Raw genomic sequence first — 57671 nt, 5'->3', positions numbered from 1 at the left:
TCGTATTTTTTTCTACTGATAGGATGGATTTTTCATAAATTCCGTTATTTATCGTTTCACCTCCTATCAGCACGAGTAAGATTATTACTCAAATTTTCCGGCAGCACCATCATCTGCCTGTCTAGAATATAACAAAGCTTTGTTACCATTTTGTGTTACTCCGTTTAAGAAAAATGACAGTTCCCTTACGTGTTTATAGAATTTTGCAATAAATGAAATTTTATATAAAGCCCAAACAACTCTATTCTAAAAAAATAATTATGCTTTCATATTAGTTCTCTCTGATATTTCTGTGTTTTCCCACCCCGTATAATTTGAATAAAAATGCCCAATTTTACTTTACAAATAAAACCCGAAAGTAAATATTATTAAAACAATATTATAGTTATTTGATAAATGTTTATATTCAGACATCTGATAACGTGCCTTTAGTACGGTAGACAAATAACATTGCGTGCGTGTATTCATCTACATTTTTAATGCACATAATTGTTTGAAGACCCAAACATTTATTGTGGAACCTAAAAAAACTGATTGTCTCTTATTCAGAAACAGCCAGTTACACTTTCACAACATTATGATGAAGCCATTGATTCTAAAAGCTCTTGAACGCTGTTAACTTTCGTATAAGGAGCAAACTCGCCGTATACTCTGATAACTGATTGCAAATCTGCCCCGCCCAAAACACCTAGCTGAAAATCAATTTCACGATTCAACTTTAGATTAATGTAAAATGGAAGTTTTTATCCTCCTAAAATAAAAATAATGTCGTTCAAAGGAATTTCTCAAACCCATTGCTCCTCACGCACCCCAAAACCAGAAAATGTATTAAAAATCCAGAGGAAATCGAAAGAGCGTTATATAATCGATATCCGCTGGTTATTTTATGAAATCGTGATGAATCATCTGAATATCCTCTCTCACAAGCTCCTTCCACTATCGACTTATCGACTTCTTTTGGCAAAAAGTTTTTTCTTTATGTTTAAGTAGTTTTTCATTTCAAAAATCAAATAAAATAGATTCGCTCGTATTTCAAATTCTTCTCTTGTCTTTGGCAACTCCATCTTGCTGATCAAGGTATTTAATTCCTCTAACTCATTTAATGAAATGTCCGTTGTATCTCCCGAATGAACATTCCGACTTAAATTCTCCAAGAACTCCGCAAACATTTCTTTCTGTTTGACGTCTAGGCTGGATGAAGAGAAAATAGCAACGATTTTCATCATATGTTTTAGGAGTTCCAGTTGATCCTCTCGCATTTCCAGATAATAATAATCTATATTTTGTTTTCGCAACAGATGATTTTCTACATCTTGAATGGCAATGCTTTTGGATTGATTAATCAAATCTTCTACCTCAAGTATTTCTTTCCCATCCCAGCTTCGCATATTATCCCTTAAATGGGCAGAGAGTTCAAAGAGAAGAATTTCAAACTTTTGTTCAATCTCCTTCTTAAAGATTTCAATGTCCCGCTTGAAACTTGGCATGAAACTATTGACGAGAAGAGCAATTCCCATACCGATTAAAATAATATAGAGCTCGTTCAGAAACATAGCCCAGTTAGCATCCTTTACCGTATAAACATGTAATACGACAACCATACTTGTGACAAAACCACCCTGGATGTGAGCTCTTACGAGGATTGGAACAAATAATAAAATAAATAAGGAAAACACAATGGGATAATAACCTAATACTTCAAAGAACAAACCACCAAGAATCAAAGATAAAAGAGAGGCAAAGAATTTATCCTTAATTGTAATTAATGTCTTTTTCTTCGTTTTCTCGATACACATAATAACAATAATTGCTGCAAATGTTGCAAATTCCAAATCCAATAAACTCGCAATCCAAATTGCCAGCCCTGCTCCTACAGCAGTCTTTATCGTCCGATAGCCCATACCAATCATAGAAGCACCATCCTATTATTTTCTATGTAAATCCTTGCAGGTTACCTGGTTTACAAACATTCGTGTTAATTCATATATATATGTACAATCATACACACCATAACCGGTTGGCATCTAGTACTTTTATTTATCATAACGTACTTAGCCGTATTTCATAAAAATACTGCACAATTGGATGCTTTAACTTCATCTTCTCACTCATGTTTAAAATTCGTTTTTTCCCAACCCGTCTGTCCACCAAAGCTAGAATATTCAATAGGATATCATCGCTCTCTATGCTTTCCTCTATAGAAGTGGATAAAAACTTATTAGCTACAACGATAAAATTTGATTTACTTAATGATGACTGCGCTGACAAAAGCGCCTTTGCATATTCTGATAATTTTCTACTCCTTGCAATTACTTGTAGACGATCCTCCGGAACTATCCCCTTGGTTTCTTTTCTTACCGCTTCAATTTCTTCATTGTTGATAGGAATTTGGATATCTGAATCATTCTTAATTTCCAGCTCCGTCTGATACCATCTGATTAAGGTAGTTTTATCACTCATATTAAGTACATTCTTTTTATCTACCGCAATATAACAAAGTCCTGCTTTATCAGGTAAATAACGGTAGCTGGTTGCAAGGTATTCAACTCTTCCATATAATGCAGGACAGAGAAAGCTCTCTAGATTTTGCTTCAATTTGCTCCAGGCCATGTAATTCTCCTTAATTTTTATTTTATAAATATTTATTGAGACAGTCGTTCTAATATCTATAATACAATAACCAACACATCGATTTAATAGTGAGCTAGAAAAATTCCCAGACTGATGAAACAATAACTATAAGTAATATGGTCATTCGGCTTAAGACAACAACATTATTTAAATATATCGAGCATATCCAGTCAATAATAATCGTCCCTACCACAAAGAATGTCTATCTCCACGTGATAAAAGAAATGAAAAAAGAAGCTTCCCAAAAGTTTGCACAACTAATGAGAAGCCTCTAATATAATCCTATATGTTAGCAAAATGTTAGCATTTCACTTTCACCTTACATACAAACCCTTATATATCAAGGGGTTGACGGGAAGAGTAGCTCGGACTAAAAGCGCGACATCGCGTCACAACGTCCGAGTGAACAACATCCTGGATTAAGGAACTTAGGCAAAAACCGCAACATCCTGTTGCAATGCCTAAGCCACCACATCCTGTGGAAGTTACATCATGCCGCCCATTCCGCCCATGTCAGGCATTCCCATTCCACCAGCTGCTGGTTCAGGGATGTCTGCTACTACTGCTTCTGTAGTTAAGAAAAGTGAAGCTACAGATGCAGCGTTTTGAAGTGCTGAACGAGTTACTTTTGTTGGATCTACGATACCAGCATCCATCATGTTTACCCATTCGCCTGTTGCTGCGTTGAAACCAGTACCGATTTCTTCGCGTTTTAAACGATCTACAACGATTGATCCTTCCAGACCAGCGTTGTTAGCGATTTGACGAACTGGTTCTTCTAATGCACGTAGTACGATTCTTAGTCCAGTTGCTACGTCGCCTTCTTTTGTTTCTGCTAATTCAGCTACTTTGTTGTATACGTTCACTAGTGCAGTACCACCACCAGATACGATACCTTCTTCTACAGCTGCACGAGTTGCGTTTAGAGCATCTTCAATACGAAGTTTGCGTTCTTTTAGTTCCGTTTCTGTTGCTGCTCCAACTTTAACAACCGCTACACCACCAGCAAGTTTAGCAAGGCGTTCTTGTAGTTTTTCTTTGTCAAACTCAGAGGTTGTTTCTTCTAATTGTGAACGGATTTGAGCTACACGACTAGCGATGCGCTCTGATTCCCCGTTACCTTCAACGATCGTTGTGTTGTCTTTTGTTACGACAACTTTAGAAGCGCGTCCAAGTTGCGAAATGTTAGCAGATTTTAAGTCTAATCCTAAGTCTTCTGTAATAACTTCAGCGCCAGTTAGGATAGCGATATCTTCTAGCATTGCTTTACGACGGTCACCAAATCCTGGAGCTTTTACAGCTACAGCATTGAATGTTCCACGAAGTTTGTTAACAACTAGAGTAGCCAAAGCTTCTCCCTCAATATCTTCAGAGATTAATAATAGAGGTTTACCTTGTTGTACTACTTGCTCAAGTACTGGAAGAATTTCTTGAATGCTAGAGATTTTTTTATCTGTAATTAAGATATATGGATTATCAAGCACTGCTTCCATTTTATCTGTATTTGTTGCCATATACGCAGAAGTGTATCCGCGATCGAATTGCATACCTTCTACCACGTCAAGCTCAGTAGTGAATCCTTTAGATTCTTCGATTGTAATAACACCGTCGTTACCAACGCGTTCCATAGCTTCAGCGATTAATTCGCCTACTTCATTATCACCAGAAGAAATAGCAGCAACTTGAGCGATAGACTCTTTGCCTTCGATTTCTTTTGAGATTGCTTTTAATTCAGTAACTGCTGCTGCAACTGCAAGGTCGATACCTTTACGGATACCTACAGGATTAGCTCCAGCTGTTACGTTTTTCAATCCTTCACGAATCATAGATTGTGCTAAAACAGTAGCAGTTGTAGTACCATCTCCAGCGATATCATTTGTTTTAGATGCAACTTCAGCAACTAATTTAGCACCCATGTTTTCAAATGCATCTTCTAGTTCGATATCTTTAGCAATTGTTACACCATCGTTTGTAATAAGTGGTGAACCGAATTTTTTCTCAAGAACTACGTTACGTCCTTTTGGTCCAAGTGTTACTTTTACAGCATCTGCAAGTTTATCTACTCCACGTAGCATTGCACTACGAGCGTCTTCACTGAACTTAATTTCTTTTGCCATGTTTTTATAACCTCCTAATTATTGAATGATAATCTCGTTTTTATTAGCCAATTACAGCTAGTACATCGCTTTCGCGTAATATTAAATATTCGTTGTTTTCATATTTCACTTCTGTTCCTGCATATTTAGAGAAGATGATACGGTCCCCATCTTTCACGTCTAACTCAACGCGAGTTCCGTTTTCAAGTACTCGTCCAGTACCTACAGCAACAACTTTTCCTTCTTGTGGCTTCTCTTTAGCAGAGTCTGGAAGTACGATGCCAGATGCTGTTTTTTCTTCAGCTTCGATTAATTCGATTACGATACGATCACCTAATGGTCTTAACAAGTGAAACTACCTCCCTAAAATAGTAGAATTTTATATTATTAGCACTCTGTCTCTTTGAGTGCTAACACACTTATAATAATAATTAATCACAGAACATTTTGCAAGTGAGAAGGTTAACTTTTTCCTTTATTGTTTTTTTCCTTTACAATAAAAAGAGAATTGTTATCTAGAAAGGAACTAAATTGTATGAAACAACAAAAAACAGGCTTGTATATATTAATTGTTTACTGCGTGATGCAGCTTTCTGGAGCAATCTTTGCACCACTTCTACTTATACTATTTAAGTCTATGGACGTAAAAAATCCTCCATTGGTTGCTTCTGGATGGTGGGTGTTCCTAAGTATGGGGATTGCTACACTGGTTACACTCCTTTTAATTAGAAAAGATAATAACTTTTTACGACCTTTAAAAGGAAAACAGTCACCTATTGGGCAAACTATCGGCTGGGGAGTCGTCGGTTTCTTTCTTGTATTCCTAGGCCAAGGTGTTGCAGCTACTATTGAACTTAAATTAGGAGTTGAACCGGGATCCGAAAATACAGCACAATTTATAGAAATTGCTCACGCTGTTCCTTGGGCAATCTTTTCAATTGTTATTTTCGCTCCTATATTAGAGGAACTAATTTTCCGCCGTATAATTTTCGGCTCTTTATTTCCAAAAACAAATTTCTTCGTAGCCGCATCTGTCAGTGCTATTGTCTTTGCAATCATTCACTTCGACTTTACGCACATACTACTATATGCTGTTTCTGGGTTTATATTCGCTTTTATTTACCATAAGACAAAGCGGATAGTGGCATCTATCATCTCCCATATGCTATTAAATGGATTTGTCGTTCTCTTTCAGTTTTACGGAGAAACTATACAAAAGTTCTTAGAAACTTACTCTCAAATGCCTTAAAGAAATGCGCAAGCGCCTATGTAGAGGAATACAGTCTAAGTTCGCGACTTCGTGTCACAACGACTGTATGACCCACTTCGTGTGGGCCTCCGACAAGCAAATGTTCTTCCCACTAAGAAGTCGTTTTTTGACTTCGTTGGGGGAAGGTTATTTGACCTCGAGGGGCTAGGCGCTGGAGCTGGACATAAAGAAATGCGCAAGCGCCTATGAAGAGGAATACAGTCTAAGTTCGCGACATCGTGGTGCTCCTGCGCAAAGCTCGTCGCAAAATAAAAGAACATTTCGCAACGACTGTATGACCCACTTCGTGTGGGCCTCCAAGTAAATGTTCTTCCCCCCAAAGAAGTCGTTCGTTAGGGGAAGAAAATTTGACCTCTGGACATAAAGAAAAGCCTTCGACCCATCAGTATTGGGTAGAAGGCTTTCAATTTATTCGTTATGTTCATTTCTTATTAAATAAATTAGGGTTTGTACTTCAACCGATAAATCGATTGTATGGACCCGAATCGTATCAGGTACCGTCAATCGGACAGGGGTAAAGTTAAGAATCCCTTTAATATTCGTTTTTGCTAATCGATCAGCTACTTCTTGTGCTGTGCGACTTGGAACAGTACATATAACCAACTCGATACCATGTTCCTCGAGCTTCTCTTCCATGACACTCGGATGAAAGACAGGAATATCACTTACAAACATTCCCTCTATCGGAGCTTTTGTATCAAAAGCAACTACAATTTTGGTATTATGGTTTTTTTGAAAGTTATATTTTAAAAAAGCAGTTCCTAAACTACCAACTCCAATAAGTGCCACATTTGCAGCTTCATCTTGATCGAGTGTTTTTCTAAAAAACTGGAGTAAGTTAGCAACATCGTATCCATAGCCTTTTTTGCCAAGTGCTCCAAAGTGCGAGAAATCTCTTCGAATAGTAGCGGAATCTATTTTCATCGCATCACTTAACTCTTGTGATGATACTCTTTTATGTCCAGCATTATGAAAACTTTGTAAAAATCTATAATATAATGGAAGCCTCTTCGTTGTTGCTTGAGGAATTCTCGGTAGTTCAGGTTTCATCAAAAACCCTCCAATTTCGTTCTTAACATTACCTCATTATAATGCTACAGCGTTGCAACGACAAGTCCTATCTATTACACTTAAGATAGAATTGAGGTGCGAATCATCGTGATTGTTTTACAAGTCAATCAAGTAACAAAATCCTTTAACGGAGAAGATATATTAACTAATGTAAAGTTAGAGGTTCAAGACCGAGATCGGGTAGCCCTTGTAGGTCGAAACGGGGCAGGAAAATCTACTTTACTTAAAATAATAGCTGGAGAAATGTCGTATGATTCTGGCGATATCATTATGCCTAAGAACATTCGATTAGGATACTTAGAGCAACATGCCGGATTAGAATCTAAACTTTCTATTTGGGAAGAAATGAAGTCCATCTTTAATCATCTCATCGAATCTGAAAAAGAGCTTCGTTCCTTAGAAACGCAAATGGCAGATCCATCTGTATACGAGGACTCCGATGCCTATGCACGAGTTACAGCTGCGTATGATGAGCTACAGCTAAATTTTAAAGAAGCAGGCGGTTATCGATACGAATCAGATATCCGTTCTATTTTACACGGAATGCAGTTTTTCCCTGAGGATTATGATAAGCCTGTACAAGCATTATCTGGTGGACAAAAGACTAGGTTGGCACTGGCTAAAATGCTACTTAGCAAACCCGATTTACTCATATTGGATGAGCCTACCAACCACTTGGACATTGAAACACTGAACTTTTTGGAAAACTATTTAAAAAACTATAGTGGTGCAATTCTTATCGTGTCCCATGACCGCTATTTCTTAGATCAAGTCGTAAACTTTGTTTATGAAGTATCTCGCCATAATGTCACTAGATATGTTGGCAACTATAGTAGTTACCTTGATCAAAAAGCAAAAAATTACGAACGTGATAAAAAAATGTACGAAAAACAGCAGGAGGAAAAAGCTAAACTCGAAGACTTTGTCAATCGAAATTTAGCTCGTGCCTCCACTACCAAAATGGCTCAGTCGAGACGCAAAGTAATTGAAAAGACAGACTGGATGGATTCTCCAGATGGAGATGAAAAATCAGCTTCTTTCGGCTTTTCGATTGATCGGCCAAGTGGAAATGATGTACTTCGGCTCGAAGAAGTTTCCGTTGGCTATCCTGGCAAATCAGTTTCTAAAAATATTTCTTTTTCCGTATATAAGCAGGACAGAATAGCGCTAGTCGGACCAAATGGTGTCGGTAAATCTACCTTACTGAAGACCATTATGAAACAACTAGAAAGTGCAGGCGGTAAAATTCAATACGGCACAAACGTCCAATTTGGATACTACGACCAAGAACAAGCTGCTCTTACTGGCAATAAAACAGCACTTCTTGAATTATGGGACGAATGGCCACTTATGAATGAAAAAGATGTCCGTACCGTGTTAGGTCGTTTTCTATTTAGTGGAGACGATGTTCAAAAAACCGTTTCTACCTTATCTGGTGGAGAGAAAGCTAGACTTGCTCTAGCAAAGCTAATGTTGTTAAAAGCAAATACGTTAGTGCTAGATGAGCCAACCAACCATTTAGATTTAGATAGTAAAGAAGTGCTTGAAAATGCATTGCTCGATTTTCCAGGAACGATTCTTTTCGTCTCGCATGACCGTTACTTCATTAATAGAATTGCTACGAAAGTGGTTGAATTATCGAATGATCACGCAGCACTATTTTTGGGAGATTACGATTACTATTTAGAAAAGAAACTCGAACTAGAAGAGCTGGCTCTTGAGAGCGCAGGAGCAATAGAAAAAGCCGTTGTCGTAAAGGCAAGCACTTCTACGATTGATAAAGAAGCGAAGAAAAAAGAACGCCAACTCCGTAGACAACTGGAAGAACTAGAATCTCAAATTCCATTAGTGGATACAGAGATTGCTTCTATAGAAGAAAAGCTTTGTGACCCTGTAATTTTCCAAGACCACGAAGCTGTACAGCAATTGCAAAAAGAGTTGGATCAATTGAAAGAAAAACAAGATAATTTGTCCAATGAATGGTTAGAGTTGCAAGAGCAACTAGAAGAAATCGTTTCATGAAATAAGTAGTGTAAACCGGGAAATGGTTTACACTACTTTTTTGATTGAATTGAGGAACCACCCGATTATTTTGGTTAATCATCCGATTATCCCGGTAAACCATCCGATTATAGTTGATAACCATCCGATTGCTTGTTATTTAACTCCTTTTTTAATGGCGCGGAGCAAATAGCATGACTAACACACCAACTATGCATATGCCTGCACCTATCCAATCATAAAAATCTGGTGTTTTCTTATCAATTCCCCAGCCCCATAATACAGAAAGAACTATAAACACACCACCATAAGCAGCATACACTCTGCCAAACGATGGAAAAGTTTGAAATGTAGCAATTACGCCATATAAAGCTAATGCCACACCTCCTAAGACACCCCAATATATGGCTTACCTTCTCTTAACCAAAGCCATATGAGATAAAAAGGGCTATTGCAATAATTCAAATCACGTCCTTATTTCAAATTATTTTTCACGTAAAAACTTTGATTTATGTATAGCTCATGTCGAGCGTTTAAACTTTTTATCCATTCACTAATATTTGGGCAAAATAAGTTAACTTTTTCTGAACAAAATAATGATGAAGGTGGCGTTAAGATGAAAAAAATATTACTTGTCTTTTCTTTTGTTCTGTTTCTTTTACCGCCGTCCATATTAGTTCATTCAAATCGAGCTATTGATGAGCCTGAGCCAAATTACTATCAACCAGAAGAAAAGTCAAAAGAAGAACTAATGATGGATTTATTTTTATCCTTACTCTCTCCAAATATCGATAAGGCGATCACAAGTTATTATTCAGATTCCCTTCTGATTTCCCCGATGGTTTATCCGTATCAAATAAAAATTTTAAACATGGAAAGAACTAATGGTTATCGTGGGTATATATTTTCAGTGACGATTGAAGTTACTCCGGTAGTCGGTCCACACATTCCTGTCGGAAAAGACCAGTTAACTTTTACTATAACTCCGAGTAGGATTAGTCTTACTGATTTTAGTCATATAGAGACTTACGACCTTCCACCACACTGGCAGTATATCATAAGGAAAAAGTAATCAGCATACCTCCCTCCATTAAGCATCCATAACAATTTGTCGATTCATGCCCATATATGTTGGTCAAGTACAAAATTATAATAATTTTTTTCCACAAATTTATTCACATAAAAAACTAAGCAATACCAACATATCAACAGACTTATACACATTGTCCACAGATTCGAAAGATAGTTTTCCACATGAAAGTGTATAAATGTGACACTATATATTGAAATTCACCACCTTATACACATCTTATCCACAAATTGTGCATAAGTACGAATGTTCTCTATTGACAACCGGAAATAAACCTGTTAAAAAAACCCTCTTTTCTTGTCGAAGAAAAGAGGATTTCGTATTTCCAGACTAGCTTTCAAAGCACGTAACACGAGGTGAAAGCTAGTAGAACTTTAGCTGATGTGCTTAAATGAAAATTAGTTCCAACTATTTAATTCCATCCCTGGTCGACCATTCATTGACATATCCCCAAGTTGACCTGCCGAAAACTTAGAGTTTCCAGCTGCAGCTATCATTGCTGCATTATCGGTGCACAATGAAATTGGTGGGACATAAAAAGAGATGTTTTCTTTAGTGAATGTTTCTTCCAATGATTTTCGAAGACCTTTGTTCGCTGCTACTCCACCCGCTGCAATGACTTGTTTCACGTTAAACTCACGTGCTGCTCTTAGTGTTTTTGCAGTCAACACTTCAATTACACTCTCTTGGAATCCTGCTGCTAAATGGTTTGGGTTGATTTCCTCTCCACGCTGCTCCGCATTATGTTGATAATTGATAACGGCAGATTTCAATCCACTAAAGCTGAAATCATAAGATCCTTCTTCTAGCCAAGCTCTTGGAAACGGCACTGCCCCGTCACTTTCGGTCGCCAGTCGATCGATATGTGGCCCTCCTGGATAAGGAAGATTCAAAACACGAGCAACCTTATCGTAAGCTTCTCCTGCTGCATCGTCTCGTGTTTCACCAATTAACTCGAACTGACCGTCTTCCTTCATCAATACTAGCTCGGTATGTCCACCTGATACAACTAATGCGAGAAGCGGAAATTCCATCGGCTGAACGAGTGCGTTGGCATAAATATGGCCAGCGATATGATGAACGCCCACAAGTGGAAGTCCATTTGCAAAGGCAAAAGCTTTTGCTGCATTTATTCCGATTAAAAGTGCACCTACTAATCCTGGACCTTCCGTTACTGCTACTGCATCCAATTCCTTCGGTGTCATGTTCGCCTGCTTTAACGCTTCTTCCACGACTATCGTGATTTGTTCCACATGATGTCTGGAAGCAATTTCTGGAACTACCCCACCAAAACGTTTATGGCTCTCTATTTGAGAAGCGACCACATTCGAAATAATTTCCTTACCATTCTTCACTATAGACGCAGCTGTTTCATCACAGCTCGTTTCAATTCCTAATATAAATTGGTCTTTTGTCATTTAAATTCCACCCACATCACAAGAGCATCCTCTTGCGTATCTGTATAATAATTTTTTCGTATTCCGCCGTCTTGGAAACCTAATTTGTAATATAATTTTTTGGCAACATCATTTGATACACGTACTTCCAATGTCATAAGAACAACTTCCTGCTCGAGCACTACTCGAATGGCTTCGCGCATGAGGCCCTCTCCAATTTTCAGACCTCTCATCTTTTCAGTTACCGCTACATTTGTAATATGACTTTCATCCATTACAATCCACATTCCGCAATAGCCAACGATTTCTTTTTCTTCTGTCTCTGCCAAAATATAATAGGAGTACAAATTTGTCGTCATTTCATGTTCAAACGCTTCTCTTGTCCAAGGAAGTGTGAAGGCTTCTTGCTCTATACGTAAGACTTGATCGATATCCTCTATAGTCATTCTTCGATAATTAATTTCCATTTTTCTTCTGCTCTTTCATCCAATTAGCTTCAGCTTCTGTTACACGTAAATACTCTGGTACAGTCGCATGCACATCAGATGCTTCTTGCTTTTTAGCAAGTTCAATTAATACAGCTGCACTCGGCAGATTAAACGCTGCATTCACCCGTTGCACTTTGTCCCCAAGTACTTCTTTAATTTGCTCCCAATGAATCGAAACATCCATTCCGACAAATAAAACCGGTTGCCCCATTTCATCCAATGTTTGAAGTAGCTCTGTTAGCGACATATGCGCTTCCTTCACCACTTCTTCATTCGTATAAATTCCTGCAAACACATTACCGCGTCTTGCATCCATAATGGAACAAACGACTCCTGAAAAGAACGGAACATTGCCCGCTAACACTTGTAAACTCGATACCGAAACAATCGGGATTTTCAGCGTCCACGCAAGCGTCTTTCCAATCGTTACTCCGATACGCACGCCTGTATAAGAACCTGGACCATTCGCAATAGCAATTGCATCAATTTCATTCGGCTTAATATCTGCCTTTTTCAATAACTCTTCTATTGCTGGCATCGTTCCGATTGAGTGCGTAATTTTAAGGGACGACTTATACTCGGCAAGCACTTGATCGTCCTTCACTACAGCAACCGCAAGCGGGGTATGTGATGTATCTATTCCTAACCAAATCATTCAAAAAGCTCCTCGCATAATTGTTCATAACGTTTTCCAAACGGAGTAAACGCAAACTTTCGCTGTTCATCTTCCAGGCGTAGTATCTCAATAGCCAAACGCTCTGGCGGCAAATCAGCTTCTATTAAATGGGCCCACTCGATAATACTTACCGCATCTCCGTAAAACAACTCGTCCCAACCTAAGTCCTCATCACTATCTGCCAATCGATAAACATCCAAATGATTCAAAGGTAGTCGACCCTCGTATTGCTTCAAAATTGTAAACGTTGGACTATTCACATTCCGTGTAATGCCAAGTCCTTTGGCAACACTTTTTGTAAAGGTCGTTTTGCCTGCTCCTAAATCTCCCTCTAACGTAAGCACATCTGCCGGTTTTAAGAGAGCAGCAAGCTGCTTTGCAAGTTCCTCTGTTTCTTGCTCCGAATTAATTATCCGTTCAAACATCATTTCGGCCGCTATCCTTTCCAGTACATAACTATTTGACTTCTATTATAAAGAAATATGCGCCGGAATGTAAGTATGCACTCCTTTAGGTGAATTGTTGGAATTAAAAAGACCATTTCACTAAATAGCGAAATGGTCTATATTATTTAATTTAAATATTGAACTACTTGTTGTACAGCCTGCTCACCAGCGTGTGCCCACCTGTTTTTATTCTCAATGTGACCATCTTTGTCTACCGGATCTTGAAATTGATCAAAACCCGTGGAGGTCAGTAAGGAATTCTGGTCTGTATCCAATCCCATATTCACCACATGTTTAATAACATATGGCGTTTGAAAACGAATATACGCTTCATGGTGATCAAGATCACCCTCAAGTACCTCAAAAGGTAGTCGCAAATAAATCGTCTCTCCACCATCTCGATGTAAAACATTGTCGAAGCTTCCTTTATGGTAGTCCCAATTTCCACCGATTGAATAACCGAGACTTTGAATGCGACTCTTCAAATCACCAAAATACGCTTTCTTACCTTCTAAATCCGTCTGTAACTGTAACATGCCTTCCACTCCTTTTTCAAATACTCAGTCCTATCTTTTCCAATACCTATTGAAAAAATACAAACTGAAAAAGGGGAAGCATCTTATTTAATTGAACAATTTTCGAAATAGTCTCCGCAAAAATCCAGGCGATTGATTACTTTCATTCATCTCCTCTAGCTTCTGAACAATCAAATCTGATAAGATCTCATATCCTGCTTCACCAAAATGAAGACCGTCATTCTTTTCCCCTATTAATAGCTCTTTGTAGTTCGGTTTTGAATAAAGTACAGAAAAAAAATCTATCGTATGACTCCCTGTTTCTGCTGCTACTTCCTTTACGGCTTGAGCATATTGCTTTAATCGTTCATTGGATCGATTTGGTTGAAGAGCTTCATCTACTGGTGCAGGGGTAATTAAAATCGTTTTTTCTGGTCCAATTCTCTTTGTGAATTCTTTTATATTTTGCTTAAATGTATCAAGCTCCACAAACTTATGTAAGGAAGAATCATTGGCACCAAACAATATGGTCACTATGTCAGGCTTTTTAGCAAGTACATCTTTTTCAAATCGTTCCATTGCTTGAGCAGTCGTATTTCCGGAAATACCAGCGTTGATGAATCGATAGTTTTTGAGCTTAGAAGTTAGTTTGTGAGTCAATATAGGGGAAGGATATCCTTCTTTTCTAGCGGTGATACTATCCCCAAAACATACAACATCCAACATTTTACAGTCTCCTTTCTACGTTATTGTAATATAATTGAAACACAATATACGTTTATATTCACCTTATAATGGATAAATAAACATGGAGATCAAAGCTTGGAGGATGTAATATGTCTAAAAAGAGATTAACATGGGTAGATGTGACAAAAGGGTTTTTAATGATTTTAGTTGTGATCGGTCATTATCCTGGAGAATTAGATTTCCCACTTGCAAAATATATATACTGGTTCCACATGCCAGCATTTTTCTTATTAAGCGGACTGTTTTTTAAAGAAATCTCAGAAGATGAAAGCTCCCATAAAACGGTTAAAAAGAGATTTTTACAATTGATGGTCCCTTATTTATTCTTCCTAATGATTATTACTGGAATTCGATATGGAATGGAGCTATCGTTAGGAAACTTCGATTTGTCTTGGTATTTGCAAGATTTATCGACATTAGTTATAGGAGGGCGATTCGCCCGTGGAGCTTATGGCGTATTCTGGTTTGTAACTACTTTATTTTTCACTTATTTGCTATTCATTTGGATGACAAAACATTTAAGCCGTGTAAAACAAATAATTTTGCTAGCAACATGTTACCTTGTAGCACATTTTGAAAGTATCTTCGCAATGCGTGTTATTAGCGGAGCACCTGACGAAGCTTCTCAAACGATTCCAATGCTTTGGAATTTGGATGTTGTGTTAATGGCTATTGTTTACTTCGCCCTTGGCTATTATGCAAAATCTGTCTGGATGAACATCACACTCCCTTGGCTCATTGGGGCAGGCGTTGTGGCAATTGGTGCAGTCTTTGCGGACAGAGTTGGTTTTATTGACTACCATTTAAGTATGAAGTTTTTAAGATATGATCACCTAGTATTAGACTTAGTGATTCCCATAGCTTTTATTATTGTGATTCTTGGTCTTTTCCAAAGACTCACAAAAATAGTACCTTTAAATTGGCTAGCCAATATTGAAAAACACTCTATTTCAATTATGTATTTGCATATATTAACGGATATTATTTTGAATGACTATTTCCAATATGGAATAATCGGATTCACTACACTGGGACTAGTCATACCAATTTTAGTTTCCATCGCCATTCAAAAAATGATTCCCTACGGCAAGTTTTTCCTCGGCGATATCCGAGCGAAGAAACCAATCGAAATTTAAAAAAACACGCCCCTTCTTTTTGAGAAGTGGCGTGTTTTTATTGACAATTTGTGGCACTTCGAGACCAATCAGTTACTAAGCGAGACCAATTAATTGTTAACCGAGACTAATTAAGCTAATCCGAGACTAACCTTCCCGAAGTCGAGACTAACCAGCTTAGAACCGAGACCATTTCCCGCATAACAGCGACCATTTCTCAAATTAAGAAGTTATACATAACTAAGTAAATCAAAATCGATTACTATAGCTATCACCAGCGCTAAGATAACCCCTTCGCTAATAGTAAGAATATATCGTTTAGACCCACCCAAATACTTCCATTCAAAAAAAGCTCTTACCCCATATTCAATCACTACGTTGAAAAAGTATATGAATAGTAAAAGGTTTATTGAAAAATCCTCATTTAACATATAGAAAGTAGCCGAGATCGTTGTAATAAATACAGCTATTCTTATAACCCAATCAATTTTTCTATGCAATTCATTTATATGGTTGTAAAAAAAGAATTCTTTCTTCTCTTTTTCTATATTGAATACTTTTCTCAAAATTGTCTTAACTACTGATATTAAAGCAAAAACTATCAATAAAATAAATATGAAGCTTATCCATATCATATAATCACTCCTACATATAAATTAATTAGTAAGACATCACTCTAATAGAACAAGAATCTGTATCAGTTTATACGAGTTTAATGACACATAAGATTCATTAATTGGAATATATTTCTTTCACATCATTAAGTAACTTTCAATAAGAACTATGTATTTCTTATCTAATAAAAGACAAAAAATGTCTAAGAGAGACCAAATCGCATGCATAAGCAACTAATTGTATCCGAACCGCGACCAACTCTCTTCTTAGAGCAACCAATTTTAACTCAACAGCAACCATTTCTCACGTTATGAAGATTACTTCTATGAGATTCGCTCAAAATAAAAATGACTCTTTGCATTTTCGCAAAGAGCCATTTAATAAACAAGCTATTTATACAATAAAAATCGAAATTCTACTAAAAAATAGAACACTTATTCGTATTTATGTTATAATAAAAATGCAATTGCATAGGCAGAGTGGGCGGTAGGTCACTTCCTTCTAGGGAGGTGATACCAATGACAACATATCAGATGACAAGCTTGTTAATACAGTTAAGCGCTGTAATGTTAGCAGCCTTCTCCATCGTTGTGACATTGATTATTTTCTTTGTAAAAAAGAAATAACCGTCCCTCAGCAAAGGTTTGACGGTTATTTCTGACCTCGGACCAGCCGCTCTTTCTGCGGTTTGCGGTTGCAGGGCTGGATATTCGCGTATCCAGTCTTTATATTATATGTTTCTACTTTTATTATATACAGAATCTCAAACCCATTCAACCTATATGAGCATTTCCATCTATTACAAATCTCACATATTTGTGTCAAAACAGTTTACTTAATGAAACACAATGGTTTTATTATCTTGTACGATGATTCTATTCTCTAAATGCCATTTTACTGCTTTTGCGAGAACACGACGTTCGATTTTGCGACCAATTTTCTTTAAATCCGTCACATCGTCTCGGTGGTCTACTCGTTCTACATCCTGTTCAATAATTGGACCTTCATCCAGATTATTCGTTACATAATGAGAAGTAGCACCAATTAGCTTCACACCACGCTCAAAGGCACGTTCATATGGACCAGCTCCGATAAATGCTGGTAAGAAGGAATGGTGAATATTGATAATTCTATTTTCAAAGTGGCGCACAAAATCAGGCGTCAATATTTGCATATAGCGCGCAAGGATTAATAAATCCACATTGTATTCTTCAATAAGACGGATTTGCTCTTCTTCTACTTGTTTTCGAATATCTTTGTTCGCAGGAATGTAATGATATGGAATTCCTAATGCTTCCACAAAAGGACGAGCATCCTCGTGATTACTAATAACAACCACTATGTCCGTATCTAAATCACCATTTTGCCATTCCCATAAAAGCTCCATCAAACAGTGGGGCTCTTTTGAAACAAATATAGCTGAACGCTTCCGCTCATTTGGATAAGCAAATTCATAATCCATAGAATGGCTAGCGGCTATTTCTTCAAAATTCTCCTCCATATTCGCACACTTTTCAGATAAATTATCGCAGTGATACTCGATACGAATAAAAAATGTGCCATTTTCTGGGTCACTGGAGTACTGACTTGATTCAATAATATTTGAATCATGATTATGCAAAAATGTCGACAGAACGGATACAATACCTGGCTTATCTGGACATTTCACTAACAAGCGACCTCTGTTATCAAGTTGTTTATTTATTTTCCCTTTAACTTTTACTTCCAAGGACATGGTGTACAACCCCTATATTCAATATATTAATTTTATCATTATGCATCATTATAAACATCTTCTCAAGCTTTATATTGATAAAAGTTCGAGTAAAACATATGGACAGCCCTATTTTACATACAAAAAAGCCTGTGAAATAAACAATCGTTTATCCCACAGGCACTTTGTTAATCGATTACTTTGATCTTTACCTTTTTAACTCCCCACTGCATAGCACTCTCATATGTTGGAATAAATACATCGATTTTATTCCCTTTAATAGCACCACCAGTATCACCAGCAATTGCTTCTCCGTAGCCTTCCACCCAAACTTTTGAACCAAGTGGAATGATTCGAGGATCGACTGCAATTACCTTTTGATCGGGATTTGCACGTAAGTCAATTCCATAAGCGGTCGTTCCAGAACAACCTTCGCAGTATGCTGTATAGGCTGTCGCTGTAACAATCATCTCAGTCCCCTCCTCTGCAGGAGGGGCTGAAACAACTGGTTGAGAGGCCTCAATCGTTGAATTTTCCACATTGGATGATGATGCAACACGTTTCACTGGCTCCAACTGAGCGAGCTCTACCACGTCCTCCTCATCACCGCTTACGATTAGTACATCATCAGGATGAATTAAATCAGTCGTAAGACCATTCCAACTGATAAGAGCTGCCAAGGAAATATCGTGCGCTTCAGCAATCCTATACAAGTTATCCCCCTTCACAACGGTATACGTTTGAGGCTCAGGTTCCACATCTAATTCTGCCCAAAGATTTAATGCATCCTGGAAATGTACGTCAAATGTCTCTTCTATGATTGATCTCTCTTCTATTAAATCAGGAGAGATCGATAATTTTGCGTCATTAGTGGCGACAACAAAAAGCTCAGATGCATGCGTGACAGAATTCGTCGTAAATACGAATAACAGTACCAACAATATACTTCTAACTTTCAATACTAGTTCCTCCTAACAAGTAATCTTTCAATTACTTTAAATTTGAACTCAGTATTGCCCAAAATCTCTGAAAACCATACATTCTAATAAAACACAAAGAAACCACCCTTCAAAACAACTAAAATCTGTTTTGAAAAGTGGCTTCCATTTAGTAATCTACATCATACTTAATTTCGAAGAATTCTAATACCATAAACAAATTAATCTTGTATATTTTCTACTATTGTTGCGATAGTAACTCCCTTTGTATCCTTTGGCCTCCAGCGGTAACTATATTTCTCACAAACTTCATATGTATGTTCTAAATTTAGATTAATTTCCTTCGGTATTACCTTCAACATTCTGATAAAATGGGAAATGTAACCGCATTCATAACGATTAAGTACTTGCATTTTTAATTTTAACATTGCACGTTATACGTACAATGTTATTCTATTCGTACATACAACAATAATACATACAGGGGGTCATATTTTTGCCTATAGAAAAAGTAGATGTTTTTAAACAATCTGGAGACTATATACAATCTTTAGATCGAGGCCTTCAAGTGATACAAGCATTTTCCCAGAAAAACCAATCGCTAACGGTTAGTAATGTGGCCAAAATAACTGGTCTAAGTAGACCTACTGCCCGGAGAATCCTACTAACACTGGAACACCTTGGCTTTGCTGAATCAACAAATGGTTTTTATTCCTTAACAGCCCGCACGCTTACACTTGGTCATGCGTACCTTTCTTCCAATAACATATGGAGTATCGCACATCCGTTCATGAGAGACTTTGTTAATAAAACAGGAGAATCCTGTTCCGTTTCAATTCTCGATGGCACTGATATTTTATATGTAGCTCGTGTTTCTTCAAAAAGAATCATGTCTATTAATATTGATGTAGGAACAAGGCTGCCAGCATACGCAACTTCAATGGGTCATGTTTTACTTGCCTACCTGCCGGAAGAAAAATTGGAGAACTACTTTGCTTCAAACGAATTTACTAAATTCACAGACAACACCATTCAACACAAGGTACAATTACTAGAAGTTTTAAGAGAAGTTCGTAAAAATAATTGGGGAGGTGTCGATCAACAATTAGAAGAGGGCCTTCGTTCTATTGCAGTCCCAATTCGAAACTTGCACGGTGAAGTGATCGCAGCTGTCAACTGCTCCGTTCACGCTGGTCGCATCTCCAAAGATGTGCTTCGAGATGAATTCTTACCACTACTACAAGAAACGTCGGAAAAAATAAGCCAAGCAATGGCAACTACAAATAACGCGTAATTCTTCAAACAAAAAAATCCAGGTCATACTTGTTGACCTGGATTTACGTTATTTCTGCGATGTTTAACTAGATTTTTCACCCCGAATAACAAAAGCACAATACCAACTAATAAGTTTAAACCCATAATCATTTTCGGTTCTAATAGTATCGTTAAATAAGTCCCTAACATGGAGATAATCGTTAAAAATATAAAAGCCGACAATACCGCTCCAAAACCAAAAGAATATAAATCATTTTGCTTTATATTTTCCTCCCCTATTTTCGTAGAAAAAACACCTGCCCAAAATAAAATAGTTAGTGGATTTGAAAGCGTTAGTAGGAGTGCTTTCCAAAGAGTATTCCCTGCACTTTGATCCATGCTTACAATAGGAGAACTATAAAAAAATCCAATGATATTACTTATACCAAAAATAATGAGCACAGATGCGCCAAAATAATGAATGATACTCTTTAGCTTTTTATATTTGTTAAGTAGTGTTCCAATTCCAAAAATAGCTGCAAGTATATAAAAAATATCCACAATCGTTACACCTAATACACCTATTTCCGCTATAAAAAAACCCGAAGTAGCAGCCGTCTGAAAGATAAAAATACACACAGGACCGACAGCTATCTGCAAAAAAAGTCCAAAGCGAAATCCTTTCCAAATCATCATCCCATTCACCTATTCATTATTTCTTTCAAAGTAGATAAGACAATTAATGTATTGGATTTCTGAACCCCTAGAATGGTTTTTAATTGCTCATTTAGAAAAAACTCTAATTTAGAAGTATCTTCAATCAGAACCTTTAGCATGTAATCGTACTCGCCTGCCATATGGTGACACTCTATCACCTCTGGGAATTGAATAATCTCTTCCCTGAAATGTTGAATATTAGTTGCATGGTCAATATTCACAAAAATAACTGCGAGTAATTTAAACCCCATCTTCTCACGATTAATTTTAATCGTATATTGCTCAATAATATTTGCCTCTTCCAGCTTTCTAATTCTTTCTGATACAGCAGGTACAGAAAGATTTACTTGCTTACTAATATCAGATGCAGTAGATCGTCCATTTTGCTTTAAAGCCTCTAATATCTTCCCATCGATTATATCCATCATCTCAGCCCCTTTTAAGTAATTATAACTATTTACTTAAAAACAATAAATTACTTAAAGGAATTTCGATAATTTCTAAAGAAAAAACATTAAACCCCTTAATTTAATTAAACAAACCCTGTGATTTAAAGCAGTTTTCTTAAAAAATTTAAGTAACAAAAAACCAGGTTAGACACCAATAATGGTTTCTGGCCTGGTTTGTAGCACTAAACAATCGTTGTGATTATGGTATAATACATTAACAATTGCATAGCAGGGTGGGCGGTTGGTCACTTCCTTTAGAAGGAGGTGATGCCATTGACGTTATACGAGACAATCAGTTTGTTAATACAGCTTAGTGCTGTACTTATAGCAGCTTTTTCAATCGTTGTGTCACTGATTATTTTCTTTGTAAAAAAGAAATAACCGTCCCCCACTGGTAAGGCGCGGACGATTATTTCAGCGTTCAACCGGACCAACCGCTCTTTTCTGCGGTTTGCAGTTGTAGGACTGGATATTCGCGTATCCAGTCTTTTTTATTGTATGTGTATAAGCTCATTATATACAGAATCATTAGCGCATTCAACTATGCGCTATCAATCAATAATTTTAAGCTTAATCTCTTTTACTCCCCATTCGATTGCATGGTCGTAGGATGGTATGAAAACGTCAATTCGATTTCCTTTAATTGCCCCACCTGTATCACCTGCAATCGCCTCACCGTAGCCTTCTACCCACACCTTTGTTCCAAGTGGAATAATGCTTGGATCTACCGCAATTACTTTCTCTTCCGGGTTGGCACGTAGATCGATCCCATAAGCGGTTGTGCCTGAACAGCCGTAACAGTATGCTGTATAAGCCGTTGCTGTGACAATCATTTCACCCTCTGCTAAAGCAGGCTCTGTAAAATTCGCTAGTTGATCATTACTTACAATGAGCTCTTCCTTCGGGTGAATTGTATGATCCGTGAGATTATTCCATTCCTTCAGAGAATCTAACGGAATATTATGTTCGATGGCAATCTCGTAAAGACTGTCTCCTTCTTCCACTATGTATACCTTTGGCTCAAGTAATTCTTCTGAAGCTCCTTGCCTATCATAAGCATCTTCAAAATGCTCCTTCATTATGTCAAAACGTTCTATACTAGATTTAGTCTCATTCGTTAAAGTACCCATAGGTTCTGCTGCATACGTTACCGAAATAAACGAAAAAATAAATACTACTGTAAATAATATGACTTTCATTTTCAAAGTGAATCCCTCCATGACAAGTTATCAGTAATCACCATATATGTATTGCCCCAAAAATACATAAAGCAAACATTTTATCTGATAATTTATCTTAGAGTAAAGAAATGTTGATTGATATTATGCTTTGAATTTGTAAAAATATCCTCGATTTTGTCTTCATTTTTCTATTCGGATTCACTCCATGCAATTCAAAAAAACACCTGTAAACTAAAGTTTTTCTCTCGCTTACAGGTGTTCTATTTGTCTGCATTTTACTTTCTTATAAAACGTACGGTCACATTTTTGTTTATCCGGTCAGAAAATTTTCTATCCGGTCACAATTCTATTTATACGGACAGAAATTAGTTTATACGGTCACAATTCATTCTATCCGGAACTATTTCTATTTACGATCTATAATTACTCCATTATCCACTACAACTTCGCCATTTTTTATAACTGTCTGGGTGTGGTTCATGCCGTAGAAATATTGCAGTTGCTGATAGTTCGCTACATTCAAAATAAGCACATCTGCCTTCTTTCCAGCCTCAAGTGAACCAATTTCCTGGCCACGATTAATCGCGTACGCTGCATTAATCGTTGTGGCAGTCAGCACTTCCTCCATCGTCATCCCCATGTTCATACAAGCCAAATTCATAATGAATGGTAAAGAAATCGTTGGTGATGAACCTGGATTAAAGTCTGTAGAAATCGCGACGGGCACCCCTTCGTCCACCATCAAACGTCCTCTTGCAGATGCGGCTTTTAAGAAGAATGCTGTTCCAGGTAATAAAACCGCAACCGCTCCACTCTTCGCCATGTCACGTATCCCTAGATCAGATGCGACTAACAAATGCTCTGCAGAAATAGCCCCCACCTCTGCGGCTAACTCTGCTCCTTCATACGGTTCAATTTCATCTGCATGAATTTTAGGGATTAAGCCATGCTCTTTACCAGCCAATAAAATTTTGCGTGATTGTTCTGGAGTGAAAACACCCTTTTCACAAAAAACATCATTGAATTCTGCAAGCTTTCCTTCTACCACTTTTGGAATCATTTCATTAATTATTAAATCCACATATGCATCCGGATTTTCTTTATATTCGGATGGAATGGCATGAGCTCCCATAAAAGTGCTGACCACATCGATAACATGATTTTCTTGCAATTTCTTCGCAACTTGCAGCTGTTTTTCTTCGGTCTCCCAATCTAAACCGTAGCCACTTTTCGCTTCTACTGTTGTTATACCGTATCTCAGGAAATCGTTGAGATGCTCATATGTCTTTTCATATAAATGCTCTGATGATGATTCACGCGTTTTTTTCGTCGTTGCGTGAATGCCACCTCCTGCATTCATAATCTCCATATAGGTTGCACCATTTAAGCGCATTTGGAATTCATTTTCACGGGTACCACCAAACACTAAATGTGTGTGCGCATCGACTAAGCCTGGCATAACCACTTTTCCGGTAGCATCAATAACTTCTGCTTGTGCTATCAAATCTTCATATTGGTCTTGAAGAGTTTCTTTCGAGCCTACTGCAACAATTCGATCCCCTTCTATTAATACACAACCGTTTTCGATAATATGGAGCTCGCTCATCTCTTTTCCTGTTCTTGCAGTTTGACTAGTAGATTTTAATGTAATTACTTGATTTGCATTTGTTATAAGTAAAGTCATGTATCATCATCCTTTTGTTTTTAACATTGGCATCTGAACATTCTTTTCCTGTGCCGTTTTAATCGCGATATCATAGCCTGCATCTGCATGACGCACAATGCCCATACCAGGATCTGATATTAATACGCGATTAATTTTTTCCGCAGCCATCTCTGTCCCATCAGCGACGAGTACTTGACCAGCATGCTGGGAGTACCCCATACCTACTCCGCCACCATGATGTACGCTTACCCAGCTTGCGCCACCTGCTGTATTCACTAATGCATTTAAAATTGGCCAATCAGAAACTGCATCCGAACCATCCTTCATCCCTTCCGTTTCACGGTTAGGAGATGCAACTGAGCCAGAGTCTAAATGATCACGTCCAAAAACAATTGGTGCTTTTAGTTCACCTGAAGCAACCATTTCATTTACTTTTAAAGCAAAACGGTGACGATCACCATATCCAAGCCAACAAATTCGTGCAGGAAGCCCTTGCCACTTCACCATTTTTTGCGCCATATTAATCCAGTTCACTAGCCCTTCATCATCTGCAAACATTTCTTTTGCCAGTGCATCTGTTTTATAAATATCCTCTGGATCACCTGATAGTGCAGCCCAACGGAATGGTCCTTTTCCTTCGCAGAATAATGGACGTATATAAGCAGGCACAAATCCAGGGAAATCAAAAGCATTTTTAACGCCCATTTCTTGCGCATATTTACGGATGTTGTTTCCATAGTCAAATACCTCTGCACCTGATGTTTGGAAATCAAGCATTGCTTGCACATGGTCTGCCATTGCTTGTTTAGACTTTTGCTCATATAATTTCGGATTATCTTTGCGTAATTGCAGTGCTTCTGCAAGGGACATATGATTTGGTATATACCCGTTTAATGGATCATGTGCACTTGTTTGATCCGTTACGAAGTCTGGTATAATGCCCCGTTCATAAATTTCTCGGTACACATCTGCACAGTTTCCAACAAGTCCGATAGATACGGGTTCTTTTTTATCCTGGAGCGCCTTCGCCAACTCTAATGCTTCGTCTAAATCTTCCACTAAATAGTCACAATAACCTTCTTTTATTTTACGTTCAATACGTTTTTTATCTACTTCTACTACTATAATAACTGCCCCAGCCATTTTTCCTGCTAATGGTTGAGCGCCACTCATGCCTCCCATACCGCCAGTCAAAATCAACTTCCCACGTAAATCTGTGTTGCCAAACACTTTCTTGCCAGCTTCTACAAAGCTCAAATAAGTACCTTGCAATATACCTTGAGCACCGATGTAAATCCAGCTACCAGCGGTCATCTGTCCATACATCATTAAATCCTTATCTTCTAATTCATAAAAATGCTCCCAGTTTGCCCAAGCAGGCACTAAATTAGAGTTTGCAATTAATACCCTTGGTGAATGCTCATACGTGCGGAATACTGCGACAGGCTTACCTGATTGCACTATTAATGTTTCATCATTTTCCAACGTTTTCAATGACTCAATAATTTGTGCGTAGCTCTCCCAATTACGAGCTGCCTTCCCAATCCCTCCGTATACAACAAGCTCATCTGGATTTTCTGCTACCTCTGGATCCAAGTTGTTCATAAGCATTCGCATTGCCGCCTCTTGTGTCCACCCCTTACACGATAACTGACTTCCAGTTGGTGCTTTAATATTCTGTAATACGTTTTCCATATCCATCACTCCCTTTTTATAATTGTAAAATTCTAAAAATAATAAGTATATGGATTAAAGTTATAAAAAAGAGGAATTTCTTTATATTACATGGAATNTATATTAAATTTATTATCCATTTTTAATAAATCGAAATAAAAGACAGGTGCGAAACAATATGAAGCTATTAATAATTGATCGTGATCAAACCGAACGAACTGGAATTCATTGGTATATCAAACGATATCAATTAGACATTTTATCTGTTTTCGAGGCAGGAACTATTGCTGAGGCTATAAAGTGGATAGAAAAAGAGAATCCAGAGATTATTTTACTGGAGATTGAGTTACTAGCTCAGGATGAGGCAAATGAATTGAAGAAGGTTCTAACACTTCATTCTCATCATCTCATCACCATGACAGCAGAGCCGCTATTTAAAAATGCACTAGAGGCACTTTCTTTACGTGCACTTACACTACTCGTTAAACCACTTGATTTAGATTTGTTAAAGCAATACCTAACATATGCTACGAGGCAGGTTTTAAACGAAAGTGGAAAAATGCTTCCACTTGGTGAGCAGAATTCGGTGTACCGAGCGTTATTCTTAGAGGAAACCTCTATACAATTAGAGGAATTTAATTTCTGCCTAATGATTGAAACAGAGTTTTTGGAGCAAAATGAGTTACTTTTTCATTGGTTGCAATCACAAAAGCACTTTAGCTTCTATGCTTTATCAAAGAGAGTAGTAGGGTTTTCCAATGATGAGTCGATGGAGGAGCTATTAAAAAAAGCAAAATCAATCATTCGAGAATGGGCAAATACGTACAACGCAAATTTAAATATTGCCATCTATGATTTGCCAAATCAATCCGTTAAAACGATGTATAACGCATTGAGAGAGGCATTAAATTTACGATTCCAAAACGGTTTCTCTCAGATTTTTTTAGTAAGTCAACATCCAACCTATACAAATTTTGATCCCTTTTTAACGATTGAACAGCAGCGCCTTTGGATCAATAGCCTCGAGCAAAATAATGTACAAATGATTAAACAATTTTTATATAACATTTCCTCGATAGATACGTATTATCAGCCAGATAGCCTTCGCATCCATCTAACAAGTATACTCGCTCAAGTGAGGCGCTTCATATTGAAATACCAGATGGAAAAGAAGATAGATTTGGAGCAAAAATACAATCGTCTATTTGATATTATTTTAAATCACCCGGTACTCTACACAATCATCCAAGAATTCGTCCTCTTCTGCCAGGATGTGATGAACCAAGCCGTTCTGCAAAAAGAAAAAGGCCAGTTTGACTACGTGAATGCTGCTCTAGACTATATCGATGTTTACTATACAGATAACAAGTTAAATCTAGAAACAATGGCAGAATTCTTAGGCATTAGCGCCAGCTATTTAAGTATGCTTTTTTCAAAAACAAAAGGCATTACCTTTAAACAGTATGTCAATAAAAAACGGCTTTCCCATGCAAGTCAGCTTTTACTAGAAACGAACCTATCCGTCAGTGAAATCGCATCTACCACTGGTTTTAACGACGCGAATTATTTCTCCAAAGTATATAAGTTGAAATATGAGTGTAGCCCCTTATCCTATCGTCAGCAAATAAAACTAAGGTGATCCCATAGATCGGTGAAAACCGATTTTGAAGGTCACCTTCTATCATCGCTCACCTATAAAGATAATAAAAAAAGCTACTATAATCAGAAGAGAACCTAACCATTCATAGTAGTATACTTTCTGATCTCGATTTAACAGCCACTCTTCAAATCCCACGTTTTATCTTGATAAAACCTTTTTAATGATGAACACAGTTTTATATGTAAAATTTTACACACTTAAAATTCTTTGACATTTGATATAATGTTTTATTGGTTAAATAAACGAAGAACTTTAAAGGCGGTATTTTAAACATGACAAGCGAAATTACAACAGGGACAACTTATGGATATGCGAGAGTAAGCATAGTTCAACAAGATTTAGGATTGCAGGTGGAGGCACTAACTAAAGCAGGTGTAGATCCTAAAAATATCTATTCGGAAAAAATGAGTGGGAAAGACGCTAAAAATCGCACGGAATGGAATAGACTAAAGGACCGTCTTGTAACTGGTGATTTAGTAGTTGTTCATAAATTAGACCGTCTAGGTCGTTCTATGGTTGATGTTATGTCAATCGTTGAATACTTCAAAGAAAAAGGAATTCATTTAGTCGTTCTTGATTCAAATATAGATACTAGAAACGATAGTGAAGACAGTTTAACTGGTCAAATGACTAAAGCACTTATGACTATGCTTTCTTTAATGGCAGAAATGGAACGAACTTTTATAATTGAACGGACTAAACCTGCAATAGAAGAGGCTAAGAAAAATGGTGTAAAATTTGGACGTCCTAGCGTTAATAAAAAGATTTATGAAAAAGCCGTAAAGGAATTTATAAAGGCTGATGGAAAAATCACTGTTGCTCAACTTATAGAAGATTACGGAAAAGATGCGAATGGTAAAGACATTCTAACTCAAGCAACTTTCTTTAGACGATTAAAAGAGTATAAAGAGAGAGAGAAGGTTTAATTTAAAGACCTACCACTTTTTTGAGGTTTGTAGTTATAGTCTGGATACTCGTATATCTAGTCTATTTTTATGTATGATTCCCCCCTCATTATATATAAAGTCCACACTACCTAGTTAACTAAAATACTTAGAATTGCCGGTAATATTAAGAGAAAAACTGCACTAAATAAAAGAATTTGAGCCACTGTTTTTGGCAACTTTCTCCTACCTGCTCCTTTATACCATCCGCTAAATTGCAATTTATTTCTATAAAGCAAGAAAATAAGAAGAAAAATAGCAAAAAAGACCAACCAACCATATTTTTCAGTATCAATGCCCAGTTCAACATAAACAAATTCTAGTAAATAACCTAGAATGCCACCGATGATAAAAAATATGAAAATAATTCGGACTAATTCTAATAAGGTCCTAATGCCATTCCTCCCCTTTCCTTCTATTATGTAAAATTTACCACTTTTTACACTTGATTATCAAGTTGAAAATATTTCTACCTAAACTATACATTATATATATTTTACAGAGCAAAATAAGGCATAGGTCGAATCAAATTGGAGGGAAAGTAGCTTGAAACATGATGTAAGCCCGAAAAATGAAAAGCAGTTCAATGATCAAGGTGCAATGAATAATAATTTAGATGCTGCAACGATACAAATGAATCCTGATATCGCCAAACAGCATATTAAACCTAAAGTAGAAAGACCAACGACAGATAAAACCGATAATACAAAAATGCTTTAATTCAAAAAGGCAACAACCAATCTTCCAACAATCTACCACAAGAAATGCGCAAGCACCTATGTCTGCCCCGATTGTAAAAAAAGCCAGTCGCCGGTAAAATACCGTCAACTGGCTACTAAATAATGTATTTTCATACTGTCTCAAAAATGGCAGTCCGTGCAAAGAACAGTCATTCTATCAGCTTTTATAATTCTATTAACATTCCTGGCTCTGCTAACTCAATGTTTTGATTTCCTTGTTTTTTCGCACTATCTAATAAATCGTTTAAATCACCGTAGTGTGGAAGATGTGTTAATAACACCTTTTTTGCATTTGATTGATATGCTAGTATCCCTGCAAGCTCAGACGTCATATGTCCCGATCCTACTCCGTCTATTCCTTCGTACAGGCTACATTCAGTAATAAGAAGATCGCTATTAGCTGCAAATGAAATTAAGTCATGCTTAAAGCTAGTATCAGATGTAAATACAATACTTTTATTGTCACATTCAATTTTTATACTATACGTTTCTACTGGATGGATATTTCTCATAAATGTACATGTGAACGGTCCGATTTCTAATTTACTCTTTTCGCTAAAAGAAGTAAATCGAGAATAAGCTACATCCTCCACCTGCCTTTTCATATCTTCGTCCGCAGGTCCATAAACAATTAACTCTTCGCCAACTCTACCTAAATGTGTATTCACTAGTCTAGAAAATAAATACGCTCCTATATCACTAAAATGATCATAATGGTAATGGCTTAGAATGACATGATTTATATCATTTAAATCAATATAATTTTGTAATTCCGTTAATACACCACTTCCACAATCAATTAATAACGAAAATCCCTCATGCTGAATTAAATAGCCCGAACAAGGACCATTTTTTTTAGGGAATCCTCCCCACATACCAATCACTCTACAGTCCATAGTTTTAGCCTCTTTCTTCGAATCCTTCTTATCATCTAATACCACAATATTAGCATGGTAAATTAGAAAGAGCTTAATAATAAATCCCCTCACTTATATAAAAAAACCTTTAGATTTTCTTTTTTATCGCTAGTTACTAGAAGAACGTTTTTTATTTCGTTCTGAAATAAACCATTACACCGCCTTTTAAGAGGCTCTAGGCCAGTATTCGGATACCCATCACCCATTTTCACAGTCTCTTCATCGTTATAATGTCCATATGGAACTAAAAAATCAGATACCTTCCCTGAGTCATCTAACCGAGTATTACATTCTGGGCAAAGAAACTTCTAATTCTTTTAATGAATTACATAAAGGACACATTGCCATAAGTATCACTCCTTTTTGCTTACAATTATAGTATCCATTATTTTATCGATACTATGTAGAATAGGAAAGGATAATTACTATTATTACACTCGTTTGTATTCCTAAAGCTACCAATCTATAATTAAATAAAAAATAGATGCCTGGAGGAGAACGATATGAAAAAAACTGCCCTTTTATTAATTGATGTTCAAAACGGTATGTTTCAAGATGAAAGTCCTGTATTTAACTCGACCAAGCTTATTATCAAACTTAAGCACCTATTAGAAAATGCACGCAATCATCATATTCCCGTCTTATATATCCAGCACAACTACACTTACCTAGAAAACAGTTCTAAAGTATGGGAAATACACCCTGAAATAAAACCTAATCCTACAGACATCATTATTCAAAAGACAACGCCTGATGCCTTTTATAAAACGGACTTACATGACGAACTTCAAAAACAACAGATTGAGCACCTAGTCCTTGCCGGGATCCAATCGGAAATATGCGTAGACACAACTTGCAGAAATGCCTATAGCTTAGGCTACGATATAACGCTAATAACGGATGCACACAGCACATGGGACTCAGAGGAATTGACTGCACAACAAATTATCAATCACCACAACAATGTATTAAGATGGTTCGCTGACACGAAGGAAGCAAAGGATATTACATTTAGTTAAACAATTAGGAGGAATACCAATGCCAGTTTACAACAAGCTAGTCCGAGACTTAATACCACAAGTCATTGAAAAATCCGAGAGTAAGTTCACCACACGGACACTAGATCCATCTGAACACCTGACTGAAATAAAGAAAAAACTATATGAAGAAGTAAGAGAATTTCAAGAAACTATGAATCGCCAAGACACTCTAGAGGAACTTGCTGATATTTTAGAACTAATCCATGCAGCCCTTCCTATCCATGAAGCAACATATGAAGAACTAGAGGAAATCCGCATTGCGAAAAAAGAAAAACGTGGTGGATTTGAAGATGGAATTTATTTAATAGAGGTTGAGGATGAATAAGTTACGGCTTATTACATCGAATCTCGTTCAGGATTTAACAAAGCTTTCCGCCGATGCAACTAGTATTTACTGGGTAACTGCATCACTATGAAAAAAGCTCTTATAAGAAAGAAAGGAATAATAACTAAATGAATAGGCAACTTTCAGTTCAAAATCAAACCGAAAGTTGCCTATTTTTATATAAAATTATCACATCTAATAAAATGGAAGTTTTTAATTGGTTTTCTATGCAGTTGAANATTATTATATTTTAAAATTATTCATAGTCATCTTCTGGTTGAATCACATATAAACCTACCCATTCATGTTCATCTTCCATTTGCTCCACTAAGTCGTAATTTTTAGCTAATCTAGCTTCAACAACCTTTTTGCAACGATAAAATATCACTTCCTGGTCTTTAGCTAAACTTAATACTTCTTCATCATCTTGATCTAAAATCATTTTTTCTCCGCATTCACATTGTAAAGACTTATCACCAAAGCCATCACGTGCACCTTCTAAAAAACAAACATCACAATATTGCACCAAAGCTTCTCCGCGGAAATGATCTGTCGTAATTAACAGACTCTCTTCAAACGATTTTTGACATCCATTACATACTGACATTTTATAGTTCCTCCACTTCTAAGTAAAGATTTTATGAGAACGAACATACACAGGGAATTGTGTCGTCTGGCTGGAATAGATACTTCTCTACACCATTCGCTTCCATGTCTTCACGATATTGCTTCAATGTATATGGTCCTCCATCTTTCTTCAAGATTGAAACATTCTTTTCAAAATGTTCCCGGAACCGATTTTCCATATCTTCTTGTTCTTGATATTGATCTGGCCATATAGCAAAAAGTGTTGCATAGTGTTGAAAACCTCCTCGCACACAACGGCCACCACAGTTAGCATGAGAAAAACCATTTATGCCCTTTTCCACTAACTTCTGGGCTAATATATTTCCATCCACTTCTGCTGCTTCAATTGCAGCTGTATACATTCTAGGTAATGAAATTCCCCACTCAAATTGTATAATTCCTTTAGCATCCACGTCTTCACGCAATGTCTCAATTAAAGGGAAGCGTGTTTCAATTGGTTCCAGAGGGAAGTGAGCATAGAATGATCGAATACCTGCTGCTTTGCGGATGTTCATATCTGCACTATTCTCTTCAATGATATTGTTTTTTCTCTTCACATGGCTATCATCACGACGATGTTTTTCATGTGGCGCTATTCCAAAGTAAAGAATTGGTTCTACCTGTTCATTGTCGCGAAGTTCCTCTAAATAAACCAATGTTTGTCTCACTTTAAGTTCTTCCGAACATTTCGCTAGACGAGAGTTCCCTAAATATCTCATGTCAAAGAATACTTCTTCGGGCGTACGGCCATCTAATATTTCGGTAATCTCCAAACCAACATATTCTGAAACCTCATCCATAAAGCGTAAATTATCTTCATCTTCCCAAAGTGTATTAGTAAAAAATAACTTGCAGTTTTCTTTGCCATAAGCTTGTACCATATAATATGCTACATAGGCACTACCCGCGCCCCCTGAGAACATTGCAATATGCACACGTTTACGCTCAGAACGTGGCAATTCAACTTCCCACTTATCTTGGATTTCCTCTTTGATATTTACTTTTTCATCTAAACCTTCCAGTGAAAACACTACATTTACTTGAGGAAGAAGTTTTTCAAACAAAGCTCTAACTTCATACGTATCTGCCCATTCATTTTCAACACTTTCAACACAAATTCTATTTTGTCCTTTTAAGCATAGAGGTGTCGCTGGAAAATGCACAGTAACCTTCGATAGATCTTCATACATTTCTGTAATTTGTTCTGCAAAGCTAGATAATTTAGCCGCTAAATTATCGGTCAAAATCGTATCTAATTTTTTCTCCGAGCTTTTCGATACATCTACATTAACTAATTCTATTTCTAACTTAGATGCAACATCACTCATAAATTGAGCATTATTTAAATAGAGTGGCTCATCTGAAACATCACTAAATAAATCTACAAAAAATAGTTTAATTGCTTCTGGTGCTACTGTTTTCTTTATCTCATGAACAGTATAGCTGCTATATATACCACCAAAACCCGCTACAATATGTTGGTCCATTTCTTTCACCTCATTATTCAACGTAATCTTGCATTAATAGAAAAATCATATATTCGATTTCGTTTTTCGGGATATTACGTCCTGCATTTTTTATTATACGATCGATATTAGAATATACTGTTTTCGATTTAACCGAGAATTCCGTTTTCGCAATTGTCTTCGTTTGATCCCCAATCGTAATAGATACTACATTTGTTTGATCCGCAATATCTTCACCTAACGCACTCTTCGTTAATTCTCGAACACTTTCTACTATCTCACTAACAAATTTTTCGAACGTTTTGTCAGACCAATCTTCAAAGCGTACGCCTGTATATAACTCTAAAAACTCATCAATCCACGTATCACTATCTTGCACATAATTTAATGCTTTTACTAAATCATTTGTTTTCTTAAATGATTCATGCTGATTAAGCCATGTTATTAGCTGTTCTTTTGATGTTAAAGATGTAATACTCTTGAATTCTTCAAATGCCTGTTGTCGTTTTATTTCTATTAATGCTTCTGCATATTCTTTCACCGCTTGAAGTGCTTCAATATTATGGCCAAAAGCATCATATAAATCATTTAAGCTTTGTTGTGGTTTTACTTCTGTTTGCTTAATTAGCGTGCGTAATGTTTCAAATTCTGATGATACTTGCTGTGTAATTTGTACATAACGTGGTAACGAACGTAACCATTTTACTAAAGTACCACAGGTTTGAATCAATCGAGAAACATTTTGCCCTTCTAAACGTTCTTCCGTAAAGTCTGCGAAAACTGTATTAATTTTGTTATAAAACTTCAGATTATTGTCAGCAATTTTTTCATAAGTATAGCGATAGTTTTCTGCGCCTTCTTCTTCTAAAATCTCATATAACTTTTCGCCGTTTAGTCCTGGTACAAAAATATCATTACGATACAGCATAAATTCACTCCAACGATCCCTCATCAATGCAACTAATAATAGAGGCACAACCGGTCGACGGATCCCATATGGCGTAGAAGTAAAGATTCGCACTAAGTCTGCAAAGCTACCTTTTGGTTTACGTTCTAATAGTGTTAAAATTTCTCTTCGTAACTTCGCAAAAGGTTGATATGCGATATTTTCATAATCCATCGTATGAACATTTTGTTCAAAATGCTCATTATTTTTAAATATGGCTGCATAAATTGCATATGCTGGACCAGTACCAGAAATACCGAATTGCTCTTCTTTTGGATGCTCTAGAATGGCATCAATTACTTGCTTAGAACCAGCTTTTTGTTGAGATGATAAGTTCATACGGTTAAATGAGTCATTTACAATCTTCGGTGTTTCTGGGTATAGTTTTGTGCAAATCATCGAAAGCCATGTTGACATTTCTTTTTCAGATTGTGGCTTTTGTGAGCCATCCACGTGATACCATAATAACTCTCTATCTAAATGCTGCAACTTATTAATATACTTTGCAACTATAAAAGCAGCTTCATTTTGTAAGATCTTAATTTCTTCTAAGATTCCTTTATCTTCTGCTAGTAAGTTTTTATCTATTGTAAACTCCTTTAGAATGGCAGCATTTAATAAGTGCAATTTAATTTTCTTCAGTGGTTCAGGATGTACAACATAAATTTCTTTACTAAAACTTTGTTTATTTGAGATATACTCTAATACTTTTTTCGGATTAGAACTGTCTGCAATAATATAATAAATGTTCACATCATAACAACCATTTTTCAGTCGATATTGATTTAATTTATTTAATTCCGACTCTAAAACAAGTGTTACTTTTGCAAAACGAGTCATTTCGTTCACATCGTTAAAATGGTTCGGGAAGAAATATTTCGCTTTAAAATTTGATAATAATATTCTGCGTACTACTTCAGGGTTTAGTACGAATGACTTTTTCTGATTTTCGATTTTTTGTTGTAAATCTACAATACTACCTGCGTGAATTTCCCAAACGTATGTTAGTGGATTAAAACGAATTGCTTTAACATCTGATAACTTCTTCAACACATATTCAAGTGCATCCTCATCTAATAGCAGTGCAAATTGTAAAAATTCATTAGTTAACTTTTGATGAATCGATAAGTTACAAATTTGCCATAAAGAAATGAATTTCAAAATAGCTTCCGCTACTTCTAAATCTACTTCCTCCGAATTTATACGAGATAGTGCTTTTCGGTAAAGCACAAATTGCTCTGCTACTGCACCGTTCATTTCAGTATCTTCTACACTCGTGAAGAAGTAATCGAATAATTTATAGGGTGAATAGTATGCATCTGTTTTAGAAATATGGTTTTGCAGTCCACCCGTTTCATTACTTTCTAAAAACGTGAATAATGTACGTTCGTTCTGTCCAAATACGCTAGAAAGCTTCGGCAATAAATATACTGTTACCGGATGCACTGGATATAACGATTCAACAATAACTCGTTGACGATCCTCTACATTTAAAATCGGGAACAATGGAAATGTTTGAATTCCTTGTGTCATCACTAGTGCAAGCTTAGGATCGATGCTTGGTTTATGCTCTAAGTTTTCCGTTAAAATCACTTGAGCTATCTTTAAAAATGTGGCTTGGTCACTTGAAATATTATATTGGTGCAGGCGTTTTTCAACACGTTGAAATTCCTTCGCTACTTCTTCATTAAAGCCCGTAAAATATTGTCGTAAATTTTTATGTGTAATTAACATGAAATGTAACGCTGTTTCACGATCAGCTACTTCAGCTAAATCTTGAATGTCTTGCATTGTTTCATTCATTAAAACACTCGGCAACCCTTGTAAGAATCTTCCAAACTCATCATAAATAATAATAAAGCCTATATTATGTGCATTCGCAACCTTTAATAAAGATTCTATTTTCAGCAGAAAATTATAACTATAGTCTATTTCAAATTGTGCGCCTGAAGTTAATTTTGGATAAATTTCATAAAACCATTGAATTGTATCTTCATCTTCTTCGATAATCTTCGATTTTAAGTCTTCTAATTCATAATTTGCTTCTTCCGCTAACACTTCGAATTGTTCAAATGTTTGTGGGAAAGATTCTTTCCACACGGTAATCGACTGTACGATTTTCGCTGCTACACCAGGTAAAACAATATGGATCCCTTCATTACGTAGTGCTTGCTGTAATGCTTTGATAATCGATTTACGGAAGCGCCCTTCGTTACCACTTAATGCAATAGGTAAATACTTTTTATCCGTTGTACTTGCTTGTTGAATTTTTTCCGCGATTTCATCATTAAAATGATGGAATTTGTTGCTTAACTTTTCAATGCTCGTTGTTTGTTTCGACATTACCGTACTGACAACAGTCGCTAATAATGACTTCCCAGTACCATATGCTCCAACGATAATGTGGGAACGATTTCCTGTTCCTATAAAACCATCTAATAAGCCGATTAAAGCCTCTGTATGTGACGGTGTAGGGATATAACGATTAATAAATTCTTCTTTACCAATATCAAATCTAATATTTACGCTTGTTTTAAATGTCATCATTTCCACCTAATCTATCGGTAACTGCGATTCCAAAAATTGTAATTCATTTATTTGCGGAATCTTAACGTTATCTAAGTTATTTGTGCGAACATACTCAATTGGATATTCTTCATGTGAAGTTAGATTATTTAAAATATCAATTGCTTCTGTCTTTGATAAATTAAATATTTTCCCCCATAATGTATCATGTGACATAATTTCATCCAATTGAATATGTTCAACTTTTTCTTTTTGGGCGTAACGAATTAATGTGTAGTAAAAAGCTGTGAGGTCTTCACTATCATACTGTATCGAATTTTTACGAATCGTATCACTCTTCTCACCCGAACGTTCCTCTTTCATTAGATGTAACGCTGTGAATGGACTAAAAATCGTGTCTTCCGGGTCACTTTCATTCGCTTCTTTTGTATACAACTGAATTAAAACATCGATATCTCGATCAAGCGATTTTTCCGCTACAATTTTCGCCTCTTTTTTATTAACCCATACTTTAAAAGCTGCTTTTAATTCTTTTTTTGTCGTAATTGTTTCGCTATATTGAGTGAAGAACCAATTAAATACAGTTGCAGTATCACCTTTATTTAACAATAGTTCTGAATGTAAGATAGCTATTGTAGAAGGTTTTTCAAGCAAACGATCTTGCTTAAAAATGATTTCCCCTAATGGAGTTAAAGTATGTTTTTTATTATTTTCTTCTATTAAATTCAAAGCTGTTAACCAAAAACGTAATGATCGTACCATGTTTTTACCAAGACCGATCTTTTCAAAATTGTCTTTATCATAAAAGAAATTATTGTTGTTTCTAACGTGTTTAAGTCCTTTGCTGATCCATTTATTTCGTAAGTAGAAACTTTCATGTCTGCCGTAAGCCAATTAAATCCCTCGCTTTTCTTCTGGATGAGATACCCAGAAGAATTTCCTTTGCTATATATTCAAGATTTTCTTTCTGGTGACACTATCCAATGAGTATTATAACAATAATTATAACAATTAGCGAATATACATTCGTAAAAAAACTGCACTTTTTTTGCAAAGTGCAGGGAATTATTACATTATTGTTCTCATTTTTTCTATTGCTTCAACTTTTTCTTCCTCAGATAGATCGTTGAACAAACTAATTACTGCTTCAATATTCAAATCTTTCATACGTGTATGAATAAGTCGTTTAAATTCCGATAAATTCAGTAAGGTATTATCAGTTAAATAGTTTGGTGTGCTTTTCACTTTGTTTAACCATGTTGTACATTGCTCCGCAGACCATAATTTTAATATACTGGCATCTACAGTGAATTGTTTTAACCATTCCTGCTCTTTTTGATTAAGTCGCTCTTGGATTTCTTTTTCATAATTCTCGATGATTTGAATAAAATCAACCTCAGATTCAATTTCAGTCCATTTATCCTTTAATAACTGAAATTCTTGATTTACTTCAAAACGATCGTCCTGCTTCGCCTTGATCGCTGGTATATCATTTAAGAAGTTTTGCACATGGTTAGCAGCTTCTTCAATACCTTCACGATCCATCTCGCGAATATCTTTTACTAATATAATTTTCACTTTCAGGAAAAATTCTTCACAGTCTTTGACAGATTGTATGTCATAAATTGTACTGTAAACTTGCCCTACTTCATCATCTAAAGACTTTATTGCTAACTTAGATTGTTCAATAAGCTGTTTAACTGAATCTAAACTATCTTTTTTCTCTTTATCTGCAAGTCTACTTTTTTCAATTAGAGGTAACAGTTTATCTCCACTTAGTTGAATATCTGTTAATTTTGTATAACCTAATGAAGCTTTAGGGTTTGAACTGGAGACAAACTCGTTAACACGATCTTGTATAGGATCCAAATTATCTAAAACTTGATCTTTCTTTGTTTTCAAGGCTCGAGCTTCATCTAAGTATTGATGATTCGTCATCGAAGTAATTAACTTTTTTAACCAACTATCAAATTGAGTAGCTTGTGATCTAGATTGACACTTTAAGTTTTTCAAAAATATTGGGTAAGTTTCTTCAAAATATTTATGAGCTGCATCTTCAATCATACGCGCTTCAATTAAATGTGCTTCATTATAAATATATTTATCTGAGCTACCAACAACATTTTGAATAGTTTTCGTAGTATCTAAAATCTCAAACACGCCACGCAAATCATCCGTTTTACGCTTTGCTTCCGCTAGCTTTTGTTTTACAGCACCAAATAACTTTATTGTTTCATCGTATAGTCTATTACCTTCTTTTAAAAGAATTTCCATATTTGTAACTTTATCTTCTAACTCTACTGGAATATCTTCTTCTAATTTTAAATTTTTGAACTGGTCATACAAATCTTTAGCCACACTAACATCGCTGTTTTGTACTACTTTTTTATATAAATTCACATACTTATTTGCAGATTCTTCAGGCTTGACTTGAATCACTTTTGTCTCAAACATCACTTTTAAATTAATATTTTTATCTACATAAACTTTTGTAGACCATTCCTCTAAACGAATGCGTTGATTTTCTAGTTGTGTTTTCGTTTCCTCTCTACGCGAAGCCAAAAATACTGCTACTAATAATGAAAGTGCATAGTCGTTTAGTCCGTAAGGTACTTTTTGATATTTATCAAATAATTTTTGAATATCAAATTCACCTTTTTCCTCTAACAAACTATCCCACTCACTAAAAATAGACTGGACTTTAGGGTTTTTTGGAGCAATTAAATTATACTCCTCATTTAATACAGCCCAAGACTCTACGGATTTTTGATATAAAATTGATTCAATACGTCCCTTGATATCTGCACTCTCCGAATGTAAAGTTTGATAAATCGCATTCGACAGTACAATACGACTAATGCGTGAGAGCCCTTTTTTCGCCTTACCTAAAGTAGCATGTGAAAACTCTGTATAAGAAAACGGAATGACTCGGGTATATAAACTTTCAAATAAATCATTAGTAAATGCATTTAATCTTTGTTTTACTTTTTCAATTGTTGTGCCTGTTAATAGAAGTCTCTCGGTAGCTAATTCCCGGTAGGCATCAGCTAATACAGATTGGGCTTTATCTTGATAATCTAAAATAAAGCGTCTATATTTGTCCGTTTCCTGTTGCGTAAAGCTATTAGAAACACGATGATCAAGAATCGCTTCATAAAATTTATTTTCTTTATCATCTAGAATAAAGAACGCTACCGGAATAGAATCAAATTTTTCATTTTTTAACAGCTGTTGAATCGTTTTGAACATTTCAGCATTGTAATCATTCGGCACATATAACCAAATAATTTGTCCCTTCGCTTTATCCGGCTCTAATGCTTCAAGATGATCCATTTTAATTTTCGACAATATACGTGGTGTCATATCATTAATATGAATAATTTTTTGAGTGAATTTCCATTCACGCGTTTTAATAAAGTGCTTTATTCCAAATGCAGTTTCGATATCCTCTAGTTTTAACTCTTCTGCTAATCCCGTATCAAAAATAAACGACATATCGACTTCTGTATTTCGTCTTTTCTTTCTTAATAATAATTTAAAGTCGTTCACACCAATGGCATCCGCAATGAAATCGAAGACGTTAGCAACCTCGTCATAGCTTAGAACCCCAAATTGATCTTCTAGCTGATTAATTGCTAATTCTACTTCTTTAATAGAAATTCCAGCAGCATATGCTACTAGTTCTACCGATTCATATCGACTATGCGTTTTAAAACGTCCAATACGACTAATTAAAATAGCTGCTAGTGTTTCTTTAGCTCGCTCATCTAATTTATCTCCGTATTTTGTTAATATTTGATTATATAAAATGCAATACTCACTTTGTTTACGCCCCTCTTGTTCAGCGGCTAATAATTCATTAAAAAATTCAGTTCGAATTATACGTGTTGCTGGTACTAACAATAAATCTCCAAATTCATTAACCTGCTGATCCGCTAAATTGTTTATTTGCGTTTCTAAAAATGTTAGAGATGAACGTTGCTGTAACCACGAAGACAAATTTGATAAAATCCAAGAATTAAGTGGATGTAATGGATAGATTCCTTCTAAAATTACTTTTTTGAAGTGTTCGTAATTACTCCAAACATTTGAGTTATCCGCTTCCGGTGCCCAATTCATAAATTTACGGTGGAACAGTTGCCACTCACTATCATTCTTCTCAATTTTAGTAGTTACTAAATCTTTGAATACTTTCGCATCTTTACGTTCAACTAAATTAGCAAAAATTGTTTCTAAGTTCGATGATAAGTGGATTTTTTCACTTGATTCATAACGACCAACATATCGATTAATATTTGCTGTCCGATCAACACGTGTTAAATATGATTTTAAATCTGACTGAATAAAACCAAGGAACACAATTTTATCATCAGCATTTTGTACCGCTTCGTAAATTTGTTGTAAAGCTGCATCAGATGCTTTTGTTGGATTGTTAGAAGCAAACTCAATATACCGCCCAAATTCATCAAAGAATAAGACTACTTTATTAAATGGTTCACGTTCACCACAAAGCTTATCTGCGATTTTTTCTAGTACATCGCCGGCCGATACACCTTCATCCCATCGGATATATGTACCATTGATTTCTTTATATACTTTATTGATTATTTCAAATACATCCGTATCAGCTAAAATATTCTCAATTAAATATTGCTTCAAATCAGATTTAGCACTTGTATTGCTTAACACATCACTATAAGATTTATACAATGCTTGATAATTGTCAAAGGTATTCTCTACAAACACACGTGCAATATCGTACGATCTTGTCAATTCTTTCAAAAACTCTACATCTATATTATGAGCTGTTAATGTTTTTTGAGTCGCATTTAGAATTTCATAGTTCAAGTTAAAATCGCGCATACCATTTAAAATCAACACTAAGTTCGGTTTTAAATCATGTTTCGAAACTTGTTGCGCAATATTCGCATCGACTGATTTTAAATTTCGCAGAACTGCCCCTTGTGCCTTTAAATTACCACTTAAAAAGCTGGCCAATGCTACAGATAAATGTGATTTACCAGTACCATACGGAGCAATCGTTAAGAAGAAATTCGATAATTGGCTGTCCCCATATACTTTATCTACTAATACGTTCATGAATGAGGCTGTATCTAACAGACGGTGGCTCTTAAAAGTAATCTCACTTTTATCAATACCAAAATATTCAGGGCCGTGAAATACAAAACTACTTGCTACATCATATTGCTTAGCATCATTGTAGAACCAGTCGACCTGTACAGCGCCATTGAAATACAATTCCTTTTTAAAACGAATAATATCTTGAAATTTATACATACTTTACTCTCACTCTCACTCGTTTTATGTATTAATACTTAATAAGTAAATTCAAATTAATAGTGAATACAACTTGTCTAGACAGAAAGCTGCATTCTGATTTTTTATAATTGTAATTGGTGATAATTGTGCATTAACTTTAATCAGACCGTCATCTTGCATCAAATCTAATGCATCACGTACTTCGCGCTCTCCCCAAAGGAAGGGCTTACCAAAATACAGTCTATTCGTTATCTCGTCGAATGTAATTTCTGAGCGTTCACTAAGAAGTTCTTCCCACTTCGTTAATAACAAGTATCCATATACATAACGATTTTCCTTTGAAATACGGTGTGGTTTTACCTCATAAATAAAGTCTTCTATTCGAAACAACTCCAAGTTGCCTAATGAAAGGTCACTCGTATAACTTGTTCTAAAAGGTGTTAAATTTACATTGTTTTTCTGCACTTGGCGCTCAACAGCATTTTGAATTACTTCATTTTTAAATTGTGGCATAACTAGCGGTATAAAATCGTTAAATAGATATGACCATAAACGAGCTGGTGAATCCTTGTCCGATAAAAAATAATGCAGAAGTAAGCGAGAAATATTTTCTACTAAATATTTATCTTCAATTAAAATTGTTCTTCCTAACGGAGTTAACTTACATTCATACTTCTTATCTAACTTTTCAAAAGTAATTAATCTCATCGCTGCCGCATAATAAATATGAGGCTCAACTTTTCCAGAACTTTTGCCCGTAGGAATCATTGTTTGCTCTGAAATTTCTTCTTTCGTTAAGAAACCAGCATCTGAATCGGCCAAGCTCACAATACGTGAGATGGCCTCCATTTCAGGTGCAAAACTTTGGTGAAAGTTAAGATGATAGGTTACTAACTCTTCTTTACTCAATTCTATCTTTTCCTTTCTTTTAAAGGAGTGACGTCAATAACATGTTTTAATTTAGGTCCTAAATTTCCATCTAGTAATCGATCCGATCCAACGACAACACATTGGCCCTTTGCCAATTTAGAAAGTTTCGTTGCCCATGTTTTTTGTTCATCACTATCTGGACTTAAGAAGCTAGCAATGTTTTTATTATCACCCTCTGGCGGTAAAAAGTGCACTTTTTGACTAGCGTTTTGAAAACGTGTAATCGCATCTTTAGTAATTGGGTGCTGCAATGTTTGTGTAGCAAATAAACCCGACCATCCAAACTTACGTCCCTCTGTTAAAATACGAGCACTTGGTGATGTCTCGGACTGATCTAAGTTTTGAGCTTCATCTAGAATAACTGGGAACGGCGCTTCAACTGAACCGTGAGACAGATTATAGCTCCAAATATCCCATAAGATGAACTCTGTTAATAACACTTGCGTCTCGCGGTTAAAGCCTGTTAATTGGACAATAAAGACTTTTCCAGCTGCTCGGCGCAACTCTTCCCAATCAAATAAATTTTCAGTGGCGAACGGCTTACGGTCAATCAACGGATCAATTTTAGATAACACTGTTTTAGCACTACCCTTATCTAGACTTTCTAACTCACTACGTAAATAATCTAGGCTCATTTTATCACCATATTTTTGAAGACCACTAACAGTCGCTTTGTAAATTGCATTTTTTTGCTGATCTCCAATACCGTTCTTTTTATAAACCGCATAGAAAATCCCTGCAATACGTTCTGCTACATCAATATCAGACTCTAAATCATATTCATCTTCATCATACTCTTTTAAATTTTTCTTAAATGGATTGATTGGGAATCCTTCACGCTGCACATTAAATTGAACGATTTTGCCGTCCATCGCATCTTTAAAATCATCGTTTAATTGACTTTTCTTAAAGCCATCCGTGTAGTCAAAAATTAGTGTAGAAACATTATTGTTTGCAAGCTCTAACAATAGACATTGCATAAAGTATGTTTTACCTACCCCTGACGTACCAGTAATTAGTAAGTGACGGTTTTCCAATTTTGGATGACCGTACTCCCAATAAATATCTTTATTAGTGCGTTGTTCTTTCCCTAATAATATCCGTACATCCTGTAGTTTCGTTTGTAACATTTCATCTGTTTTTAAAACATCTACTACAGGTGGTTTTGAAATAGTTGTTGGATCTACTTCAATCGTTTCCGGTCGTGGATTAACTATTGGATTAGGATCTGTCCTCACACCAACTTCATCTTCAATTGAATTGTCAATTGATGGTTTTACTGCAATTGGATCCACTGGTGCTTCTGCAATAACTTGCACTTGTGGACGTTTCACATCTGGTGGAATATCACTCATTTTAATCACAGGTTCGATAACTGATTCTTCTTCTTCTATTTGCCGATTTACTTCTTTTGCGATTTCCTTGAATGTTACTTCGTCGTCTGCAAAACGATCGTACTCCTCATTTAACACATCTTCAAACTGAACAGCTGTGCGATCCTCTTCTGGTAATAATTGTTTTTGAATATATAATTGGCCATATGGTTGATGATGTACCTGAATACCTGTCCAGCCCAAAGGATTCGTTATAATTTCTAGCTCTTCAGCATTATAATCCAACCAATACGTTAGCAGTGTTGTTTTCCATTCAATTGTAAATTCACCATTCAAAATCTTCATCAAGTCACTATTTAACTTTTCGCGTTCAAATTCATCGCTTGTTAGGTAAAGTGGTGAAAATGCAAGTAGACGATACAATTGGGCAAACCAATATCGTCGATCATGTGCTATTGAATCCGCTGAAAATACACTTGAAAGAAATTTATAACCATTTTCTAATTGGGTCATACCTTTTTCTATATGTACCAAATTCTCTTTGCCCATTTTACATTCTACTAAGTTAGCCTTAATACGTAGTAACCGATCCTCATCATTACGAACGATTTCTAATTCTAATAAGTCAGGACGATTTGGCTCATCATTAAACCAATGATTATAGGAATCTAAGGAAATAAAGCTTTTCAATAGCGTGTCGTCATTTATCTGTGTAATATTTAATGAATGTACAGCTAACAAACTGGATAAATAACTGTGGATTTCATAATCATACGGGTTCAGTGCTCTTAAAATCTTAATCCCATCTAAAATAACAGAGTCACCTAAGCAATACTCCGCAGCTTGTTCATACATTTCAGGTAACCATGATGGGAATAACTTTCTTAAGCGCATTTCTAAACGTGCTTTAATATCTGTTTTCATTTCTACAGAGGCTGAAATAGCAACGTTTAATTCTCCGTAAACACCTTCACCAGTTGAAAAACTTATAATATTTTCAGAATCGAAAATTTGCTTATCAAGTCCCGTATCAATGCTAACAACCCATCTTGCTTTTTCATGGAAAATAGCTAATAGAGATTGAATACCTTCTTGGACGGATAACACTTTTTCTACTCGGTAAAATTCATTTTCTTTTGCATAAGCGTTTTGTGCCCAGAATACTAGTTGTGAATGGGCAAACGATGCTTCAAATTGCATTTGGCTAATCGAAATACTACGTTCATCTTTATTTTTCGGTGCTGGAATCGGATTAAATACCATCGGGAATTTTGTTTCACTCAGAGCAATTTTCTTTCCAACATTAGTTTCGTACTTAATATCACTTGTGTACAGTAAATTATCGATAAACGCTAGATCATAAGCTTTATATTCTAACAAATCTTTTAATTTCTCTAACTCTGTATTTTTGTATGTGTTGAAATGAATATTCAAATCAACATCATCATCTACGCTAAATGTTTGGTCTAACCATAGTTTCACGTAATTTTGTGCTTTGTAATTCACTTTCGATGTCAAAATTTCCAAGTTTAAACTAAATTTACTTGTTTGTTTTTGCTGGATTTTAATGAAGTTTTTAATACCTTCAATGATTGGATATAAATGATCGAAATTAACGAAACATAGTGACAATGCATCTACGTTCGAAGGGAACGTCTTGATATATTCCGCGATATGAGATTCAATTATATACGCTTTAGAAGAATTAGTTTTAAGTTCTTCACTTTCTCCTAAATCCTCTGTATAATCCATCTCAATTAGATTCGAGCTATCAATAATTTGCGCACGATTCGATTCACCATGTAACGCATAATATCCTAGTACATGCGATGGTGCGCGATTCACTTCGTTTTTCGTTATTAAACAATCTACACCTGATAAAATAGCAGATTGATTTTCTACTTTAGATAGTTTGTATAGACAATCTGATAGTGTTACGTATTCATGATTTTCTACTAAATCCATTAAAATATCGACTAATCCTTGACGAATAAATGCTTGTTGAGCTTCAATTTTTTCAAGCATTGCAGGATGGATTGGGGGAATAATAGCCCCTTGTACAATATTTTTACGATCAATGAAGTCTTGCTCTTCAATGATTGCGAACAGATTTGAGATTAAATAGAAATGATCTTTTTCAAAATTAGGATATGAGCTATACGATTTCCATAAATCGTTATAAATCGTCACATAACTATTAATTAACTCTGCAGTTACCATCGTTTTTTGAACATTAATCGCATTGTAAATACCATTATTATTGACTTCCATTACAAATTTCATAAAAGGTTCGATTATACGATAAAGTTTGTTTACTACTTTCTTTTCATCCAAGTTGTCATTCTTGTTAGATTTAAAAAATTTTAACGTATCGTGTAAGACGATTTCATAGTTGTTTAACTGATAATGGAATGACGCTATATCTGTACTCGTTAATAAGTTGCCTAACTGCTTACATGTAAAAATCGGTAGCTTATTTTCATTATTTAATGCTAGTTGCTGTTCAATATAGGGGATTAAATTAAATGACTGTAGCCAATAATCAAATGCATTAAATGCCCATTGGAATAACCACTTCGATTGTTCATCGCTAACTAATCTAACTTCAAAATCAATTTTTGATAGAGCATTTGGAGTATTTGTAAAGTCCAAATTAACTGCTGCTTTATCTTTTAAAGTAAATGGATCTTCATTATTATTGTATTCAATGGTTACAATATTTTGTACACCTACATTTAAATAATCTACAAGACCACCTAATGCAAGACAAATTTCACTCCATCGATTATTGCGATCCTCTTCTAAAATGCCTTCTGCTAATCTAACAGTTGTTACCTTGATGATAAGCTTATCCGAAGGTTGAATAGGCTCAGGCAACTGCGCTAATACTTCTAAAACCATCTGCGAATATGCGTGAATCGGTTCACCCTTTAATTTATTCACTTGGTCTTTAGTTATTTTTTTACTTTCTGTCTTAATTCCTAAAATTTCCGTTGTAATTGATTGATCGAATTGTGCTAGTTTTGGACGAAGTATTTCTAAGTTTTCACCTTTAGCAAAGTCGAGAATAACCTCACAATATTTTTCATAAGAACCAAATGTATCTTTAATAATCGCTTCAAATTCTACAAACTTTTCATTTTGTTTTTTAAAATGATCTAATTTATCGCGCAATTTCTTTTCAGCGCTAGTGCTCAATCCACTTTTATATGCATCACGCTTAATAAACTTTGCTCCACTTTCTAGTAATTTGAAAGTTTTCCCTTTATACAATTCTGTCAGCAATTTATTATTTATCGTACGAATATCAGAGAGTCCAAATTGCAACCACAAGTTTCTTAAAACATATTCAACAATTTCTTCTACCTGAAATAAATTTAGTTCTACAGCACGGTCTGCAATATCGCTCACTTTTAATAAATCTAATGGAGCATGTTTAAAAATGTTTGAGAACAGATGATTCACGATAGCAATAGCACGTTGATCCTGATAATCTAAAGTATCGAAAAATTCTGCGAATCTACCTTTATATTCAGCATTCATATCAGCTGGTGTGATCGAATAGAAGTCCGCCAAGCCACCTTTATCTTGCACACTTTCCGTAGCTAATAACACGACAGATTTTTTTAACTCACCAAATTCGTTTCTTAGCTTTGTAAAACGTTGATCGATGCTAACAAATCCTAAACGACGCATTTCTCCGATCTCTAATGGATAGTCATCCTTCCATACCTCATACTTTTCTTCAGAAAGTTGTACCTCTAAATTGTCAAATCGGGCAGTCAAATATTTTGCTACTTCTAAATAAATCATTGGATGATTAAAGTAATCTAAACGAATTAATGTGGTTTCACCTGCATTATTAATCTTATTTTCAATAAATTTATTAAGTTTATTNATTAATATATATATTCATTTTCTTCACCCTTTAAATGGATTTTCTACAATAGATGTAGCGTCCGATAAATTACGTAAGAAACCACAGTTTCGTAATAGTTCTAAGAAAATTTGCTCATTTTCATTAAAATCGTTTAAATATGAAATGTCCTCAAAATGTTGTTCAGCTTCTTTTGGACCAATAACAATATTGTAATGCTCACAACATAACTCTAAGAATGTTGTGAATAATAAACGTTCACCAGGTTTAATCAATGTTAAAACCAGAATCTTTACTAGGTTTTCATTTAAAGACATGCGCATATTACCGCCAGTAGGTGGAATGACTAGACCAATATCCTTCCCTAACTTTCGAATCAACAAACTCGTATCTTTAGCAGCATCCTGTAATACATTCTTTTTCGTCTCGGCCATTTCTTCATTATAAACTCGATAAATTGCTCTAAAAACATTCTCTTCTAGTTCTTCATATCCTTGTACAGCCTTTTTACGAATAGATCCTTGTGCATTTTTCGTTAAATCAATTACCCACGCTTGTTTATGTGCTAAGTTTAAAACAGTTGTAGAACGATAAGTCATCATACGAATGATTTGAATGGCTAATAAATTCCCTACTAGTTCTACTTTTTCAAAAGCATCTAATTCGCTGCATAGCAAATTATGCAGTTCCTCTACAGTAAAATGAGCTACATTTTCATAGCTTTTTGGAATAACTTCCATAGTCTTGTCTAAATAATGAAATTGAGCCTGATTATCTGGTGCATCTACAACTTCTTCCCATTCACCTTGAATATGGTTTGCAAGTGCACTTAATTGCGGTATGGATGTAATCATATTTTTTAGTTTTTCAGATAATTTATCGCGAAGATTACTGTCTGATTGACTGAGCCCTTGCAGCACATGTAAGTAGTAAACTTCTCCGCCTCGAGCCATAAACATGTGTTGAGAAAAATTAAATTCTCGATCAATTTTCAAAAAACTATTCTCTTTTGATAAATTTTCTGTTCGTGTTTTCTTATTACCAATGGATTCACTAAAAATAATTTCCGGTGCTAATGGTAATAATGATTGCGCAAACCAAGAACGTTTTCCTATAATTGCGTTGTAACCATAAAATAAATCTTGTAATACGTCTAAAGCAAATTCTTTATCATAGTTTGACCCTTCAACGCTAATCGTTTGCTTTAAATGTTCGCGGTGATGTTCTAATGTATAACGATCAATTTCAAAACGTTTCTCTTGATCACTACGGTTAAAGAAAATAAAACGCTTTAATCCCATTCTAGGCGCTGGATAATAATGTAGCTTATTTTTCTCATCTTTAATTTCATTAAAATAAAATCCGTCGGATTTAATTTTTTCATATTCGACTGTACCCTCACTTTTAGGTGATACGAATACTAATAAAAATTCTAATAAATACTCATATAATGTTTGGTCTTTATAAATACGGTGACCATAGACTTGAATTTGAGGGTTCTGTGCATCAATATCATATCTTTCATATTTTGGGAAGAACTCTAACGTCATCGTGGTCTACCTCCTATTCGAAATGTAATTTATTATTCTCTGAATCTAACTCAATATCGATGATTTTAGGTCCTTGTAATGTTTGAATTAACAATTTAATTACTTCCTCACCATCAGTGAATCGATACTCCTTGTATAACTGCGCTTTTAGTCGATTAATCCCATGCGACAACACCGGGTTTAACTTTGTTGAAAGTGATCCGTTCGCTAATTGATAGAAATAATCTAATAGTGGTAGAGGTAATGGGTAGATTTGTGATAATCGATCGAACTTCATATAAATGTTGTAAATCGGCTCATCTGAAATCGTATTTTCGACTTTTTCAACATCTACTATAAAGCTATCAAAATCAATTTTACCTATTAATAGATAAACATTTTGATTGTTTAGGCCACTTCGTTTTAATGGAAGATACAGTATACTATCCGAAGAAACATTACTGCTGTCTCCCATGATAAGTACCTGTAGTGCTTTGAAAACAATTTCTTTCAATTGACGCTTTGAGCGTATACGCATACCATTTTTACGATATGACAAATATTTCGGATAAATTGGCGCATATAGAATCCCAAATAAATGATCGGACTGAGGTTCATTCAAATCAGCAAATAAAATTTCCATTCGACGTATCGCTTTACGAATTAAAAATGGTTCTTTTTCATAAAGTAATTGTTCTGTGTCTAAAAGTTGACGACGCATATAGTAATACCATGTATCTTTAGTTATTGTTCTTACTTCTTCAACCAACACATCGAAATTTTCTTTTACAAAAAGCTCCTGATCAAATATTAGTTTTTTTTCATCTAATTTCATCTTTTGAATTTCAGCGATTGATTTAATTTTCAACGCATCTGTATTTTTAGTAAGCCCTATGTACCCGAAAAACAAATTACTAATGTGATAGTCAAATAAACTCTTTTGACGATTAATAACATTTAATTTATGACAATGTAAGTTGCCCGTAATCGCATATGAAAGATGTGACAAAATTTGCCGAATTGTTAATCTCTTATCATTTTCAGCTAACCAGCGATAATAATTCATTGTAAAGCGTTTAAATTGGTCTTGATGCTTTTTCAATGTCAGATAATTATTGTGAACCGGACAAGACACACCTAACTCACATGATTCAGAACCTTTCCAAAGGTCCTCATTTAATAATTTATCAATTAAGGATGGCACAATATCAGTATTATCTAATAATGCTAGATTAATTACTAAGACAGATAGATGCCCTATAGTGCCTTCTTTAAAAGAAGTTTCATCCATTAATTTAAGAATTTCCATCTCAATTTCATTTGCAGAGTAAGCTGTGCCTTCATAAAAATTTTTAAATGCTTCAATTAAAGGACCTGTATTCGAAACAATAATGCTAGAGCCAGCATTGTTAAAAATATTTAGCCCGTTTTCAATACATCCTTTTTGTTTCTCACTTACTAGTTCACTCATATCTTTTACGTAATATAATGACTGACCATTTATTTCATTTCGTACAGTGTCCTCTTCTTTTAGTAGTTCTCCCGCAGGAATCGCTTCAACTTGACGTAAAATTTGATGCAATAAGCTTGTTTTTCCATCACCAGCATGTCCAGTTAATATTATAAATGATGATTTTTCTTTGATTTTTTCTATTAAATAACTACCAATCTTTCGCTCCACACGAATTTGCTCATAAAAAGGATTAGAAAACTGGGATTCTGCAATTGCATTATCATTTGAACTGTTGGCATTGTTCATAGATTGTAAATATTTGATATATTTCGTATGCATTTTAACACCTCTATTTATCTTATTAATTAATATTATAGCATTAATTGTTAAATGGATTTATGGTGAATTTATGCCATTTTATTGCATCTTCCCTAGTATGCGAGTTAAAAACCATTGTTTTCAGTGTAAACTAGAAGTACCAGTCACAGAACTTCCATATTACCCACTGACACTAAAAGGAGCTGAAAACAATGGTTAAATCTACATTTGTAATTTTTTCCTGTTGTACAATCGTTTATCAATTGTTTAGTTTTAGCTTTATTTTCCTTTCTTTGTAATTTCGCATGACCAATTCGATAGAATAATTCACGAAGTAACCACATAAGATGTCCCTCGATGGTCAAAATTAATATTTCTATAAAAAACTATTATTGTCTGATTAATTCAGTTCCAAAAACGACCTAGTTACAAGCTGGACAGCAATTTTAAGCCTCATTTTTTCATGAATTTCCTGCTAGGTGTGATATAAGAATATTGCGAGGACAAACATAATTGTATATATTGTCAAAAATGTTATGATGAAGAAAAAATAGTCACTACGTTTAAAGGGGTAATGGAAATGTGTTTAGTAAATTTTCATTTTCAGGAGCATCCATTTTATAAATTGGTTGTCGTAGCAAATCGGGATGAGTTTTATGAGAGACCTACTGCGGCTGCAGGGTTTTGGAAGGATTATCCATATATTTTGGGTGGGCGTGATTTAGTGCATATGGGGACTTGGCTTGGTGTGACGAGAGATGGGCGTTTCGCCGCGTTGACGAATTATCGGGACCCAAAAGAAGCAAAGGGATGTTTTTCACGTGGGGATATTGTGCGTGATTTTTTAGCTAATGGTGATGCTCCAGTTGATTATATTGAAACACTTTCGAACAATAAAGGAAGTTATGGTGGTTATAATGTCGTTGTTGGCGATGGAAACCAGTTGTTTCACTACAATAATATATTAGATGAAATGAATGAAATTACTCCCGGCACGCATAGTTTGAGCAATCATACATTGAATACACCTTGGCCTAAGGTTGCAATGGGCAAGAAGAGATTAGGTGATTATATTCAATCCTGTCCTGGTGAAGTAGCTGTAGATTCTCTATTTGATATTATTTCAGATCAAACCATGGCGGAGGATGCTGATCTACCTCAAACTGGTGTTGGTTTAGAGATGGAGAGATTACTGTCTCCTTTGTTTATTAAGAGTCCTAACTATGGCACTCGCTCATCGACTGTTTTGCTAATAGATAAGGAAGATAAAGTATTTTTTGTAGAACAAACATATAAAGATGGGGATTTTCATGCGGAAAATCAATTTTCTTTTAAAGTTGGGGAATATTAGGTTTTTATTTCATATAATTATTTATCTTATAAATAGATTGATTTGTGTGGATGGCGGCGACTCCAGCGGGAATAGCGGGATTGTCGAGACCCTGGACTGAGCAAAGCGAGGGAAGCGGCTCGGCCCCGCCCGCGGAAAGCGTCCGCCAGGAGGACAAATCATAATAGGAGTGCTAATGCACTCCTCCTTTTTATATCAAACTTTTCACTACTTTGGACATAGTCGACCCGTCTGCTTTTCCAGTAAGTAATGGTTTTGCAATTTTCATCGCGTCGCCCATATTCATACCTTTTACAATACCTGCCTCTGTTAATATCGCTGCAATTTCTTCTTCGCTTAATTGTTTTGGTAAGAAGCTTTTTAGTAATACTAGTTTTGCTTCTTCTTTTTCGATTAAGTCTTCTCGATTTGCTGTTTGAGCTCCTTCTAACGCTTGGTTCGTTTGTTTCACTTCGCGATTCACAATAGCAATTTCTTCTTCTGGTGAAAGGCTTGAACCTTTTTCCTTTTCCGCGCTATCCATTGCTGATTTTAAAAGTGTTAGCACTCCTTTTGCTAGTACGTCCTTCTCTTTCATCGCACGTTTTAATTCTTCAAATACAGTCGTTTTTATCATAATAGTTAATCTCCTTCCGTTTATATGCTCAAGTTCATACTCGTTTAATAAATAGTAGCTTTGCATCGCTATTGTTTTAGTTTACGGCATTACAGTCTTCACTGTAAAGAAATGCAGTATAGGTGCTACTAGCAAATGCCAGACACTCTGATGAATAACTCCATTAAAAAAGTCTCTCCTATTAGAGAGACTGTAGTGTAACTACCGTATTCGTTTCAGCTGCTTCTATAATACCTAAAATAACTTTTAAAGAAGATAACGCATCATCTCCTGTGACAAGCGGAGTTTGATCAAGTCGAATACATTCAATAAAGGCATCAATCACACCACTATTTGTTTGATTGTTATTTGTTTGGATGTTCTCTAGTTGATACTGTACCTTTTCCCCGTCTTTTGTGATTACTTCTAATTGATATTGATCACTATGGTAGATTTTCAAAATACCCTTTTCGCAATAGATGATAGTGCTATTGTCTTCTTCTCCGTAATACGTCCAAGAGAAAGCAGCAGTCCCTAAACGTCCTTTTTTCGTTCTTAAACTACAGACGATGTTATCGCATACTTCTATCGGTTCGTTGTTTTCATTGACCTTGTCGAGCGCTCCTTGAAAAGCACTTACCTGCTCGATTTCGTCATCTAATAAGTAATGCAGCAAATCTACTTTATGGACTCCTAGATCGCCTGCAACACCAAGACCAGAGCGCTCTTTTTGAAAGAACCATGTCGAGTTTGATTTATTCACGCCCCATTGTTCTGGGCCTGAGTGTCCAAATGTCGTTCTAAAAGTTAGCACTTTCCCAAGTTCTTCACTTCTGATTATTTCTTTCGCCTTTTGATGTGCCCGAGTAAATCGTTGGTTGTGATCTACCATAAATTTTTTCTCGGATTGCTTTTGGGCATCTACTATTTCTTTTGCATGTTCAATCGTAAGGGCTATTGGCTTTTCACATAAAACATGCTTTCCATTTAGTAATGCTTTCGTAGAAAATATATGATGATATTCATTCGAAGAACAATCACTAATTACTTGTATAGTAGGATCGGTTAGCAATTCATCCACGCTTTGTACTACTGTCCCGTCGAACAGGCTTGCTAACACTTCTGCACGTTCAGGATTTCGATCATAAAAAACAATCTCATCCACAAATGGATTCGCTTTATATTCAGGTGCATGCCGCAATTTTGTTATCGATCCACATCCAATAATGCCTACTTTTAACCCCATATAATCCCTCCTACTCTCTCTTTTGGAATACTACTGCAATAATAATGATTAATCCTTTTACAAACCCTTGTAGGTATGGGGAAACATTCATTAAATTCATCATGTTATTCAAAATACCTAAAATAAGCACCCCGAAAAGTGTCCCAATAATCTTACCTCGACCACCTGTCATTCTTGTACCACCTATAATAACGGCAGCAATCGCATCTAGTTCATATTGAACTCCTGAACTCGAGGATGAAATAGAATTTAAGCGAGACGTTTCAATAATCGCTGCAACACTAACCAATAAGCCAGCCAAACTATAGACACCAATTTTAATACGGTCCACACGAATTGCTGAAAGCAATGCTGCTTTTTCATTACTTCCAAGTGCATACACATATCTTCCGAAGCGTGTCTTGTGCATTAGCATATAAACCAGTGCGGTCATGACGAAGAAAATAATAACAGGATAATCAAATATCCATAAATCATTATTTGCGATAGCGGTAAATCCTTGCACTTCTCCTGAAACACTTCCACCTTCTGCAATATACAACGCAATGGATCGCGCTGATGCCATCATTCCCAATGTGGCGATAAAGGAGGCAATCCTTCCTTTGGCAACCATTAATCCGTTCAAGAATCCTGCAAAGGAACCTACGACTAATGCTGTGAAAATCCCAACAAGTATACTACCTGTCGCATTTAATGCAAGAACCGTAATGACACCGACAAGTGCAAGCACAGACCCAACCGACAAGTCGATCCCACCTGAAAGCATAACGACCGTCATCCCTAAAGCGACGATACCTATAATAGATACTTGCATGAGTATATTAAGCTGGTTGTTTATATCTAAAAATCTCGGACTCATAATAGAAGATGCGATAAAAATAATAATGAAAGCTATAATAACGCTATATTCTGACCATAGCCATGTGAGACGACTTTTTGTATTTGACACTTGCGGACGATATTCTTTAACATTTATATTAGCCACTTGTTGCGACCTCCTTTTTCGAGCCAGTTGCATAATGCATAATTTCTTCTTCTGTTGCTTCTTCACCGTTAAACCTTGCTGTTATTTCTCCTTGGTACATCACATTTATTGTATGACATAGCCTCATAACTTCAGGAGCCTCCGAAGACAGTATAATCACCGATTTCCCTTGTTCGGCCAATGCCACAATTTGCTGATAAATCTCTTGCTTTGCCCCAACGTCAATCCCTTGAGTCGGGTTATCAAATATGAGTATATCTGCCCCTACTTCAAGCCATTTGGCGATGATTACTTTTTGTTGGTTACCACCACTTAACTTATCGATTGTGATACGAGGGTTGTGTACTTTGATGTTCAGCAGTTCCTTATAATGTTGAAATTTTTCCCGTTCGTCATTATCTTGGATAAACCCAGATTTCTCAAAATTTCCTATGGAAGATAAACTCATGTTATGAATCACACTTAAATCTTTAATAATTGCATTTTCTTTTCGATCCTTTGGAACAAGACCTATTCCTGCCTTTACGGCTTTTCGGGGGTGATCTATTTTTACCAACTGGTTATGGATCTTTATCTCACCAGTGTATTTTTTTCGATATCCGAATATGCTTTCAAAAAGCTCTGTCCTACCGTCTCCAGCTAGTCCAGTAAAACCTACAATCTCCCCTTTTTTCACCTGAAAATGAATGTCTTTAAACATACCTTGACTTGTTAAGTTGTTCACTTCTAGCAATATTGGGCCAAATGAATGTTCCTGTACAAATCTATTTTGAGAGATAGATTTACCAACCATTAGCTTGGTGATTGTATCTAAGTCTTCATGTTCTATATCGCCAGTCTTAATCATTTCTCCGTCACGTAATACGGTATAACGGTCACATACTTCTTTGATTTCCTTTAGTTTATGGGATATATAAATAATCGAGATGCCCGATTTCTTTAAGTTCTTCATTAATTCAAATAAACGATTTACTTCATGTTCTGCTAATGAGGTTGTAGGTTCATCCATAATGATAAGCGTGGATTTATGAAGCAGTGCCTTGGATATTTCTATCAATTGTTTATAGGAAGTTGCTAAATTTCGAACGTATTCTTTCGGATCGATGTCTACTCCAAGCTTCGATAAGATTTCATGAGTTTGCTGACACATCTCTTCCACTTTTAAAAAGCCTACTTTGTTTCGAAGTTCTGATCCTAAAAACATATTCTCATAGACTTTGAGGTCAGAAACCATGTTTAGTTCTTGATGGATAAAGCTAATACCTTGTTCTTGAGATACTCTTGGATTAGCCATCCGGACTTCTTGACCGTTTATGTAAATAGTGCCGCTATTCGGTTGATGGACTCCCCCTAAAATATTCATCAAAGTGGATTTTCCGGCACCATTTTCACCTAACAATGCATGAATCTCACCTTTTTCAATCTGAAGAGACACATTTTTTACCACTGGTACACCATTAAATGACTTGTTCATGTTCTCCATTTTTATAAAAGGATTTTCAGCCATGGTATTTATCCCTCCTTATATAGGAAAAGAGGAAATACAACAACTGTTTGCACAACCATTGTATTTCCTGTTATTCATTTAGAATTTAGATTCCGGGTCATAGAACTCATCTACGTTTTCTTTTGTTACTTGAGTAGCTTCTTTTACGACCATCGACTCTTTTGGTTCATTTCCTTTTGCAATATCCGCCGCAATTTTCACTGCGTCTTCCACCATAGTTGGTGAGTAAAGGAAAGTAGCTGTCATAAGACCGTCTGCTTTGATATCCTCAAACACCGCTTTACCACCACCAGCACCTGTTACAAATTGAATGTCTGTGCGATT

Annotated in this window: 45 protein-coding genes and 1 pseudogene (1 of these 46 only partly in view); 11 read left to right on the top strand and 35 right to left on the bottom strand. The window is 35.7% G+C overall.

The genetic code is table 11. The features are described 5' to 3' along the window. Positions 1–944: 944 nt before the first annotated feature. The 4 genes from AN959_RS10165 to groES form a co-directional block, all read right to left on the bottom strand. Positions 945–1910: an aromatic acid exporter family protein gene (locus AN959_RS10165; protein WP_056830487.1), complete on the bottom strand. Its 966-nt coding sequence runs from the start codon at positions 1908–1910 to the stop codon at positions 945–947. A gap of 130 nt (positions 1911–2040) precedes the next feature. Beyond that, on the bottom strand, positions 2041–2610 hold the full coding sequence (locus AN959_RS10160) for a hypothetical protein (RefSeq protein WP_056830485.1): 570 nt from the start codon (positions 2608–2610) through the stop codon (positions 2041–2043). Between the two features lie 506 nt (positions 2611–3116). Beyond that, on the bottom strand, positions 3117–4748 hold the full coding sequence (gene groL / locus AN959_RS10155; RefSeq protein ID WP_053591783.1) for a chaperonin GroEL: 1632 nt from the start codon (positions 4746–4748) through the stop codon (positions 3117–3119). A 43-nt stretch (positions 4749–4791) separates the two neighbouring features. Then, entirely contained in the window at positions 4792–5076 is a 285-nt protein-coding gene (gene groES, locus AN959_RS10150) for a co-chaperone GroES (protein ID WP_053591782.1), read from the bottom strand. Between the two features lie 186 nt (positions 5077–5262). Between groES and AN959_RS10145 the strand changes: the two genes are divergently transcribed. Further along, positions 5263–5976 (top strand): CPBP family intramembrane glutamic endopeptidase, encoded by a 714-nt coding sequence (locus AN959_RS10145; protein WP_053591781.1) that lies wholly within the window; start codon positions 5263–5265, stop codon positions 5974–5976. Between the two features lie 429 nt (positions 5977–6405). Here the strand turns inward: AN959_RS10145 and AN959_RS10140 are convergent, their stop codons facing one another. Then, positions 6406–7047 (bottom strand): redox-sensing transcriptional repressor Rex, encoded by a 642-nt coding sequence (locus AN959_RS10140; protein WP_053591780.1) that lies wholly within the window; start codon positions 7045–7047, stop codon positions 6406–6408. A 108-nt stretch (positions 7048–7155) separates the two neighbouring features. Between AN959_RS10140 and AN959_RS10135 the strand changes: the two genes are divergently transcribed. After that, entirely contained in the window at positions 7156–9090 is a 1935-nt protein-coding gene (locus AN959_RS10135) for an ABC-F family ATP-binding cassette domain-containing protein (RefSeq protein ID WP_056830483.1), read from the top strand. Positions 9091–9241: 151 nt separating this feature from the next. Here the strand turns inward: AN959_RS10135 and AN959_RS10130 are convergent. After that, a pseudogene (locus AN959_RS10130) lies at positions 9242–9534 on the bottom strand (YnfA family protein). A 151-nt stretch (positions 9535–9685) separates the two neighbouring features. Between AN959_RS10130 and AN959_RS10125 the strand changes: the two are divergent. Next, positions 9686–10141: a DUF3888 domain-containing protein gene (locus tag AN959_RS10125; protein WP_056830481.1), complete on the top strand. Its 456-nt coding sequence runs from the start codon at positions 9686–9688 to the stop codon at positions 10139–10141. A 416-nt stretch (positions 10142–10557) separates the two neighbouring features. Here AN959_RS10125 and tsaD read toward each other — a convergent pair whose 3' ends face one another. From tsaD to AN959_RS10095, 6 genes are all read right to left on the bottom strand, one after another. Further along, positions 10558–11577 (bottom strand): tRNA (adenosine(37)-N6)-threonylcarbamoyltransferase complex transferase subunit TsaD, encoded by a 1020-nt coding sequence (tsaD, locus tag AN959_RS10120; RefSeq protein ID WP_056830479.1) that lies wholly within the window; start codon positions 11575–11577, stop codon positions 10558–10560. Next, on the bottom strand, positions 11574–12023 hold the full coding sequence (gene rimI / locus AN959_RS10115; RefSeq protein WP_053591776.1) for a ribosomal protein S18-alanine N-acetyltransferase: 450 nt from the start codon (positions 12021–12023) through the stop codon (positions 11574–11576). Before rimI ends, tsaD begins: the two co-directional genes overlap by 4 nt. Continuing rightward, positions 12013–12699, bottom strand: a complete 687-nt coding sequence (gene tsaB, locus AN959_RS10110; protein WP_056830477.1) for a tRNA (adenosine(37)-N6)-threonylcarbamoyltransferase complex dimerization subunit type 1 TsaB — start codon at positions 12697–12699, stop codon at positions 12013–12015. The genes rimI and tsaB overlap by 11 nt, the downstream gene beginning before the upstream one ends. Beyond that, positions 12696–13148, bottom strand: a complete 453-nt coding sequence (gene tsaE, locus AN959_RS10105; RefSeq protein ID WP_056830475.1) for a tRNA (adenosine(37)-N6)-threonylcarbamoyltransferase complex ATPase subunit type 1 TsaE — start codon at positions 13146–13148, stop codon at positions 12696–12698. The genes tsaB and tsaE overlap by 4 nt, the downstream gene beginning before the upstream one ends. Before the next feature lie 143 nt (positions 13149–13291). Continuing rightward, on the bottom strand, positions 13292–13702 hold the full coding sequence (locus AN959_RS10100; protein ID WP_056830473.1) for a YugN family protein: 411 nt from the start codon (positions 13700–13702) through the stop codon (positions 13292–13294). A gap of 87 nt (positions 13703–13789) precedes the next feature. Beyond that, positions 13790–14407 (bottom strand): SGNH/GDSL hydrolase family protein, encoded by a 618-nt coding sequence (locus AN959_RS10095; RefSeq protein ID WP_056830471.1) that lies wholly within the window; start codon positions 14405–14407, stop codon positions 13790–13792. A gap of 110 nt (positions 14408–14517) precedes the next feature. Between AN959_RS10095 and AN959_RS10090 the strand changes: the two genes are divergently transcribed. Further along, positions 14518–15564, top strand: coding sequence for an acyltransferase family protein (locus tag AN959_RS10090; protein WP_056830469.1), 1047 nt, complete (start codon positions 14518–14520; stop codon positions 15562–15564). A 209-nt stretch (positions 15565–15773) separates the two neighbouring features. Here AN959_RS10090 and AN959_RS10085 read toward each other — a convergent pair whose 3' ends face one another. The 3 genes from AN959_RS10085 to AN959_RS21960 all read right to left on the bottom strand — a co-directional run bounded on the left by AN959_RS10085 (position 15774) and on the right by AN959_RS21960 (position 18831). After that, complete coding sequence (locus AN959_RS10085; RefSeq protein WP_056830467.1) at positions 15774–16178, bottom strand: DUF4181 domain-containing protein; 405 nt, start codon at positions 16176–16178, stop codon at positions 15774–15776. 815 nt (positions 16179–16993) lie between these two features. Then, entirely contained in the window at positions 16994–17893 is a 900-nt protein-coding gene (purU, locus tag AN959_RS10080; protein WP_056830466.1) for a formyltetrahydrofolate deformylase, read from the bottom strand. Between the two features lie 167 nt (positions 17894–18060). Continuing rightward, positions 18061–18831 (bottom strand): 3D domain-containing protein, encoded by a 771-nt coding sequence (locus AN959_RS21960; protein ID WP_056830464.1) that lies wholly within the window; start codon positions 18829–18831, stop codon positions 18061–18063. Between the two features lie 475 nt (positions 18832–19306). Between AN959_RS21960 and AN959_RS10070 the strand changes: the two genes are divergently transcribed. Next, positions 19307–20104 carry an IclR family transcriptional regulator C-terminal domain-containing protein gene (locus AN959_RS10070; protein WP_216598637.1) on the top strand — a complete coding sequence of 266 codons (798 nt, stop codon included), beginning with the start codon at positions 19307–19309 and terminating at the stop codon, positions 20102–20104. 23 nt (positions 20105–20127) lie between these two features. Here the strand turns inward: AN959_RS10070 and AN959_RS10065 are convergent, their stop codons facing one another. The 5 genes from AN959_RS10065 to hutU all read right to left on the bottom strand — a co-directional run bounded on the left by AN959_RS10065 (position 20128) and on the right by hutU (position 25772). Then, positions 20128–20760, bottom strand: a complete 633-nt coding sequence (locus tag AN959_RS10065; protein ID WP_216598636.1) for a LysE family translocator — start codon at positions 20758–20760, stop codon at positions 20128–20130. Between the two features lie 5 nt (positions 20761–20765). Beyond that, positions 20766–21206, bottom strand: coding sequence for an Lrp/AsnC family transcriptional regulator (locus AN959_RS10060; protein WP_056830459.1), 441 nt, complete (start codon positions 21204–21206; stop codon positions 20766–20768). Positions 21207–21781: 575 nt separating this feature from the next. After that, positions 21782–22429, bottom strand: a complete 648-nt coding sequence (locus tag AN959_RS21955; RefSeq protein ID WP_082460952.1) for a LysM peptidoglycan-binding and 3D domain-containing protein — start codon at positions 22427–22429, stop codon at positions 21782–21784. Positions 22430–22817: 388 nt separating this feature from the next. After that, positions 22818–24095, bottom strand: a complete 1278-nt coding sequence (gene hutI, locus AN959_RS10050) for an imidazolonepropionase (protein WP_056830455.1) — start codon at positions 24093–24095, stop codon at positions 22818–22820. Between the two features lie 6 nt (positions 24096–24101). Beyond that, positions 24102–25772, bottom strand: a complete 1671-nt coding sequence (gene hutU / locus AN959_RS10045; RefSeq protein WP_056830454.1) for a urocanate hydratase — start codon at positions 25770–25772, stop codon at positions 24102–24104. A 157-nt stretch (positions 25773–25929) separates the two neighbouring features. Between hutU and AN959_RS10040 the strand changes: the two genes are divergently transcribed. The 3 genes from AN959_RS10040 to AN959_RS21030 all read left to right on the top strand — a co-directional run bounded on the left by AN959_RS10040 (position 25930) and on the right by AN959_RS21030 (position 29075). Continuing rightward, positions 25930–27390, top strand: a complete 1461-nt coding sequence (locus AN959_RS10040) for a helix-turn-helix transcriptional regulator (protein WP_056830452.1) — start codon at positions 25930–25932, stop codon at positions 27388–27390. 293 nt (positions 27391–27683) lie between these two features. Next, positions 27684–28337, top strand: a complete 654-nt coding sequence (locus tag AN959_RS10035; protein WP_056830450.1) for a recombinase family protein — start codon at positions 27684–27686, stop codon at positions 28335–28337. Between the two features lie 564 nt (positions 28338–28901). After that, complete coding sequence (locus tag AN959_RS21030) at positions 28902–29075, top strand: hypothetical protein (protein WP_156350769.1); 174 nt, start codon at positions 28902–28904, stop codon at positions 29073–29075. Between the two features lie 184 nt (positions 29076–29259). On the opposite strand, the gene AN959_RS10030 is transcribed toward AN959_RS21030, so the two are convergent. Then, positions 29260–29991 carry an MBL fold metallo-hydrolase gene (locus tag AN959_RS10030; protein WP_056830448.1) on the bottom strand — a complete coding sequence of 244 codons (732 nt, stop codon included), beginning with the start codon at positions 29989–29991 and terminating at the stop codon, positions 29260–29262. A 524-nt stretch (positions 29992–30515) separates the two neighbouring features. Between AN959_RS10030 and AN959_RS10025 the strand changes: the two genes are divergently transcribed. Together AN959_RS10025 and AN959_RS10020 are read left to right on the top strand one after the other, a co-directional pair. Further along, positions 30516–31031: a cysteine hydrolase family protein gene (locus tag AN959_RS10025; RefSeq protein WP_056830446.1), complete on the top strand. Its 516-nt coding sequence runs from the start codon at positions 30516–30518 to the stop codon at positions 31029–31031. 19 nt (positions 31032–31050) lie between these two features. Beyond that, complete coding sequence (locus tag AN959_RS10020; RefSeq protein WP_056830444.1) at positions 31051–31377, top strand: nucleoside triphosphate pyrophosphohydrolase; 327 nt, start codon at positions 31051–31053, stop codon at positions 31375–31377. 256 nt (positions 31378–31633) lie between these two features. Here AN959_RS10020 and AN959_RS10015 read toward each other — a convergent pair whose 3' ends face one another. From AN959_RS10015 to AN959_RS09975, 9 genes are all read right to left on the bottom strand, one after another. After that, positions 31634–31984: a hypothetical protein gene (locus AN959_RS10015; protein WP_056830441.1), complete on the bottom strand. Its 351-nt coding sequence runs from the start codon at positions 31982–31984 to the stop codon at positions 31634–31636. Positions 31985–32015: 31 nt separating this feature from the next. Continuing rightward, entirely contained in the window at positions 32016–33491 is a 1476-nt protein-coding gene (locus AN959_RS21700) for a hypothetical protein (protein ID WP_253278904.1), read from the bottom strand. 13 nt (positions 33492–33504) lie between these two features. Further along, positions 33505–36960 carry a hypothetical protein gene (locus AN959_RS10005; RefSeq protein WP_056830439.1) on the bottom strand — a complete coding sequence of 1152 codons (3456 nt, stop codon included), beginning with the start codon at positions 36958–36960 and terminating at the stop codon, positions 33505–33507. A 9-nt stretch (positions 36961–36969) separates the two neighbouring features. After that, the gene (locus AN959_RS10000) at positions 36970–37836 is read right to left on the bottom strand and encodes a DUF4007 family protein (protein WP_056830437.1); all 867 of its coding nucleotides are present in this window, start codon (positions 37834–37836) and stop codon (positions 36970–36972) included. A 174-nt stretch (positions 37837–38010) separates the two neighbouring features. Then, complete coding sequence (locus AN959_RS09995) at positions 38011–42240, bottom strand: hypothetical protein (RefSeq protein WP_056830435.1); 4230 nt, start codon at positions 42238–42240, stop codon at positions 38011–38013. A gap of 51 nt (positions 42241–42291) precedes the next feature. Then, entirely contained in the window at positions 42292–43131 is an 840-nt protein-coding gene (locus AN959_RS09990) for a DUF4007 family protein (RefSeq protein WP_056830433.1), read from the bottom strand. A 2-nt stretch (positions 43132–43133) separates the two neighbouring features. Then, positions 43134–44282 carry an ATP-binding protein gene (locus AN959_RS22030; RefSeq protein WP_371256537.1) on the bottom strand — a complete coding sequence of 383 codons (1149 nt, stop codon included), beginning with the start codon at positions 44280–44282 and terminating at the stop codon, positions 43134–43136. A 4125-nt stretch (positions 44283–48407) separates the two neighbouring features. Continuing rightward, positions 48408–49913, bottom strand: a complete 1506-nt coding sequence (locus AN959_RS09980; RefSeq protein WP_056830429.1) for a hypothetical protein — start codon at positions 49911–49913, stop codon at positions 48408–48410. A 13-nt stretch (positions 49914–49926) separates the two neighbouring features. Further along, positions 49927–51684 (bottom strand): hypothetical protein, encoded by a 1758-nt coding sequence (locus AN959_RS09975; RefSeq protein ID WP_056830427.1) that lies wholly within the window; start codon positions 51682–51684, stop codon positions 49927–49929. A gap of 559 nt (positions 51685–52243) precedes the next feature. Here AN959_RS09975 and AN959_RS09965 point away from each other — a divergent pair. Beyond that, entirely contained in the window at positions 52244–53014 is a 771-nt protein-coding gene (locus tag AN959_RS09965) for an NRDE family protein (RefSeq protein ID WP_056830424.1), read from the top strand. A 190-nt stretch (positions 53015–53204) separates the two neighbouring features. Here AN959_RS09965 and AN959_RS09960 read toward each other — a convergent pair whose 3' ends face one another. From AN959_RS09960 to AN959_RS09940, 5 genes are all read right to left on the bottom strand, one after another. Next, on the bottom strand, positions 53205–53630 hold the full coding sequence (locus AN959_RS09960; protein WP_056830421.1) for a GatB/YqeY domain-containing protein: 426 nt from the start codon (positions 53628–53630) through the stop codon (positions 53205–53207). A gap of 181 nt (positions 53631–53811) precedes the next feature. After that, complete coding sequence (locus AN959_RS09955; protein ID WP_056830419.1) at positions 53812–54855, bottom strand: Gfo/Idh/MocA family protein; 1044 nt, start codon at positions 54853–54855, stop codon at positions 53812–53814. A gap of 10 nt (positions 54856–54865) precedes the next feature. Beyond that, entirely contained in the window at positions 54866–55840 is a 975-nt protein-coding gene (locus AN959_RS09950; RefSeq protein WP_056830417.1) for an ABC transporter permease, read from the bottom strand. Next, a complete protein-coding gene (locus AN959_RS09945) occupies positions 55833–57347 on the bottom strand; it encodes a sugar ABC transporter ATP-binding protein (protein WP_056830415.1) in 1515 nt (504 codons plus the stop codon). The genes AN959_RS09950 and AN959_RS09945 overlap by 8 nt, the downstream gene beginning before the upstream one ends. A gap of 78 nt (positions 57348–57425) precedes the next feature. Continuing rightward, positions 57426–57671, bottom strand: the 3' end of a protein-coding gene (locus AN959_RS09940; RefSeq protein WP_253278903.1) for a substrate-binding domain-containing protein. It continues 723 nt past the right edge of the window; 246 of the gene's 969 nt are visible here — the last part of the coding sequence; its start codon lies off the right edge, out of view; it ends in the stop codon at positions 57426–57428.

The organism is Psychrobacillus sp. FJAT-21963, from assembly GCF_001420585.1.
In the GTDB taxonomy this organism is placed as follows: Bacteria; Bacillota; Bacilli; order Bacillales_A; family Planococcaceae; genus Psychrobacillus.
The sequence above is the reverse complement of the archived record's forward strand: the minus strand, read 5'-3'. Positions and strand labels throughout refer to the sequence as shown.

Excerpts from the sequence above, each read along its gene's own strand:
- tsaE (WP_056830475.1), bottom strand. The coding sequence starts at position 13,148 with ATGATGTTTGAACGGATAATTAATTCGGAGCAAGAAACAGAGGAACTT.
- AN959_RS10125 (WP_056830481.1), top strand. The coding sequence starts at position 9,686 with ATGAAAAAAATATTACTTGTCTTTTCTTTTGTTCTGTTTCTTTTACCG.
- tsaB (WP_056830477.1), bottom strand. The coding sequence starts at position 12,699 with ATGATTTGGTTAGGAATAGATACATCACATACCCCGCTTGCGGTTGCT.
- AN959_RS10085 (WP_056830467.1), bottom strand. The coding sequence starts at position 16,178 with ATGATATGGATAAGCTTCATATTTATTTTATTGATAGTTTTTGCTTTA.
- hutI (WP_056830455.1), bottom strand. The coding sequence starts at position 24,095 with ATGACTTTACTTATAACAAATGCAAATCAAGTAATTACATTAAAATCT.
- AN959_RS09980 (WP_056830429.1), bottom strand. The coding sequence starts at position 49,913 with ATGACGTTAGAGTTCTTCCCAAAATATGAAAGATATGATATTGATGCA.
- hutU (WP_056830454.1), bottom strand. The coding sequence starts at position 25,772 with ATGGAAAACGTATTACAGAATATTAAAGCACCAACTGGAAGTCAGTTA.
- AN959_RS09965 (WP_056830424.1), top strand. The coding sequence starts at position 52,244 with ATGTGTTTAGTAAATTTTCATTTTCAGGAGCATCCATTTTATAAATTG.
- AN959_RS10145 (WP_053591781.1), top strand. The coding sequence starts at position 5,263 with ATGAAACAACAAAAAACAGGCTTGTATATATTAATTGTTTACTGCGTG.
- AN959_RS10040 (WP_056830452.1), top strand. The coding sequence starts at position 25,930 with ATGAAGCTATTAATAATTGATCGTGATCAAACCGAACGAACTGGAATT.
- AN959_RS09955 (WP_056830419.1), bottom strand. The coding sequence starts at position 54,855 with ATGGGGTTAAAAGTAGGCATTATTGGATGTGGATCGATAACAAAATTG.
- AN959_RS10025 (WP_056830446.1), top strand. The coding sequence starts at position 30,516 with ATGAAAAAAACTGCCCTTTTATTAATTGATGTTCAAAACGGTATGTTT.
- AN959_RS09960 (WP_056830421.1), bottom strand. The coding sequence starts at position 53,630 with ATGATAAAAACGACTGTATTTGAAGAATTAAAACGTGCGATGAAAGAG.
- AN959_RS10100 (WP_056830473.1), bottom strand. The coding sequence starts at position 13,702 with ATGTTACAGTTACAGACGGATTTAGAAGGTAAGAAAGCGTATTTTGGT.
- AN959_RS10020 (WP_056830444.1), top strand. The coding sequence starts at position 31,051 with ATGCCAGTTTACAACAAGCTAGTCCGAGACTTAATACCACAAGTCATT.
- AN959_RS21955 (WP_082460952.1), bottom strand. The coding sequence starts at position 22,429 with ATGAAAGTCATATTATTTACAGTAGTATTTATTTTTTCGTTTATTTCG.
- groL (WP_053591783.1), bottom strand. The coding sequence starts at position 4,748 with ATGGCAAAAGAAATTAAGTTCAGTGAAGACGCTCGTAGTGCAATGCTA.
- AN959_RS10035 (WP_056830450.1), top strand. The coding sequence starts at position 27,684 with ATGACAAGCGAAATTACAACAGGGACAACTTATGGATATGCGAGAGTA.
- AN959_RS09975 (WP_056830427.1), bottom strand. The coding sequence starts at position 51,684 with ATGCATACGAAATATATCAAATATTTACAATCTATGAACAATGCCAAC.
- AN959_RS22030 (WP_371256537.1), bottom strand. The coding sequence starts at position 44,282 with ATGTTACAAACGAAACTACAGGATGTACGGATATTATTAGGGAAAGAA.
- rimI (WP_053591776.1), bottom strand. The coding sequence starts at position 12,023 with ATGGAAATTAATTATCGAAGAATGACTATAGAGGATATCGATCAAGTC.
- AN959_RS10140 (WP_053591780.1), bottom strand. The coding sequence starts at position 7,047 with ATGAAACCTGAACTACCGAGAATTCCTCAAGCAACAACGAAGAGGCTT.
- AN959_RS09945 (WP_056830415.1), bottom strand. The coding sequence starts at position 57,347 with ATGGCTGAAAATCCTTTTATAAAAATGGAGAACATGAACAAGTCATTT.
- purU (WP_056830466.1), bottom strand. The coding sequence starts at position 17,893 with ATGTCCTTGGAAGTAAAAGTTAAAGGGAAAATAAATAAACAACTTGAT.
- AN959_RS10095 (WP_056830471.1), bottom strand. The coding sequence starts at position 14,407 with ATGTTGGATGTTGTATGTTTTGGGGATAGTATCACCGCTAGAAAAGAA.
- AN959_RS21700 (WP_253278904.1), bottom strand. The coding sequence starts at position 33,491 with ATGGACCAACATATTGTAGCGGGTTTTGGTGGTATATATAGCAGCTAT.
- AN959_RS10015 (WP_056830441.1), bottom strand. The coding sequence starts at position 31,984 with ATGTCAGTATGTAATGGATGTCAAAAATCGTTTGAAGAGAGTCTGTTA.
- AN959_RS10030 (WP_056830448.1), bottom strand. The coding sequence starts at position 29,991 with ATGGACTGTAGAGTGATTGGTATGTGGGGAGGATTCCCTAAAAAAAAT.
- tsaD (WP_056830479.1), bottom strand. The coding sequence starts at position 11,577 with ATGACAAAAGACCAATTTATATTAGGAATTGAAACGAGCTGTGATGAA.
- AN959_RS09995 (WP_056830435.1), bottom strand. The coding sequence starts at position 42,240 with ATGTATAAATTTCAAGATATTATTCGTTTTAAAAAGGAATTGTATTTC.
- AN959_RS10065 (WP_216598636.1), bottom strand. The coding sequence starts at position 20,760 with ATGATGATTTGGAAAGGATTTCGCTTTGGACTTTTTTTGCAGATAGCT.
- AN959_RS10090 (WP_056830469.1), top strand. The coding sequence starts at position 14,518 with ATGTCTAAAAAGAGATTAACATGGGTAGATGTGACAAAAGGGTTTTTA.
- AN959_RS10060 (WP_056830459.1), bottom strand. The coding sequence starts at position 21,206 with ATGGATATAATCGATGGGAAGATATTAGAGGCTTTAAAGCAAAATGGA.
- AN959_RS10005 (WP_056830439.1), bottom strand. The coding sequence starts at position 36,960 with ATGACATTTAAAACAAGCGTAAATATTAGATTTGATATTGGTAAAGAA.
- AN959_RS10160 (WP_056830485.1), bottom strand. The coding sequence starts at position 2,610 with ATGGCCTGGAGCAAATTGAAGCAAAATCTAGAGAGCTTTCTCTGTCCT.
- AN959_RS10165 (WP_056830487.1), bottom strand. The coding sequence starts at position 1,910 with ATGATTGGTATGGGCTATCGGACGATAAAGACTGCTGTAGGAGCAGGG.